The sequence below is a fragment of the Chitinophaga sp. 01L420 genome (genome assembly GCF_056399985.1).
Genome location: NZ_JBFTSK010000021.1, coordinates 1 through 57671, shown reverse-complemented (window position 1 = coordinate 57671; position 57671 = coordinate 1). Strand labels below are relative to the sequence as shown.

At 45.3% G+C, this 57671-nt stretch carries 50 protein-coding genes, 1 tRNA gene and 1 pseudogene (1 of these 52 running past the window's edge); 26 read left to right on the top strand and 26 right to left on the bottom strand.

Features of this window, described 5'->3' with window-relative positions; genetic code table 11:
- Together AC1DP6_RS20150 and AC1DP6_RS20145 are read left to right on the top strand one after the other, a co-directional pair.
- Nucleotides 1-1329, top strand: partial view of a transglycosylase domain-containing protein gene (locus AC1DP6_RS20150; RefSeq protein ID WP_477056440.1) — the 3' portion only. 1044 nt of this gene lie to the left of the window's left edge; the window shows 1329 of its 2373 coding nt (coding positions 1045-2373); its start codon lies beyond the left edge, outside the window; it ends in the stop codon at nucleotides 1327-1329.
- A gap of 171 nt (nucleotides 1330-1500) precedes the next feature.
- A complete protein-coding gene (locus tag AC1DP6_RS20145; protein ID WP_477056439.1) occupies nucleotides 1501-2670 on the top strand; it encodes a thioredoxin family protein in 1170 nt (389 codons plus the stop codon).
- 105 nt (nucleotides 2671-2775) lie between these two features.
- Here the strand turns inward: AC1DP6_RS20145 and sucC are convergent, their stop codons facing one another.
- Nucleotides 2776-3987: an ADP-forming succinate--CoA ligase subunit beta gene (gene sucC, locus AC1DP6_RS20140; protein WP_477056438.1), complete on the bottom strand. Its 1212-nt coding sequence runs from the start codon at nucleotides 3985-3987 to the stop codon at nucleotides 2776-2778.
- Nucleotides 3988-4115: 128 nt separating this feature from the next.
- Between sucC and AC1DP6_RS20135 the strand changes: the two genes are divergently transcribed.
- From AC1DP6_RS20135 to AC1DP6_RS20105, 7 genes are all read left to right on the top strand, one after another.
- Entirely contained in the window at nucleotides 4116-4937 is an 822-nt protein-coding gene (locus AC1DP6_RS20135) for a purine-nucleoside phosphorylase (protein ID WP_477056437.1), read from the top strand.
- 19 nt (nucleotides 4938-4956) lie between these two features.
- The gene (locus AC1DP6_RS20130; RefSeq protein WP_477056436.1) at nucleotides 4957-6936 is read left to right on the top strand and encodes a putative porin; all 1980 of its coding nucleotides are present in this window, start codon (nucleotides 4957-4959) and stop codon (nucleotides 6934-6936) included.
- Between the two features lie 136 nt (nucleotides 6937-7072).
- Entirely contained in the window at nucleotides 7073-7462 is a 390-nt protein-coding gene (locus AC1DP6_RS20125; RefSeq protein WP_477056435.1) for an HYC_CC_PP family protein, read from the top strand.
- A gap of 83 nt (nucleotides 7463-7545) precedes the next feature.
- A complete protein-coding gene (locus tag AC1DP6_RS20120) occupies nucleotides 7546-8091 on the top strand; it encodes a heavy-metal-associated domain-containing protein (protein WP_477056434.1) in 546 nt (181 codons plus the stop codon).
- Nucleotides 8092-8105: 14 nt separating this feature from the next.
- A complete protein-coding gene (locus AC1DP6_RS20115) occupies nucleotides 8106-8969 on the top strand; it encodes a hypothetical protein (protein ID WP_477056433.1) in 864 nt (287 codons plus the stop codon).
- Nucleotides 8970-9545, top strand: coding sequence for a helix-turn-helix domain-containing protein (locus AC1DP6_RS20110; protein ID WP_477026502.1), 576 nt, complete (start codon nucleotides 8970-8972; stop codon nucleotides 9543-9545).
- A gap of 254 nt (nucleotides 9546-9799) precedes the next feature.
- On the top strand, nucleotides 9800-11470 hold the full coding sequence (locus AC1DP6_RS20105) for a L,D-transpeptidase family protein (RefSeq protein ID WP_477056432.1): 1671 nt from the start codon (nucleotides 9800-9802) through the stop codon (nucleotides 11468-11470).
- A gap of 109 nt (nucleotides 11471-11579) precedes the next feature.
- Here the strand turns inward: AC1DP6_RS20105 and AC1DP6_RS20100 are convergent, their stop codons facing one another.
- Nucleotides 11580-12809: an NADP-dependent isocitrate dehydrogenase gene (locus tag AC1DP6_RS20100; protein WP_441577415.1), complete on the bottom strand. Its 1230-nt coding sequence runs from the start codon at nucleotides 12807-12809 to the stop codon at nucleotides 11580-11582.
- A 344-nt stretch (nucleotides 12810-13153) separates the two neighbouring features.
- Nucleotides 13154-14425 (bottom strand): NADP-dependent isocitrate dehydrogenase, encoded by a 1272-nt coding sequence (icd, locus tag AC1DP6_RS20095; protein ID WP_477056431.1) that lies wholly within the window; start codon nucleotides 14423-14425, stop codon nucleotides 13154-13156.
- A 189-nt stretch (nucleotides 14426-14614) separates the two neighbouring features.
- Between icd and AC1DP6_RS20090 the strand changes: the two genes are divergently transcribed.
- From AC1DP6_RS20090 to AC1DP6_RS20065, 6 genes are all read left to right on the top strand, one after another.
- Entirely contained in the window at nucleotides 14615-15220 is a 606-nt protein-coding gene (locus AC1DP6_RS20090) for an SGNH/GDSL hydrolase family protein (RefSeq protein ID WP_477056430.1), read from the top strand.
- A gap of 43 nt (nucleotides 15221-15263) precedes the next feature.
- Entirely contained in the window at nucleotides 15264-15932 is a 669-nt protein-coding gene (locus tag AC1DP6_RS20085; RefSeq protein ID WP_477056429.1) for a flavodoxin reductase, read from the top strand.
- A 176-nt stretch (nucleotides 15933-16108) separates the two neighbouring features.
- Nucleotides 16109-16846: a LiaF transmembrane domain-containing protein gene (locus tag AC1DP6_RS20080; protein ID WP_477056428.1), complete on the top strand. Its 738-nt coding sequence runs from the start codon at nucleotides 16109-16111 to the stop codon at nucleotides 16844-16846.
- A 50-nt stretch (nucleotides 16847-16896) separates the two neighbouring features.
- Complete coding sequence (locus tag AC1DP6_RS20075) at nucleotides 16897-17250, top strand: DUF4288 domain-containing protein (protein ID WP_441577410.1); 354 nt, start codon at nucleotides 16897-16899, stop codon at nucleotides 17248-17250.
- Between the two features lie 10 nt (nucleotides 17251-17260).
- Nucleotides 17261-18325, top strand: a complete 1065-nt coding sequence (locus tag AC1DP6_RS20070; RefSeq protein ID WP_477056427.1) for a sensor histidine kinase — start codon at nucleotides 17261-17263, stop codon at nucleotides 18323-18325.
- On the top strand, nucleotides 18303-19040 hold the full coding sequence (locus tag AC1DP6_RS20065; protein WP_477056426.1) for a LytR/AlgR family response regulator transcription factor: 738 nt from the start codon (nucleotides 18303-18305) through the stop codon (nucleotides 19038-19040). The genes AC1DP6_RS20070 and AC1DP6_RS20065 overlap by 23 nt, the downstream gene beginning before the upstream one ends.
- A 180-nt stretch (nucleotides 19041-19220) precedes the next feature.
- On the opposite strand, the gene AC1DP6_RS20060 is transcribed toward AC1DP6_RS20065, so the two are convergent.
- The 3 genes from AC1DP6_RS20060 to AC1DP6_RS20050 form a co-directional block, all read right to left on the bottom strand.
- Nucleotides 19221-19613, bottom strand: coding sequence for a thioesterase family protein (locus AC1DP6_RS20060; RefSeq protein WP_477056425.1), 393 nt, complete (start codon nucleotides 19611-19613; stop codon nucleotides 19221-19223).
- A 31-nt stretch (nucleotides 19614-19644) separates the two neighbouring features.
- Complete coding sequence (locus tag AC1DP6_RS20055) at nucleotides 19645-21549, bottom strand: Nramp family divalent metal transporter (RefSeq protein WP_477056424.1); 1905 nt, start codon at nucleotides 21547-21549, stop codon at nucleotides 19645-19647.
- A gap of 102 nt (nucleotides 21550-21651) precedes the next feature.
- Nucleotides 21652-22311, bottom strand: coding sequence for a metal-dependent transcriptional regulator (locus tag AC1DP6_RS20050; protein WP_477056423.1), 660 nt, complete (start codon nucleotides 22309-22311; stop codon nucleotides 21652-21654).
- A 131-nt stretch (nucleotides 22312-22442) separates the two neighbouring features.
- On the opposite strand from AC1DP6_RS20050, the gene AC1DP6_RS20045 reads away from it, so the two are divergent.
- Together AC1DP6_RS20045 and AC1DP6_RS20040 are read left to right on the top strand one after the other, a co-directional pair.
- The gene (locus AC1DP6_RS20045) at nucleotides 22443-23384 is read left to right on the top strand and encodes a hypothetical protein (RefSeq protein ID WP_477056422.1); all 942 of its coding nucleotides are present in this window, start codon (nucleotides 22443-22445) and stop codon (nucleotides 23382-23384) included.
- A gap of 403 nt (nucleotides 23385-23787) precedes the next feature.
- A tRNA-Val gene (locus AC1DP6_RS20040) sits at nucleotides 23788-23862 on the top strand.
- A 165-nt stretch (nucleotides 23863-24027) separates the two neighbouring features.
- Here AC1DP6_RS20040 and AC1DP6_RS20035 read toward each other — a convergent pair.
- Nucleotides 24028-26169, bottom strand: coding sequence for a cation:proton antiporter domain-containing protein (locus AC1DP6_RS20035; RefSeq protein ID WP_477056421.1), 2142 nt, complete (start codon nucleotides 26167-26169; stop codon nucleotides 24028-24030).
- 109 nt (nucleotides 26170-26278) lie between these two features.
- Here AC1DP6_RS20035 and AC1DP6_RS20030 point away from each other — a divergent pair, with 109 nt between their 5' ends.
- Genes AC1DP6_RS20030 through AC1DP6_RS20020 form a run of 3 tightly spaced genes read left to right on the top strand, consistent with a single transcriptional unit; the run spans nucleotide 26279 to nucleotide 27897 of the window.
- Nucleotides 26279-26587 (top strand): ATP-dependent Clp protease adaptor ClpS, encoded by a 309-nt coding sequence (locus tag AC1DP6_RS20030; RefSeq protein WP_441577401.1) that lies wholly within the window; start codon nucleotides 26279-26281, stop codon nucleotides 26585-26587.
- 8 nt (nucleotides 26588-26595) lie between these two features.
- On the top strand, nucleotides 26596-27234 hold the full coding sequence (gene aat, locus AC1DP6_RS20025) for a leucyl/phenylalanyl-tRNA--protein transferase (protein WP_477056420.1): 639 nt from the start codon (nucleotides 26596-26598) through the stop codon (nucleotides 27232-27234).
- A gap of 51 nt (nucleotides 27235-27285) precedes the next feature.
- A complete protein-coding gene (locus tag AC1DP6_RS20020) occupies nucleotides 27286-27897 on the top strand; it encodes a DinB family protein (protein WP_477056419.1) in 612 nt (203 codons plus the stop codon).
- 123 nt (nucleotides 27898-28020) lie between these two features.
- On the opposite strand, the gene mtaB is transcribed toward AC1DP6_RS20020, so the two are convergent.
- Nucleotides 28021-29310 carry a tRNA (N(6)-L-threonylcarbamoyladenosine(37)-C(2))-methylthiotransferase MtaB gene (gene mtaB, locus AC1DP6_RS20015; protein WP_477056418.1) on the bottom strand — a complete coding sequence of 430 codons (1290 nt, stop codon included), beginning with the start codon at nucleotides 29308-29310 and terminating at the stop codon, nucleotides 28021-28023.
- A gap of 71 nt (nucleotides 29311-29381) precedes the next feature.
- Here mtaB and AC1DP6_RS20010 point away from each other — a divergent pair, with 71 nt between their 5' ends.
- The 3 genes from AC1DP6_RS20010 to priA all read left to right on the top strand — a co-directional run bounded on the left by AC1DP6_RS20010 (nucleotide 29382) and on the right by priA (nucleotide 33098).
- Nucleotides 29382-29825, top strand: coding sequence for a DUF4258 domain-containing protein (locus AC1DP6_RS20010; protein WP_477056417.1), 444 nt, complete (start codon nucleotides 29382-29384; stop codon nucleotides 29823-29825).
- A gap of 67 nt (nucleotides 29826-29892) precedes the next feature.
- Complete coding sequence (locus AC1DP6_RS20005; RefSeq protein ID WP_477056416.1) at nucleotides 29893-30660, top strand: lysophospholipid acyltransferase family protein; 768 nt, start codon at nucleotides 29893-29895, stop codon at nucleotides 30658-30660.
- The gene (gene priA / locus AC1DP6_RS20000; RefSeq protein ID WP_477056415.1) at nucleotides 30657-33098 is read left to right on the top strand and encodes a replication restart helicase PriA; all 2442 of its coding nucleotides are present in this window, start codon (nucleotides 30657-30659) and stop codon (nucleotides 33096-33098) included. Before AC1DP6_RS20005 ends, priA begins: the two co-directional genes overlap by 4 nt.
- A 4-nt stretch (nucleotides 33099-33102) precedes the next feature.
- Here the strand turns inward: priA and AC1DP6_RS19995 are convergent, their stop codons facing one another.
- The gene (locus tag AC1DP6_RS19995; protein WP_477056414.1) at nucleotides 33103-35073 is read right to left on the bottom strand and encodes a hypothetical protein; all 1971 of its coding nucleotides are present in this window, start codon (nucleotides 35071-35073) and stop codon (nucleotides 33103-33105) included.
- Nucleotides 35074-35106: 33 nt separating this feature from the next.
- On the bottom strand, nucleotides 35107-35769 hold the full coding sequence (locus AC1DP6_RS19990) for an NAD(P)H-binding protein (RefSeq protein ID WP_477056413.1): 663 nt from the start codon (nucleotides 35767-35769) through the stop codon (nucleotides 35107-35109).
- A 74-nt stretch (nucleotides 35770-35843) separates the two neighbouring features.
- On the opposite strand from AC1DP6_RS19990, the gene murB reads away from it, so the two are divergent.
- The gene (gene murB / locus AC1DP6_RS19985) at nucleotides 35844-36851 is read left to right on the top strand and encodes a UDP-N-acetylmuramate dehydrogenase (protein ID WP_477056412.1); all 1008 of its coding nucleotides are present in this window, start codon (nucleotides 35844-35846) and stop codon (nucleotides 36849-36851) included.
- 104 nt (nucleotides 36852-36955) lie between these two features.
- On the opposite strand, the gene AC1DP6_RS19980 is transcribed toward murB, so the two are convergent.
- From AC1DP6_RS19980 to AC1DP6_RS19905, 16 genes and pseudogenes are all read right to left on the bottom strand, one after another.
- Nucleotides 36956-37924, bottom strand: coding sequence for a YpdA family putative bacillithiol disulfide reductase (locus tag AC1DP6_RS19980; RefSeq protein ID WP_477056411.1), 969 nt, complete (start codon nucleotides 37922-37924; stop codon nucleotides 36956-36958).
- Between the two features lie 12 nt (nucleotides 37925-37936).
- On the bottom strand, nucleotides 37937-38632 hold the full coding sequence (locus AC1DP6_RS19975; RefSeq protein WP_477056410.1) for a type 1 glutamine amidotransferase: 696 nt from the start codon (nucleotides 38630-38632) through the stop codon (nucleotides 37937-37939).
- 40 nt (nucleotides 38633-38672) lie between these two features.
- Nucleotides 38673-39554 carry a class I SAM-dependent methyltransferase gene (locus AC1DP6_RS19970; RefSeq protein ID WP_477056409.1) on the bottom strand — a complete coding sequence of 294 codons (882 nt, stop codon included), beginning with the start codon at nucleotides 39552-39554 and terminating at the stop codon, nucleotides 38673-38675.
- Nucleotides 39555-39679: 125 nt separating this feature from the next.
- Complete coding sequence (locus AC1DP6_RS19965; RefSeq protein WP_477056408.1) at nucleotides 39680-40636, bottom strand: YeiH family protein; 957 nt, start codon at nucleotides 40634-40636, stop codon at nucleotides 39680-39682.
- Between the two features lie 93 nt (nucleotides 40637-40729).
- Nucleotides 40730-41566 (bottom strand): hypothetical protein, encoded by an 837-nt coding sequence (locus AC1DP6_RS19960; RefSeq protein ID WP_477056407.1) that lies wholly within the window; start codon nucleotides 41564-41566, stop codon nucleotides 40730-40732.
- 76 nt (nucleotides 41567-41642) lie between these two features.
- Complete coding sequence (locus tag AC1DP6_RS19955) at nucleotides 41643-42020, bottom strand: hypothetical protein (RefSeq protein ID WP_477056406.1); 378 nt, start codon at nucleotides 42018-42020, stop codon at nucleotides 41643-41645.
- 167 nt (nucleotides 42021-42187) lie between these two features.
- Nucleotides 42188-42766, bottom strand: a complete 579-nt coding sequence (locus AC1DP6_RS19950; RefSeq protein ID WP_477056405.1) for a hypothetical protein — start codon at nucleotides 42764-42766, stop codon at nucleotides 42188-42190.
- Between the two features lie 63 nt (nucleotides 42767-42829).
- Nucleotides 42830-43261 (bottom strand): phosphohydrolase, encoded by a 432-nt coding sequence (locus AC1DP6_RS19945; RefSeq protein WP_477056404.1) that lies wholly within the window; start codon nucleotides 43259-43261, stop codon nucleotides 42830-42832.
- 74 nt (nucleotides 43262-43335) lie between these two features.
- A pseudogene (gene nagB / locus AC1DP6_RS19940) lies at nucleotides 43336-45264 on the bottom strand (glucosamine-6-phosphate deaminase); the annotation flags it as partial.
- A gap of 237 nt (nucleotides 45265-45501) precedes the next feature.
- Nucleotides 45502-47799 (bottom strand): beta-N-acetylhexosaminidase, encoded by a 2298-nt coding sequence (locus AC1DP6_RS19935; protein WP_477056403.1) that lies wholly within the window; start codon nucleotides 47797-47799, stop codon nucleotides 45502-45504.
- A 69-nt stretch (nucleotides 47800-47868) separates the two neighbouring features.
- Complete coding sequence (locus tag AC1DP6_RS19930; protein ID WP_477056402.1) at nucleotides 47869-48636, bottom strand: endonuclease/exonuclease/phosphatase family protein; 768 nt, start codon at nucleotides 48634-48636, stop codon at nucleotides 47869-47871.
- A gap of 126 nt (nucleotides 48637-48762) precedes the next feature.
- The gene (locus AC1DP6_RS19925) at nucleotides 48763-49647 is read right to left on the bottom strand and encodes an alkaline phosphatase family protein (RefSeq protein WP_477056401.1); all 885 of its coding nucleotides are present in this window, start codon (nucleotides 49645-49647) and stop codon (nucleotides 48763-48765) included.
- Between the two features lie 95 nt (nucleotides 49648-49742).
- On the bottom strand, nucleotides 49743-50498 hold the full coding sequence (locus tag AC1DP6_RS19920) for a copper homeostasis protein CutC (protein WP_477056400.1): 756 nt from the start codon (nucleotides 50496-50498) through the stop codon (nucleotides 49743-49745).
- Nucleotides 50499-50613: 115 nt separating this feature from the next.
- Entirely contained in the window at nucleotides 50614-51669 is a 1056-nt protein-coding gene (locus AC1DP6_RS19915) for a glycosylasparaginase (RefSeq protein WP_477026537.1), read from the bottom strand.
- A 123-nt stretch (nucleotides 51670-51792) separates the two neighbouring features.
- A complete protein-coding gene (locus AC1DP6_RS19910; protein WP_477056399.1) occupies nucleotides 51793-52758 on the bottom strand; it encodes an ROK family protein in 966 nt (321 codons plus the stop codon).
- Complete coding sequence (locus AC1DP6_RS19905) at nucleotides 52730-54646, bottom strand: MFS transporter (RefSeq protein WP_477056398.1); 1917 nt, start codon at nucleotides 54644-54646, stop codon at nucleotides 52730-52732. The genes AC1DP6_RS19910 and AC1DP6_RS19905 overlap by 29 nt, the downstream gene beginning before the upstream one ends.
- A gap of 197 nt (nucleotides 54647-54843) precedes the next feature.
- Here AC1DP6_RS19905 and AC1DP6_RS19900 point away from each other — a divergent pair, with 197 nt between their 5' ends.
- Nucleotides 54844-56166 carry a sugar MFS transporter gene (locus AC1DP6_RS19900; RefSeq protein ID WP_477056397.1) on the top strand — a complete coding sequence of 441 codons (1323 nt, stop codon included), beginning with the start codon at nucleotides 54844-54846 and terminating at the stop codon, nucleotides 56164-56166.
- 114 nt (nucleotides 56167-56280) lie between these two features.
- Nucleotides 56281-57441, top strand: a complete 1161-nt coding sequence (galK, locus tag AC1DP6_RS19895) for a galactokinase (RefSeq protein ID WP_477056396.1) — start codon at nucleotides 56281-56283, stop codon at nucleotides 57439-57441.
- Nucleotides 57442-57671: the final 230 nt, after the last annotated feature.

Genomic DNA, 57671 nt, shown 5'->3' with positions numbered 1-57671 from the left:
AAATACCTGGATCAGTACATGAAAGAATCGGACAGGTATAAATTCATGAAGGATGATGAAGCCGATGATTCTACGATTGCCAGGGTGTTCAACACACCTACCCGCATGAAGGTATTTGGCTGGAAAAGTTCTACAGAACCAGACCTGAACGAAATAGATACCGTCATGACGCCAATGGATTCCATCAAATATACACGCTCCATTTTACAGGCGGGCTTTATGGCCATGGATCCGGAAAGTGGTGAGGTAAAAGCATGGGTAGGCGGACCTGATTTTCGTTATTTCAAAAATGACCACGTGGCTAAAACCCGTCGTCAGGTTGGTTCTACCTTTAAACCCTTCCTGTATTGCTTTGCGATCATGAATGGTTTTTCGGCCAACACTATATTGCCAAATGAACCTATTACGATTAATGGCTGGAGCCCGCATAACTCTGAAGGCAGCACTGGTGGTTCAATTACCATGGCCGGCGCGCTGGCCAAATCACTCAACCTGGTGGCTGCTTATCTGATTAAACAGATTGGCGCCAAACCATTTGCGGATTTCGCCAAAAATAAAGTGGGTTTCAGCAGCGATATCCCTGCATATCCGGCCATCGCCCTGGGTGCGGTGGAAATCTCCCTCTATGAACTGTTACAGGGGTACACCATGTTCCCTGCAAGGGGTATTAATACCAAACCTATTTATATTACCCGCATAGAAGACAGAAACGGTAACATCCTCGAAACATTTGCACCGGTAAAACGTGAAGTAATCAACGAAAAGCAATCCTACACCATGGTGAAAATGATGGAAGGGGTAGTGGCTCCCGGTGGTACCGGTGCGCGTATCCGTTCACGTTATAACATCCAGGGTGAAATAGCTGGTAAAACCGGTACCACCAACGATAATACCGATGGTTGGTTCATGGGCTATACTCCTAAAATACTGGCGGGCGCCTGGGTGGGTTGTGAAAACAACTTTATCCACTTCAGCACTACCGCTATCGGACAGGGTGCCAATACCGGCTTACCTATCTGGGCTTATTTCATGCAAAAGGTATATGCGGATCCAACACTGAAAATCAGCACGAATGATCATTTCCCGATTCCGCAGAATATGAGTGAGGATGATATCTACATGAATTATGAGTCTAATGTGAAACCAGGTGCAGAATCAGAAAACGTAGGTAACGGTTCTGCCGATGACTATGGCTCTGGCGATGCCAATGACTTTGCTACACCAGGTGCAGATAAACCAGAACCGGCGCCTGCTCCCGCACCTAAAAAGGAAGAGCAGAAAGATAAGCCAAAGGCCACTATGCCTGCACCACCTAAAAAGAACGATTAAAGCTATTTTCATCTTATAAAACAAAAGGCCGGTTACTACAGTAACCGGCCTTTTGTTTTTCGTATGGTATAAAACCGCTTATATATTTTATCCACCAATAAACAAACTGCTGCGGGCATTATAATCCTATTTATTAGCTTCACGTTACCAAACCATTAAAAAAAAAGTACAATGAAGTATGCATTTAAAGCACTGCTATTGGCAGGCCTGTTGCCCCTTGCTGCCCTGGCGCAGGATAGCACCCAGTTTATCAAAGGCTCCTGGAAGGAGCTCACCGCCAAAGCCAGGAAAGAACACAAGCCCATTTTTATTGACACGTACTTTGAAGGCTGTCATGCCTGCAAAGACATGGAAGTAAAAGTATTTCCACGCCCGGACGTAAAAAAGTACATGGAAGACAACTTTGTATGCACCGGTTATGACGTATTCAAGGAAGAATTCGGAAAAGAGCTGTGCGCCAAGTATTTCATGACAGGATTTCCCACTTACCTGATTATTTCCGGCGAGGGAAAACTGATTAATACCGGTATGGGCTACCAGGAAATACCCGATTTCCTGAAATTCCTGCAAACCAATATCGAAAAGTATAAAGCAGGGGAGTCGCTGACCGGCTTCGGTAATAGCCTGAAAAGAGATGATCCGGAGTTTTATACGACCTTCTTTTTCGCAAAAGACCGGAAGTATCCGGCTGCGGAAGTGGTAAAGGAATACCTGTTAAAGCAGTCGCCGAAAGACTATTTTAAAGAGTCTGTGTTTAAAGCCATGCAGGTGGCCGGCAAACTGCCTGACAATTACAGGGAGTTCTTTCTCAAAAACAAAGAAGCTTACGAAGCTCGTTTCGGCAGCGCCCTTACCCAGCATATCTTCAAAGGGTTGCTGAAACAGGATATGGCGGCTTTGCCTAAACAATATGATGAAAAGGCATTTGCTGCCTTTTTAGCGAAGCAGCAAACTGTATATAGTGCTGCCGACTGGCAGGAAGCACAGATGTATTATGCAGAAAATTATCTGTCCAGCATCTGCAAAAATGGAAAGGCGTTCCTGGAATTCGCTATCGCTCACAATGACCGTGACAACAACCGGATCCGCTATATGATCTTCTACATGGGAGCTGAAATGGAGAAGGATCCATCCCTGAAGGAATTGTATATCCAATGGGCAGAACCGGCGCTGACAGAAACCTCCAACCTGGAGGCATTAAGGTCCCTGGCTTATATGTGCCTGGAAAGAAATCATAAAGAGCAGGCGAAGAAATATTTTACCTGGCTGCTGTCCAAAGGCAAGGCCATGGGAGAATCTGTTGACATATACAATGAGCAACTGGCTAAGCTGAATAGTTAACATAAGGCATAAAGCAAAAAGCTATTAAAGCGAATGACCTGAGCAAAGGAGTAATATCCGCTCAGGTCATTCGCTTTAATAGCTTTTTGCTTTATGCTTTCAGCCTTATGCTACTGCTTTATTTACCAAAGCAGCCGCTTCGCTTAATAAAATTGCTGACTGTACTTTCAGACCGCTTTCTTCGATCAGTACTTTTGCTTCTGCAGCATTAGTACCCTGTAAACGTACAATGATAGGAACTTCGATGTTACCGATAGATTTGTAAGCATCAATAACGCCCTGTGCAACACGGTCGCAACGAACGATACCACCAAAGATATTGATCAGGATAGCTTTCACCTTTGGATCTTTCAGGATAATACGGAAACCTGCTTCTACTGTTTGTGCGTTGGCAGTACCACCTACGTCCAGGAAGTTAGCTGGTTCACCACCGCTCAGTTTGATCATATCCATGGTAGCCATGGCCAAACCGGCGCCGTTTACCATACAGCCTACGTTACCATCCAGTTTCACGAAGTTCAGGTTAAATTTGCTGGCTTCTACTTCAGTAGGATCTTCTTCTGAAATATCACGCAGTGCTTCGAGGTCAGGATGACGCATCAGGGAGTTATCATCCAGGTTTACTTTCGCATCTACTGCAATGATTTTCTCGTCACTGGTTTTGAACAGTGGGTTGATTTCCAGCATGCTGCAATCCAGTCCTACGTATGCGTTATAGAGGTTGGTTACAAATTTCACCATGTTTTTGAACGCTTCACCGCTTAAACCGAAGTTGAAAGCAATGTTACGTGCCTGGAAAGGCTGCAGGGGCATATTTGGTTTAACCCACTCTTTAAATATTTTCTCAGGAGTGCTGTGTGCTACCTCTTCGATATCCATACCACCTTCTGTGGAGTACATGATAACATTTTGGCTTTTAGCACGATCCAGCAGGATAGACAGGTAAAATTCCTTTACCGGGTTAGCACCTGGATAGTAAACATCCTGGGCTACCAGTACTTTATTTACCAGTTTACCAGCATCGCCGGTTTGAATGGTTACCAGGGTACCTCCCAGTATATTGCCTGCTATGGTTTTAATATCTTCTGCATTTTTTCCTACTGCCACACCTCTCTGTTCCGTACCACGGATCTTACCTTTTCCGCGTCCACCCGCATGAATCTGGGCCTTTACAACGGCAAATTCATTACCAAATTGCACTTTCAGCTGCTTGTATGCTTCCGCAGCCGCTTCAGGGGTATCCACCGGGATGCCTTCCTGTACCGGTACATTATATTTTTTCAACAGTTCTTTAGCCTGGTACTCGTGTAAGTTCATCGGAATAAAATTTGGCGCTAAATTAGGTCATTATGATTTAAATATAAAACTGCAGTCATTTGTGAATTAAAAAATAACTTTGCGCGGGTTTGTTTTTTAAATCCGACTTTTAATTAATGTATAAACAGATGAGTGAACTAACAGCAAAGATCACAGCAGCGGGGGAATATATCAGCAAATTCTGGCAAGATAAGCCGGTAGCGGGCATCATATTGGGCAGCGGACTGGGTAACCTGACCGGTGAAATAGAAGGTAGCGTGGAAATTCCATACAGCGACATCCCACATTTTCCTGAATCTACTGTAGAAGGACATTCCGGTAAATTAATCCTGGGATACATGCAGGGCAAGCCTGTAGTGGCCATGGCAGGACGTTTCCACTTTTATGAAGGATTTTCCATGCAACAGGTAACTTTTCCTGTTCGGGTTATGAAGGCACTGGGAATCCATACATTATTTATTTCCAACGCGGCCGGAGGCATGAATCCTGCCTTTAACGTGGGGGATCTGATGATCATCCGCGATCATATTAACCTGCAGCCGGAGCATCCGCTGCGTGGTAAAAATGAAGATACCCTGGGACCCCGGTTCCCGGATATGAGCGAACCTTACGCCAAAACCCTGATAGATGCTGCCAATAAAATTGCGGCAGCCAACAATATATCATTACATAGCGGCGTATATGTAGGCGTGCAAGGGCCTACCTTTGAAACCAGGGCAGAATACAAGTACATGCATCTCATCGGTGGCGATGCTGTAGGTATGAGTACGGTGCCTGAAGTAATTGTAGCGGCACATGCCGGCCTGAAAGTATTTGCCATGAGTGTGATTACCGATATCGGTATCCGGGAGGAGGAAAATGTGATTACCCATGAAGAAGTACTGGCGGCTGCAAAAGCAGCAGAACCTAAGCTTACGCTTATCTTTAGTGAATTAATCCGGCAACTATAAACGCTTTTGTTACTTTCGGATGAGGCAAATTTTCATTTTCATAGCCCTGCTGTTTTTTTGCGGGAATCAATTAAAGGCCCAGTTTAACTCGGGACGCCTGAATAATATGGGCGGCGGCGGAGGCGGCGGTAGTAGTAAAATGCAACGGGATACCGGAAAGCATGAACACGAGCTGGATACGCTGACCATCAGCTACCAGGTCCTGGGCGACCCTTCTTATTATAAGATAGATTCTTCTGTAGCTGATTTTCAAACCAACTATCTGAAGGTGCCTTCCAGTTACGCCACCACCGGTAATACCGGCGGTGCTGCGTATAATATGATATACTCGCCGCTGATGAAACCCGGATTTGATGCCGGTTTTCACTCGTACGATATCTATTCCAATTCCCACAAGGATGCCCGCTTTTACTATACTACCCGCCCTTATACAGAGCTGCAGTACCTGATAGGGAGCAAACAGGAACAGGTAATCGGACTATCACATACGCAGAATCGTACGGAACGTTTCAACTTTGCTTTCGACTATCGCAAAATAAATGCACCGGGATATTATCGTACCCAGAATACCAATCACGATATTTACCGGCTTACAGCCCGTTATCAGAGCAAAAACAAGCGTGCGCATACCTACATGAGCTTCTACTATAATAAGATCAATGGAGGGGAGAATGGAGGGCTTAAGTACGATTCTCTGATGCAGGATAACAACTACAAACAACGTAAAAGTTTGCCGGTAAATCTGGGCAATAATACGTCCCAGGCCTACGCTTTCTTTGGCGGCGGTACACTGCCGGTGAAATCCAGCTACCGGGAAACAGGTTTCCTCATACAGCAACAGTACGACTGGGGCAGGGGCGACAGCATTCATGTGAACGATACTACCGATTATTACAGGTATGAGCCGGTATTCCGTGTGCAGTACACCTTTAATTATCAGAATGATGATTACGGGTTTATCGACAGCAGTCCGGATACGACGTTTTATACCAAACACTATAATTTTATTCCCAGCGATACGGTTAATGCGCAGCATAAGTGGAAGCTAATTTCCAACGACATCTCCCTGATACAGTTTCCGGTACGTGGTAACCAGGGGCATTTCATTAACCTGGGTGCGCGGTTTGAAAGTATTACCGGTACCTTCCTCGATGCTGATATTAATTTCACTAACCTCGCAGTACACGGGGAATACCGTAACAAAACCCGTAACCAGAAATGGGACTTCTCCGCAAAGGGCGAATTTTATGTAGTAGGCCAGAATATTGGCGACTACGGCGTATATGGTACGTTACGCAGGCATATTAATGATCTTTTGGGAGATGTACGCCTGTCGGTGAACAACGTAAACCGCGAGCCTTCTTACGTGTACAAGTACTTTAACAGTAACCGGGATGCCTGGTACAATACCAGCCTGGCTAAAGAAAATGTTACCCAGCTGCAGTTTGCCACAGATAATGCAAAACTGAAATATACCCTGGCCGTGAATTATTTCCTGTTCACGAACTATACTTATTTCAAGGATTACTATCACAGCGACCAGTATGGTTCCCTGTTTAACCTGCTGCAGATCACATTCAGCAAGAAATTTGTCATCGCGCCATTTGCCTGGTATGTAGACGTTGCCTTCCAGCAATTGCATGGCAACGGACCGTTAAACGTACCCACTTTCTGGACACGCAACCGTTTCGCATTTGAGAAAAGGTTATATACTAACCTGAACCTGATCACAGGTATCGAAGCACGGTACAATACCGGCTACTATGCAGATGATTATTCCCCGCTGACAGGTCAGTTTATTTATCAGCATTCACAAAAAATCAGTAATCCTTTACCGGATATTGCGGCATTCGCCAACTTCCGTATTAAATCTTTCTCCGCTTATGTACGCGCAGAAAATTTGAATACGTTTATCGGCAATAATAACTACGCAGCTCCTTTATACCCCTATAACAACTTCGCCTTCAGAGTGGGGTTGAGATGGTGGTTTATTAACTAGCATAAAGCAAAAGGCATAAAGCAAAAAGCCAGTGTGCAGAAAGAATAAGCGGACATTTCGCCGTTGTCTTCTACACACTGGCTTTTTGCTTTATGCCTTTTGCTTTGCGCTTTTTTAGCTATATTTGTGTTTCATCATGAAACGATTTTTTGCCATATTATTTGCTGTCTTGTACACCACGCTTACCAGCGGGTTTGCAGTAAACGTGCATTACTGCATGGGCAAACTGGCATGCATTGAGTGGCAGGACGCTTCGGCGGATCTCTGCCAGATATGCAAAAAGCCGTCAAAAGGCATGGATTGTTGCAAAGATGAATTTAAGTTTTGTAAAGTCACTGAATCGCATCAGGCTGCCAAAGCCCTGCAGCAGGACTTTAGCATGACGACCAATATGCAGTTGCCGGTAAGAATATTAACCGTACCTGCATTACCCGTATCAAAAATACTGGCTGGCGACTATCACCACGATCCGCCAGATCTCACCACCACCCCCATTTTCCTTCGAAACTGCACTTTCCTGATCTGATTCAGTTGCTTTTGTAATACCCGCTTTTCGCGGAACGACAAAACGACGGCTGTAATTTCTCATTTATTTAATTTAATCAGATCATGAAAACGATAGCTATTATAGTGCTCGCACTGGGCTTGACTTTCGGCGCAAATGCACAATTCAAAAAAGCCAGCGTACATGCTACCGGCCTTACCTGCGCCATGTGTTCCAAAGCAACTTATGAAGCACTGGAATCACTACCTTTTGTAGATAAAATAGATACAGACCTGGATAACACCACCTTTGTACTGACCTTCAAAACCGGTGTACCGGTGAATATTGATGCCATTAAGGCAAAAGTGGAAGATGCCGGTTTTTCAATAGGTAAACTGGTGATGACTGCTAATTTTGATGCAGTAAATGTGCAAAACGATGCACATGTTAGCTTCGCTGGCAGTACCCTGCACTTTATGGATGTAAAGAACCAGGTGCTGAGTGGTGATAACAACATTACGGTGATCGACAAGGACTTTGTTTCTAGCAAACAGTTTAAAAAATTCAGTACCGAAACAAGTATGCCCTGCTATAAAACAGGCATGATGGGCGACTGCTGTAAAACCAATACCGGGGCAGCATCCGGCAGGATTTATCACGTTACCATTTAATACTTGTTTGGTGTATGAAGAAATTTATAATGATAGCAGTGGCGATCATTGCCGGTACCGGCATTGCAGCAGCCCAGGAATTATACGTTAATACGGAACCGGCGAGTAATATGCCCGCTAATTCCCTTGGAATAAGACTCACCAATAAGTTCTTTAACATGGAGCATTCCGGCGATGTGGGAATGCGTTTCGAACCGGAAGTGATGTGGGGGGTAAATAAAAAACTCATGGTGCATGTACTGGGGTATGCCTCTAATATGATGCAGTCTTCCATCCGGGCAGAAGGTGGTAGCATTTATGCGAAATACCGTTTCCTGTCGTTGGATCAACAGCACGCACATTTCAGAATGGCGGCTTATGTAAGAGGTTCCGTGATCGACAACCCATATTATCCTGTTATGCCGGTTGGCACACATGCGATGCGTCCTTATGATAATGAGGAACTGGACCTGGAGGGCGCTACATCCGGCGTAAGTGGTGGTATTATTGCTACGCAGTTGTTGCATAAACTGGCGTTGTCTACAACGTTGGGGTATTCACGTTATATGAATAATGTGAAGGATAATATTCCGGAAAGCTTTTCTAAAAACTCCGTAAATTATAGTCTTTCCGCCGGGTACCTGGTACTGCCTGTAAAGTATAAAAGCTTTCAGCAAACCAATTTAAACCTGTACGTGGAATTACTGGGGAAAACCAATACAGACTTAATGGGTCGTGGTTCTTACCTGGACATTGCCCCCGCCATACAGTTTATATTCAACAGTACCACACGACTGGATTTGTCTTACCGCTCCCAGTTGGCAGGAGACATGCCGCGTAACACGTTCAACTCCTTTTTAATCAGGTTTGAACATAACATTTTTAATATTAAAAAATAAATGATGGCCACAACAGATCTGTTTATAAAAAATATGGTTTGTCCACGTTGCATCAAGGTGGTAACGGCAGCCATCGCCGCGGAGCAGCTGGACATCCGGGATATACAACTGGGCAAAGTGACAGTAGCAGGAAAGGTGTCTGAAAAGCAATTGCAACAGCTATCTGCTACCCTGGAAAAAGAAGGTTTTTTACTGATAGATGATAAAAAACAGCAACTGATCGCCGGTATAAAAAGTATTGTAGTGCAGGCGGTACATCATTCTGAGCTGGATGAAATGAAAGAAAACTTTTCTACTTTACTGGCAGGGAAGTTGCAGAAAGATTATCACTATCTCAGTAATCTTTTTTCAGAAACAGAAGGCACTACCATAGAGCAATATATTATTCAGCAGAAAATTGAAAGAGTAAAAGAGTTGCTGGTATACAACGAATTAAGTTTAAGTGAGATTAGTTACAAGCTGGGATACAGTAGCGTAGCGCATCTTTCTGCTCAGTTCAAAAAAGTTACCGGTTTAACACCAAGTAAATTTAAACAATTGAAAGCCCCTGAGCGTATACCATTAGATAAGATATAGTATACCCATAGGCGTGAGATATTAGAAGTTAGTTGTTTTAGTTTTAGTTTAAAAAGAGGCTGCTGCACACCGTGGCCTCTTTTTTAAAAATCTTCACATGAAAAAGATCTTAACAGGTATATTAAAGGTATTGCAGTCATTGTTTATGAAAAAAGACTGTTGTAAATAATACGTATTTGTACGCAAACTTTCCGGGTAAAATTTCCTGCACAGTATTTGTAAATCCCTATCTTTACTATAGCGATTAACTGCAAATGAAGTACAAAATTTATATTATCGGTTTGTTATGCGGATCTGGAGCGTGCTTGTTGTTAGCCTGTGTCAATAAAAAAAAGCATACCGCCCCCAAACAAAAACAGATTGTAGCAAACATCAGACAACTGGATGAAGTGATAACAGATAATATCACGGAACGTTTGTCTGCACTCAAAGACAATGAAGGTGAACTGGAAGACAGCCTTTTGGCGTTCCGTCCCTCCGCTATTCAGGAATTTTATGGCGCCGATAAACCGTCCGGACACTGGTCCAGGGATGGTGTGGTCAATCCCGCTGCAGATTCGATGTTGTATATGATACAGCATGCGGAAGATGTAGGGTTATTGCCTGCTCAGTACCATGCACCTGCGCTCACCACCGCCCTGGAGCAGATCAGCAGCGATGCTACTGCCAAAAAGGACGCGGCTTTGTGGGCAAAAGTGGATCTACTGATGACAGATGCCTTTATGAAAATGGCCTCTGACCTGCGTTTTGGCGTAGCGCCACGTGACAGCGTTACCCTCAAAAGAGATTCGGTGTTTACAGACGCGCAGCTGATTACTGCCCTGCAACAGGCTTTGGCGGAGAAAAATGTATCTGCCATTCTGCATGCGCAGGAACCTGTACACCCTGGGTACGTAGCACTGAAAGAAGGTATACAAACCTTTAAATCAAAATATGCTGATTATCACTGGGATACTTTACCGCTGAACTATACGGATACTGTGGCTTTCAGGCAATTGGTGATCAATCGCCTGGTACAGAGCGGACATCTGGATACCACCGGTCGTGCAACGGATACGACTATATTAAAAACTGGTATTAAAGCTTTTCAGAAAGAGTTTAATATTTATGCTGATGGCGTAGCAGGTAAAAGGACCGTAATTGCGTTGAACCGTTCTATGCACGACTGGATCATGCAGGCAGCTGTAAACCTTGACCGGTGGCGTAAACTGCCGGATACTTTGCCGTCACAGTATATTATGGTGAATCTTCCCGGTTATACATTGCGGGTAGTAGATAGTGGAGAAGTAAAGCTGGAGTCGCGCGTGATTGTGGGTACACCACGTACACGTACGCCGCTGCTGAACTCCTATATGACTAACTTTATGATGTATCCTTACTGGAGAGTGCCCTACAGTATTGTGTTCAAGGAAATGTTGCCGGCTATTAAAAAGAATGTGGGTTATCTCGCTTCTAAAAACCTGGAAGTAATTGATAAGGATGGTAACGCCGTGGATCCTGCCACCATCGACTGGACGAAAATGGGTAAAGGTCATTTCCCCTATGTGCTGCGGCAGATGGACGGTATTGATAATTCCCTTGGAGTCATGAAATTTAATTTCCGCAACAAATACAGCGTATACCTGCATGATACCAATAACCGTGGTTTATTCAAAAATTCCATGCGTGCTATGAGTCATGGTTGTGTGCGGGTACAGCAATGGGATAGCCTGGCGCAGTACCTGGTACGTGCGGACAGTGTAAGGCATAGTGGCGATAGTATTCGTGTATGGCTGGCACGGGAAGAAAAGAAGCAGGTGGATTTACCTAAACATATTCCTATTTACCTGCGTTACTTTACCGCAGAAGGACAAAATGGTAACCTTGTTTTCTTTGATGATATTTATGGAGAAGATAAAGTACTGCGCAAGAAGATGAAAATGTAAACAGCTTTTAGCCTTTAGCTTTTAGCAAAAATGCAGCGAAGATGATATCTCTACGATATCTCCGCTGCATTTTTGCTAAAAGCTAAAAGCTAAAGGCTAAAAGCTATTTCTATGCTAGTTTCGCTTTCAGCGCTGTGTCCAGTGCGTCCAGGAATTCCTCGGTGTAGAGGTAATGTTTACCATGTTCTACTTTGTTGCCGTGGATACAAACTGCCAGATCTTTTGTCATTTTACCACTTTCTACGGTTTCAATACAAACCTGTTCCAGTGCAGTACAGAAGTTGATCAGTGCCTGGTTGTTATCCAGTTTACCACGGAATTCCAGACCGCGTGTCCATGCAAAGATGGAAGCGATTGGGTTGGTAGAAGTTGGTTTGCCAGCCTGATGCTCGCGGTAGTGGCGGGTTACAGTACCATGTGCGGCTTCTGCTTCCATTGTTTTACCATCCGGAGTGATGAGGGTAGACGTCATCAGACCGAGGGAACCAAAACCTTGTGCAACAGTATCTGATTGTACGTCGCCATCGTAGTTTTTACAAGCCCATACAAAGTTACCATGCCATTTCAGTGCGCTGGCTACCATGTCATCAATCAAACGGTGCTCATAAGTTAAGCCGTGTGATTCGAAGGTAGTCTTGAATTCCTGTTGATAGATTTCTTCAAAGATATCTTTAAAGCGGCCATCATATTTTTTCAGGATAGTGTTTTTTGTACTCAGGTACAAAGGCCATTTTTTCATCAGTGCCTGGTTGAAACATGCACGTGCAAAGCCTTTGATAGACTCATCAGTGTTGTACATTGCCAGTGCAACGCCATCACCTTTGAAGTTGTATACTTCGTGTTCAATCACTTCTCCGTTTTCACCTTCAAATTTGATGGTGAGTTTACCTTTTCCTTTAGTAACGAAATCGGTAGCGCGGTACTGATCACCGAAAGCATGACGACCAATACAGATAGGAGCTGTCCAGTTAGGCACCAGGCGTGGAACATTGCTCATAACGATGGGCTCACGGAAAACGGTACCATCCAGGATATTACGGATAGTGCCATTCGGTGATTTCCACATTTGCTTCAGTTTGAATTCCTTTACACGGTCTTCATCCGGAGTAATGGTAGCGCATTTGATACCTACGCCTACTTCCCTGATCGCATTGGCTGCATCAATGGTTACCTGGTCGTTGGTAGCATCACGATGCTCCATGCCCAGATCATAATATTTAATTTCAACATCCAGGTATGGAAGTATCAGTTTGTCCTTGATGAATTTCCAGATGATTCGTGTCATCTCATCACCGTCCAGTTCGACTACCGGATTAGCAACTTTAATTTTTTCTGCCATTTCGGGTTTTTTAAAAAATTAGATTAAAAGCAATTCGAAACAATTATTCAGCGGGTCCCTTTAGGGATAATCACGAAAAATACGAATAGCTATGAAAAAAACAAAATTAACAAGTAATTAAGCCGGAAGAGTGGTCGCGGAATAGGTATTTAATATGCCCCGGAGATAGTGTTTATGGGTTCAGCTAATGTGGATAACCCCCCAAAGTGCTGGCCATAGCGGCTTACCAGGGATAACAAAAAAATAGCGGAAACCAGGTCGGGTTTCCGCTATTTAATAATATTTAAGTTGTATCCGGTAAAATTCGGGCTATCATTTGCATGATTGTCCGTTCCTCTCCGCTACTACAAATGCATTTGCTTGATTACTTCATCCGCAAATTCGCTGGTTTTTACCAGGGTGGCGTCATCCATCAGGTTGTAGAAGTCGATGGTAACGCGTTTGCGCATGATGGCGGTGCTGAGGCCATGAACAATGATTTCAGCCGCTTCTTTCCAGCCCATATATTCCAGCATCATTACGCCGCTCAGGATCACTGAGGATGGATTCATGGTGTTGGTGTTGGCAAAGCGTGGAGCGGTACCATGTGTAGCTTCAAATACAGCATAACCGGTAATGTAGTTGATGTTGGCGCCGGGAGCAATACCAATACCACCTACGGCAGCAGCGAGTGCATCAGAAATATAGTCACCGTTCAGGTTCAGCGTAGCTACTACAGAATAATCCTGTGGTGCCAGCAGGATCTGTTGGAGGAAGTTATCTGCGATCACATCTTTGATCAGCAGTTTTCCTTTTGCCAGTTCTACTTTCAGTTCTTTGTTAGCTTCTTCTTCACCCAGTTCTTTCTTGGTTTTTTCCCAATGTTCCCAGGTGTATACATAATCGCCAAATTCTCTCTCCGCCAGTGCATAGCCCCAGTTTTTGAAACCACCTTCGGTGAATTTCATGATGTTGCCTTTATGTACAATGGTAACAGAAGAACGTTTGTGTTCCAGTGCGTAGCTGATAGCAGCACGTACCAGTCTTTCCGTTCCTTCTATTGACACGGGTTTGATACCCAGGGAAGAAGTTTCCGGGAACCTGATCTTTTTAACGCCCATTTCATTTTGCAGGAAATCGAGCAGTTTTTTAGCTTCAGGTGTACCAGTCATGTATTCAATGCCGGCATAGATGTCTTCCGTGTTTTCGCGGAAAATCACCATGTCAACTTTCTCCGGATGTTTCACTGGAGAAGGTACTTTGTTGAACCAGCGCACGGGCCTTACACAGGCGTAGAGGTCCAGTTCCTGGCGCATAGCAACGTTCAGGGAGCGGATACCACCACCAACAGGAGTAGACAGGGGGCCTTTAATAGACACCAGGTATTCCTTCAGCGCATCCAGTGTAGCTTTTGGCAGCCATTCACCTGTCTGCTGGAAGGCTTTTTCACCTGCCAGTACTTCTTTCCATTCAATTTTCCGATCACCACCATAGGCTTTTTCAACAGCCGCGTCGAATACACGAACACTGGCTCTCCAGATGTCCGGACCTATTCCGTCGCCCTCTATGAATGGTATGATTGGTTGTGCAGGGACCTGTAACAGGCCATTGTTCATCGATATTTTTTCTGCCGGCATAAAACGGTTTCTTATGCGTTACGTAATTGTTGTAATCGGGTGCAAAGGTAACGCTTTTCCCTTTAAAGACGGGGTAGTTTCTTGTCTTATTGTACAAATTCTCCACCTGCATATAACTTTTTGCTTATGTTAGGATTAATGTTATTTTGCTGCACATTTTTCGGCAGCAACAAAATCTCAGATACCACCATGACTCCCATTACATATCTCGCCCTGGGTGATAGTTATACTGTCGGTGAACAGGTAACGGAACCCGAATGTTTCCCGGTGCAAACGGTCGCTCTCCTGCGCCAGCAAGGCTTTTCCGTAGCGGATCCCCGGATAATAGCCACTACCGGCTGGACCACTGATGAACTGGAAGCAGGTATTACCGCCGCACACATTACACAAACATATGATATAGTAACATTGCTTATAGGTGTCAACAACCAATACCGTGGCTGGTCTTTATCACAATACGAAACTGAATTTGCAGACCTGTTGAAAAAGGCAATTGCTTTTGCCGGCAACGAGCCTTCCCATGTGGTGGTATTGTCTATTCCTGATTGGGGTGTTACTCCTTTCGCGGCAGACCGTGACCGGCAGCAGATTGCTGTGGAAATAGATGCTTACAATGCTGCCAACAAAGCCATTGCGGCGCAAATGAAGGTACCATATCTCGATATCACTGCTTTTACCCGTGAAGCTTTACATGATAAAGACCTGGTAGCAGCAGATGGTTTGCATCCTTCCGGAAAAGATTACAACCGCTGGGCAGCTGCGCTGGCGCCGTTGTTACAGCGGGCTTTGCACTAAGTCAAAAAATAAGCTACATTCATACATAAGAAAACCTAAACCAATGGAAAGCCATATCGTCAAAATTCTTGCGGTTACCCCAGTAACGCATAATGTGCACCAATTTACAGTCGAAAAGCCCCAGGGATATACCTTTGTCCCGGGTCAGGCCACAGAAGTGTCTATCAACAAACCGGGATGGGAAGAAGAAAGACGGCCGTTTACCTTTACCAGTCTCACCGAATGGGAGCAACTGGAGTTTACCATTAAAATATATGATGAGCACAACAGCGTTACCCACGAACTGGGACAGCTGAAAGCCGGAGATGAACTGATTCTTCACGATGTATGGGGTACCATACATTATAAAGGAGAGGGCGTGTTTATTGCCGGTGGTGCCGGAGTAACCCCATTTATTGCCATCTTCCGTGATTTACAAAACAAAGGGCAGCTGGGCACTAACCAGTTGATCTGTTCCAATAAAACCCTGGGTGATATTATTTTGAAAGATGAATTTGAAGCGATGCTGGGCAAACGTTTCATTAATACACTGACAGCGCAGGAAGTTCCGGGTTATGACCATCATACCATTGATGAAAGCTATTTAAAAGAGAAGATTACCAATTTTGATCAGCATTTCTACATCTGCGGCCCTGACCCTATGGTACAGCAATTAAAAGCCATCCTGACCAAACTGGCAGGAAGTGAGGCACTGGTAACGGTGGAAATATAGGCTGGGAAACATTGCATGAGTTCGATACTTTTAACTAATTGTTAACCGGTTAAAAGACACCGGCTGTTTTTACCGGTAATTTCCTGCTTTTTACCGGTAAGTGTACYTGCTTAGCCTAAACGCTGTTTTGAAAGAGAACAACCCGTTCTACATTTGTATCATAAATAATAAGACAAATGAAAAACGAAGATATAGAGGAATCAAGAAAAAAGAGCAGAGCCGTTGGAGGCGCTATCCTGGTAATTATAGGCACCGGCCTGTTGTTACAGCGCTTAGATCTTGATCTTCCCAACTGGTTATTTTCCTGGCAAATGATCCTCATTGCCATTGGTATCGTTTTAGGTTTCCGGCATAAATTCCGGATGGGTGGATGGATGGTGATGGTAGCGATTGGCGGTATTTTCCTGGCCGGGGAAATCCAGGCCTGGCCTTATGATACGGCACGCTTTATCTGGCCGGTAGTGATGATTGGAGTAGGTGTTATCGTGATCTTTAAAAGAAATTACTCCACGAAGGAATGGGCAGAGCGGAAGAAACAGTTTGGCGCCAGTATTGCATCCGCCAGTGGCGACGATGTGATCGATGCAACAGCCATTTTCGGCAGTGTGGATAAAGTGATTATGTCTAAAAACTTCAAAGGAGGCGATGTGACTTCCATTTTCGGAGGTACGGTGCTTAATTTTATGAAGGCAGATATAGATGGTACTGCAAAGCTGGATGTTACAGCCATTATGGGAGGATGTGAAATCATCATACCGGCAAACTGGAAAGTGAAGATGGATGTGACGACCATTATGGGCGGTGTGGATGATAAGAGGTATCTGGATACGATCCCTTCCACTGGTCCGGAAAAGCTGCTGATACTGACAGGTACCTGTATTATGGGCGGCCTGGAAATAAAAAGTTACGCCTAAGGAAACCACCATATCTCACCCTTCTATCTCCAACTTTTAAATCTTTTTTTATGCATTGGTTTGTTGCGAAAGTAGTATATCAGATCATCTGCGGAGAAGGCAATCACACTCCGCAATTTGATGAACAATTAAGATTGATTAGCGCTCTTACTAAGAAAGATGCTTGTGATAAAGCCCGTGAAATTGGTATGCAGGAGCAGTACGCCTTTAAAAATCAACAACAGGAACTGGTACAGTGGAAATTCATCAACGTACCGGAAGTATATACCCTGGATCAGCTGACAGATGGTATGGAACTGTATTCCCGCATCGAAGAACCGGGAGATCCTAATTCCTACATCGCCTGGTTACAGATGAAATCAGCCCAGTTGCAGGGACAACAATATTTTGAACTCAACGTATAAAACCACTGTTTTGGTAAAGCAATTCATAAAAGGTAATTCCTGGTGGTCTTTTCTCTGCTCCTTTGCAATATGGATGCTGATTTACGGAGGATTGCTGTACTACTGGTTTGATATTCCGTTAGCACAGTCCATTATAGACAGTTGCGTACACGTCATCTTACTGGGAGCTGCCAGTATCATCATCAGCCATAACGTAGCCTATTATCGTCCGGCTGCAGGCACCATGAAGTTTGGTTATGTAGCGGTGGTAAGTTTTGCTTTAGCCGTATTGTGGGTGTGTTTGAGCCGTTGGTTATTGGTTACTGCTTTTCCTAAAGATCCGGTATACCTGGGATGGTTGAACAGTGCAATTCCCATTCACGCGCTCACAGGATGGATGCTGATTGCCGGAATCGGTCTTAGAAGCCAGATGTGGTACGATATCTCAGAGCAGCAGGAAACCATGCAACGCAAAGAGGCCACCGAAAAAATAGTGAGAGAGGCAGAACTCTTTAAACTACGGCAACAGTTGCAACCGCATTTCCTGTTTAACAGTCTCAATTCCATTAACGCATTGATCATGCTTCGCCCGAAAGAGGCCAGGGAAATGGTACTGAAGCTCTCCGACTTTTTACGCGGATCGCTGAAACGGGAAGATGATCAATGGATCACCTTATCGGAAGAACTGAAGTATTTGCAGCTCTACCTGGATATTGAGAAAGTACGTTTCGGACATCGTTTAACCACTACCGTTATACCCGATGAAGATGCAGAGAAAATGCTTATGCCGCCAATGTTGCTGCAGCCAGTAGTGGAAAATGCCATCAAATTCGGACTATACGATACTACCGGCGAAATTACGATTAGCATAAAATCCTGGATGCAGGACGGTATGTTACATATATCGATACAGAATCCATTCGACAACGAATTACAACAACCAAACAAAGGCACCGGATTTGGCCTGAATTCAATACAGCGGAGGCTTTACCTGTTGTTCGCACGGCAGGACCTCTTAGATACATCCGCTCACGAAAATATTTTTACCACAATTATCAAAGTACCACAAACCCATGATAAAAGCAGTAATAATTGATGATGAACCATTGGCCCGTGAGGTGGTGAAAGAATACCTGCTGAATTTTCCGCAGATATCAGTGATGCAGGAATGCAATGATGGATTCGAAGGATTAAAAGCCATASAGCAACATCAACCGGATATTGTTTTTCTGGATATACAAATGCCTAAGATCACCGGCTTTGAAATGCTGGAACTGGTAGAGAACATGCCAGCAGTTATTTTTACCACTGCTTTCGAAGAACATGCCATCAAGGCTTTCGAAGTACATGCAGTAGATTATTTGCTGAAACCTTTTTCTAACGAACGTTTTGATAAGGCCGTACAAAAGTGGCTGGACCAGCTGCAGGCGCCTGTTGTCAATACAGAAGCGCTGCTGGAAACCGCAGCAGCTAACCCGGTACAAAGCAATCGGGTGGTGATTAAGCTGAATGGTAAAATCAAGATCATTCCTGTGCAGGATATTCATTACCTGGAAGCAGCAGATGATTATGTGAAAATTGTAACACAGGAAGGTAGTTTTCTGAAAAACAAAACCATGTCATTCTTTGAGAAAATGCTCGATTCGCAACAGTTTACACGCGTGCATCGCTCTTATATACTCAATGTAAACCAGGTAACCCGCATCGATCCTTACGAGAAGGAAAATCACCTGGCTATTTTGCGCAGTGGCGCCAGGGTATTGGTAAGTAAAACAGGATATCCCAGGCTGAAAGCCGCATTGGGATTGTAATTTATATTTTGAAAGATGTATGCTTAGAAGATGTCAGAAGGGCTGCTTGTTTCACTGATTTTAGATAGGAAGAGGACGTTTTAGATGAACTATTGTTTATAGAAGTTTTAGAAGAAGATGAACGGGGATTTACGCAAATGTTTTTGTGTAAATCCCCGTTTATCTTTTGAAATTGGTCATTCACGTTAACCCCGCAAATAACCGCTCCAGCTTTTCTTTCTTTAATATTTTCTGCACCTGTATGCCGCTGGCAATCATCCTGCCGTTGGATACCGCTTCGTAGCTGCAGGTGATTTCGTGATGATGTATACTGGTGATAGTAGCGGTAAATATAACCTCACTGCCTATGAGTGCAGGAGACAGGTGGTCTACCGTAAGCCGGCTGCCTATTCCTTCTTCTGTATCGTCTTTCATTTCCAGTACAAACAAACGGCAGCACCATTCTGCATCTCTTGCCAGTGCAAAGGTGGCATAAACCGGATGTACGTTGCCGCTGTCGAAGCTGGCGCAATCTTCCGTCCGGACTACGCGGCTGAAATGTTTGGTATCACCGGGTTTAAAGAGATGCTGCATAAAGTGACTGCATTGAATTTAAAAAGATCCATTATTTACGGCTTGCTTCCTGGTACCACTGTACCACCAGTACCGGTACTTTCACCTGGTGTCTTACCTGGTTAGCTGTTTCGCCGTAAAGCCAGTCTTTAAAACCTTTGTGCCCGTGTCCACCCAATACGAGGAAATCGCAGTTTTCCTCTTTTACGATGCGTGCAATTTCCCTGGCACGTCTGCGAAAACCGAGTACACCTTTTGCTTCGATGTTGCGGCTTTTCAGCAGGGCCAGATAGGTGTCCAGCTGTTCCTGGTCGCGGCGTGTTTCGAGGTCATCGGAGTCATGGCCGAAGTATTTGGCGGAAGCACTTTCCACAATATGAATGAGTACGTACTGCGTGTGCTCGTTACCGTGAGCAATGGCATTGGTGACAATTTCCCTGTCTTTGGTAGTGAAGTCGAGCGCCATAGCAATGCGCCGGTAGACGGGCTTTTCCATGTCGCCAAGGGATACCTGGGTAGTGTGGATGCCAGCGGCAGCATCTTCGCGGTAACGGCTGCGCAGCGGGTAAATGATGGTGATGAAAAGCAGCACGATAAAACCGGCGCAACCTGCCAGTATGAGTCCATCTACCAGAATATTTCCTGTGCCGGTCATATAGCTGATGGCTTCTGTAAATACCATCCGCATATTAAGGTACACCAATAAAACGGTGACGGCCCAGCTGAAAATTTTGGTGGTAGTAGAGATGGCAAAGATGCCCATGGTTTTTTTATCGCTTACAAAATGAATCAGCGGAATAATGGCGAAGCCCAGTTGCAGACTGAGTAGCACCTGGCTAAACACCAGCAGCGCGCCTACTTCGTTGTCGCCTGCAATGATGATGGTTAGCAGCGCAGGGATGATGGCAAGCAGTCGGGTAATAAGTCTGCGTAACCATGGATTGATACGCAGGCGCAGGTAACCTTCCATTACTATTTGTCCGGCGAGGGTGCCGGTAACAGTAGAGCTCTGACCTGCAGCAATCAACGCTACTGCAAAGAGTATGGGGGCCAGTTTGCTGCCCAGCAACTGATCGAGTAATTTATGTGCATCCTGTATTTCAGCTACATCCGTGCGGCCACTTTTAAAGAATACGGCGGCGGCCAGTATGAGTATCGCTGCATTTACCAGGAATGCGAGGTTAAGGGCAATGGTGCTATCCAGGAAGTTCATGCGGATAGCCTGCTTAATGCCGGCATCATCTCTTTTTATTTTCCGGGTTTGTACCAGTGCGGAGTGCAGGTACAGGTTATGCGGCATAACGGTGGCGCCTATAATACCAATAGCAATATAGAGGGCGGTGTTATCGGGGAGGGACGGAATGAAGCCTTTGACTACTTCGCCCATTTGCGGTTTCACCAGGATGAGTTCTACCAGAAAGGAGGCGCCTACAATGGCTACCAGCGAGATGATAAACCCTTCCATTTTACGGATGCCATAACGCTGCAGGATGAGCAGGAGAAAGGTATCGAGTACGGTGAGACTAACCCCCCAGATGAGTGGCAGGCCGGTGAGTAACTGAATACCGATGGCCATACCAAGTACTTCTGCCAGGTCGGTGGCAGCGATGGCAATTTCTGCCAGTACGTATAAAATGAAATTGATAACGGGAGGATAGGTTTCACGGTTGGCCTGGGCGAGGTCACGGCCGCGTACAATGCCCAGGCGGGCGCTGAGACTTTGCAGCAGCAGGGCCATCAGGTTACTCATGAGGAGTACCCAAAGCAGTTTATAACCATACTGACTGCCGCCGGCCAGATCTGTGGCCCAGTTGCCGGGATCCATATAACCTACACTTACCAGGTAGGCAGGCCCAAAGAAGGCGAAGATTTTTTTCCACTTGGATTTTCCGCTGGTTTCTACACTCTGATGTACCTCACTTAACGATGTTGATGAATGTGTGTGCTCGATGCTCATAGTATTCTAATTACGAATTACGAATTACGAATTGCGGATTTGCAGGTAGATCTTTATGTTTATTATCCTCCCGTAATTTGTAATTCGTAATTTGTAATTCTTTTAAACGGGTCTTACCATAATATGTTTAGCTACCTGCTCACTGATGGTGATGGCCGGGTGCTGTTTCAGTTTTATTTCAATAGAGTTATCGTATTCGTAATGGGCCACAATTTCCAGTTGGGTACCCAGCTTAATGCCTTTGGCATTCAGGAAGGCCAGTAGCGCGGTAGATTGATCGCTAACGGCCGTTACTACCAGTCTTTTAGCATTGGCCTGATCCAGCGAGGTTTGTGGTCGTGGTTTGGCCAGTTTGCCGTTGGCATCCGGGATAGGGTCGCCATGTGGGTCTATTACCGGGTTGCCCAGGAAATCACTGAGGCGGTTGGTGAGTTTTTCACTGCGCACATGTTCCAGCTCTTCCGCCAGTTCGTGTACTTCTTCCCAGCTAAAGGATAGTTTATCTACGAGGAAACATTCCCACAGGCGGTGGCGTCTTACAATTTGTAATGCTGCTTTTCTGCCTTCGGGAGAAAGGGTGATACCCTGGTATTTCTCATATTCGATCAGCTTTTTCTCTTTCAGCTTTTTTGCCATGTCTGTTACCGATGCCGGTTTGGTATCCAGTTCATAGGCCAGTGCGTTTGTGCTCACCGCTTCATCGCCTTCCTGCAGTTTATAAATGGATTTGATATAGTTTTCCTCCGAAACCGATAAATTCATGTTATCTAAAATATTATTTAGACAAATCTAAATAATAATTCCGAACTTTTTCCTATCCGGTATGTTTTTTGATTTTTAGGGCTCACATATAAAAATTATATCTAACTTTTCGCCCAGAACTAACTTTTCTAATGAAGCGTTTCCTTTTATTATTACTGGCAATTGGTGTTTTAGCAGCCTGCAAATCGAAGAAGAAGCCAGGCAGTGGCGATGAACCAATGACATTTGAAGACTTCCAGGCATTATTTACGCCTGGCACCCTGCCTTATAWGCTCACAGCTGATACGCTGCAGCTGGAAATGGCGGACTCCCTGGCACTGGACACTGCAGCAATGCGGTTTTTAACAGATACGCTCACAAAAGGAGATTTCTCCAAAAGTGAAAAGGTGGACTACTTCCCCCTGCAACGTATCCCCGGTAATACCGTGAATTATATGGTGGTAAAGGCGGAAGGCAGGTCACAGTCGGTCGGCTATCTCTGCTTCCTGAACAAGAAAGGGAAATACCTGAACAGGATCCGTGTAGCCAATACCGGTAGCCCGGACGGCACGCTGATGTCATTGCAGCTGGACAGTAAAAATGTGATTAAAATCAGCAGTGAGAAAAGACTCTCCGGTACCCGTAGTGCCCTGAAAGAGGACTTCTATATGGTAAACGCAGATGGCACCGTAACGCTCATTATGACTAACTCTAACGGGCCAACGAATGCCGGGCAAATATTTAACCCTATTGATACCCTGCCACGCAAGAATAAATTTTCCGGTGATTATACCTCCGGGGACATGAATATCGTATCCATCCGGGATGGTGAGGATGGAAAGACTTTCCAGTTCTTTATTACTTTCACAAAGGATAATGGTAACTGTAAAGGAGAACTGAGCGGTAAAGGTCATTATTTAGCGGGAAACAGGGGAGAATACAAAGACAAAGAATCTTCCTGTGGGATTTCATTTCAGTTTTCATCCGGCCGTGTAAATATCCGTGAAATTGGTGGCTGTGGTGCGTATAGAGGCATTAAATGTTTCTTTGAAGGTGGCTTTGTGAAAAAGGTGGAGAAGAAGAAAAAGAAGTAAGGAGTGTGCTTATCAGCTTTGGCTGAAGCATATTTAAACGAATAAAATTTGTTGACAGGGCTGGCCGGTTAAAGGCCGGCCCTGTTTTATTTAACGCAGTTGATTAAAACAGGATGCATGTACTTTTTAATCCACTGTTTTTCATCTTCCCAAACAGTGGTCTTACCTGCACATTATTGATGCAAAATATATGTAAGTGCAAAAGCATGTGCTCTTTTTTATTTCAGGAAATTGAAATTTTATTTTTCCTGAAATGTTTTGTGGTAAAGGGTTTGGAGTCTGTTTGTTTATATGTGTTCAACTCATTTTTTGTTCTTTTTTCAAAAAATATTTGGTAGAATAAGAATAGTTTATACCTTTGCAATCCCATCGAACAAAAGGAACGATCGGTAAGAAACAAAAAGGGAGCTTAGCTCAGCTGGTTCAGAGCATCTGCCTTACAAGCAGAGGGTCACTGGTTCGAATCCAGTAGCTCCCACACTACACACAAATTGAAAAGGTCCTGCAGAAATGCGGGACCTTTTTAGCTTTTAGCCATTAGCTTTTAGCTTTTAGAAAAAATGCAGCGGAGCACATAGTATATATGTTTATCTCCGCTGCATTTTTTCTAAAAGCTAAAAGCTAATGGCTAAAAGCTAACTCGCTATTTCTTAAATATCCGCTTCACGGCTTTACCTAGTTTATTCAGATTCGCAATTTGTTCCTGTATAGGCGCCAGCGTGAGATCTTCCGGTTGGAGGCCCGCCTCCAGTGAATTAAATTCCCTTTGTTCAGGATATAGCAGGATCACGTTATTATCTTTAAAATGACGCTCCAGTTTAGCAGGAATGCTGTCCATGTAGGCATGATAGGAAAGCGTGCTTTTACGCGCCGTAACCACTACTACCAAGTCATCCCGGGTGATTTCCCTGGAAAGAATCAGGAAGTCTTCTATGGTATCAAACTGACGGAAGCTGAGATCTACGCTCATTTTGGACTTCTCGGCAAATGCTTCTGTAATCACCTGCGTTTTTGGACTACAGAACACCAGCAGCCTGGCCCCCGCCTGTTTGGCCAGCATAAACATTTTTTGCAGGTAATGCAGGAAGCCCAGCTCATACTCGGCATTGGGCGGCATCACCAGCACCATTTTCTTGGTGGTGTTCAGGGGAGAATGGAAGTTACATACATATACGGTTTCCCATACCCGCTGTAGTACGTTATCGAGCGTAGTTCCAAAGATGTTGCCCAGCCAGCGGTCGGTGGTGCTGGGTCTGTCTGTCCAGCCCAAAACCACATCACTGATCAGCAGTTCTTTCGTTGCCCGGGTAATACCATCAGATACGTTCAGATCTATACGGGTCACTACCTGTACAGGGCTTTCGGTGGCGGCAGCATGAATCACCGCCTTTTCCAGCATCTTATTGGTGAGTTGTATTTTTTCTTTCGCCTCCTCATTATCCTGTACCACAGCCAATGGATAAATAGGGGCGGAAGTACTGGTATCCTTGATCATCACGGCAAAGTCCAGGAGCGCTTCAATGCGGTCCGGGTTAGACACGGGTACCAATATACGCTCCGGTTGATCCGGGGTATCAGGCTTGCTCTCAGCTTCCTGGATTGCCAGCCGGCGGCCTGCATTTTCTGTTACAAAAGAACCCACCAGGCAGGTAATCAGGATAAGGATGACGGTACCGTTCAGTACATGTTCATCTACAATCCCCATATTGTAACCAATGAGTATCACTGCAATGGTGGCGGCAGCGTGCGCGCTGCTCAAACCAAATATGACATTACGTTGGGTAGGACTGTATTTAAAAGCAAGCTGGGTGAAAAATGCTGCCAGCCATTTGCTGCTGAGTGCCATGATGGTGAGTGCGCCTGCAATGATGAGGGCTTCAGGACCTTTGAGTAGTACCCGCAGATCTACCAGCATGCCCACACTGATCAGGAAAAAAGGAATGAACAGGGCATTGCCCACAAATTCAATACGGTTCATCAGCGGGGAGGTATGTGGTATGAGCTGGTTCAGTGCCAGCCCTGCCAGGAACGCCCCGATAATGCCTTCTACGCCAGCCAGTTCGGCCAGAAATGCCGATGCAAATACCAATGCCAGCACAAATATGAAATGCGAGGTTTTATCGTCCTTTATTTTCTTAAAAAACCACCTGCCAAGCATAGGCATCAGCCAGAGGATAATAACGGCAAAAATGGTCAGGGAAATGCCCAAGCGCACCCAGAAATAAGTATTCAGGTTGCCCGCCTGTGCTCCGGTGATGATGGCCAGTATCAGCAATACGGCTGTATCGGTGATAATAGTGCCGCCCACGGCTACGGTAACGGCTTCGTTTTTAGTGATGCCCAGTCTGCTGGCCAGTGGATAGGCCACCAGGGTATGCGTGGCAAACATGCTGGAAACCAGCAGGGTAGCCATAAAGTTAAAATGCAGCACATAGGTGCATACCACAAAACCCATGGTCAGCGGTATGAAAAAGGTGAAAGCTCCGAACACCATGCTGCGGTAGCGGTTTTTGCGAAACTCCGCCATATCCAGTTCCAGGCCCGCCAGGAACATAATATATAATAACCCTGCTTTGGCAAACAGGTCAATACTGCCTTTTTCAATGATTTTGAAACCATGATCTCCTATCAGCATACCTGCTATGATCAACCCTATAATGCTGGGTATCCGCAGCTTGCGCAGGAGAATAGGTGCCAGCAGTATAATAAACAATACCAGCGAAAAGATCGGTACAGGATCTTTCAGCGGTAAATTCGTATCCATCAGTAAAACCAGTCCTTTCATTATAACCATTTTTTATGCTCAGATGTATGCCAAAATCAGTAACTCCAGCTTTAAATATGGATAAATTAACGAATAATCCATGTAATTTTGTGTAAAGCTTTTTTTAAAGATGAGCGATCGTACAAGTACAAAAGGATTACCCGAAGAAGAGGTAGACGTGCTGGTGGCGGAAGATGAGCAATATCCGTTTAGCCTGGTAGTCTGGAATGATGAAGTAAATACATTTGATTGGGTCATATCTTCCCTGATGGAGGTTTGCGGGCATACGCATGAGCAGGCAGAGCAATGTGCCATGATTATCCATTTTAACGGAAAATATGCCGTAAAACAGGGTGAATACATCAAGCTACGTCCTTTATGTGAAGCTTTGCAGGAAAGAGGGCTGAGTGTTACGATTGAAGAAATGGCAGGTAGCTGATCCGCGATATGTCCGTTTTTCGCCTTAACAAACAACTGATATTTCCTCCTGTACAGCTCTCTGAGCCAGACGGATTGCTTGCTGTGGGCGGTGATTTATCGGTAGATAGATTGTTGCTGGCCTACCGCTCCGGTATCTTCCCCTGGTATGATGAACCACCCATTCTGTGGTGGAGCCCTGATCCCCGCTTCGTATTATTCCCTGATGAACTGAAAGTATCTGCCAGTATGAAGCAGGTGCTGCGCAAAAAAATATTCCGTATTTCCTTTAATGAAGATTTTGCCGGCGTAATCTCCCGTTGCAGCAGTATTCCGCGGGAAGGTCAAACCGGTACCTGGATCACCCCTGAAATGCAGAAGGCCTATATACGTTTACATAAGGCTGGACATGCGATGTCAGTGGAGTGCTGGCAGGATGATCAATTAGTAGGTGGCCTCTATGGTGTTAAAACGGGCCCCTTTTTCTTTGGAGAATCCATGTTTGCAGATGTCAGCAATGCCTCTAAAGCAGCTTTTATTACCTTTGTACAAACTTATGCAGCCGAATTAAAAATGATCGATTGCCAGGTCCATACCACTCATCTGGCCTCTTTGGGCGCAGGTTTTATTACCCGGGAAGAATTTCTGGAGATCATCGGTTTTTCGTAACTTACCTGGCTACTTATTGACTCCAATTTCCTGGCACTAAAATTTACCACGATGAAAAAACTATGGCTGTTGCTGTCCGTTGCAACGTTCTCCGGCTTTATAGCTCCGGGTCCTGCTGTGAAAACGGTAAAGGACGATAAAACGCTACTTCTTACCCAGCTACAAGAAACCAGGGACAATCTCCTGAAAGATGTTCAGGGACTTACAGATGCGCAGCTGGAATACAAAACTGCCCCTGATCGCTGGTCAGTAATTGAATGTGTAGAACACGTTACACTCATTGAAAAAGCGATCATGGAAGGGGAGCAGCACCTGGTGCAACAACCTGCCAATCCCGAAAGAAGAAAAGATATCAAAGCCTCCGATGAGCAGATCATCAAAGGAGTGGAAGACCGCAGCCATAAAGTAAAAGCACCGGAGTTTGGGGTGCCGAAACACGGCTACTCTTCCAATGCGGAAGCCATTAAAAACTTCACTGAATCCAGGAATAAACTCATTGAATACGTCACCAACACCAAAGATGACTTACGCAATCATGTAATGGATCATCCGGTGTTAGGCCCTATTGATGCGTATCAGCTATTATTACTGGATGCTGCACATACCAACAGGCATACACAACAGTTGGAAGAAGTAAAAGCAGATCCGGGATTCCCGAAATAGCGAACCAGCTTTTAGCCATTAGCTTTTAGCTTTTAGAAAAAATGCAGCGGAGATAAACATATATGCTATGTTCTCCGCTGCATTTTTTCTAAAAGCTAAAAGCTAATGGCTAAAAGCTAAAAGCTATCTCAGTTTCCAGTCTATGATTTGATTATGCCATTCCTGGCGGAAAGGCGTTGTTACTTTTACGTAATTATCCGTGTAACCTTCCATCATACCGTCTTTTCCCAGTGATTCGAACAATACTTTCCTTGTTTGACCAAGATGTTGTTCATTGAAGAATTGTTGTTTTTTATGACTGAGATTACGCAGCATTTTGTTGCGTTCATTACGTATGTGAACAGGCACTACTGGTTTTATTTCGAGGGCATGCGTATTAGCACGTTCAGAGTAGGTGAATACGTGGAGATAAGATACATCCAGTTCATTCAGGAAGTCGTAAGTTTCCCGGAAGTGTGCATCACTTTCGGAAGGGAATCCTACGATTACGTCTACGCCGATGGCGCAGTGTGGCATAAATTGTTTGATCAGTGCTACTTTTTCTGCGTATAGTTCACGACGGTAACGGCGGCGCATCAGGCCGAGTATATCATTGCTGCCGCTCTGCAACGGAATATGAAAATGAGGCATGAACTTACGGCTGTTTGCCACAAATTCGATGATTTCATTGGTCAGCAAATTAGGTTCAATAGAGGAGATGCGGTAGCGGGAAATGCCTTCTACCTGATCTAATGCCTGTGCCAGTTCAAAAAATGATTCTTCTCTTTTCTTGCCACCTTCAAATCCTTTTCCAAAATCGCCCAGGTTTACACCGGTGAGCACAATTTCTTTTACGCCGGTAGCTGCCAGTGTATGGGCATGTTCTACCACATTGGCAACACTATCACTGCGGCTTTTACCTCTGGCCATGGGAATGGTGCAGAAAGCACAGGTATAGTCACACCCATCCTGCACTTTCAGGAAAGTACGGGTCCGGTCGTTCAGGGAATAAGAGGCATGAAAACTATTGACGTCCTCAATGTCGCAGGAACAGATTTTAGTACTGTCTCCTTTGGTGAGTGTTTTGAGGTGTTCAGCGATATTGAATTTTTCTGCAGCACCTAATACCAGGTCCACGCCTTCTATGGAGGCAATTTCTTCCGGTTTCAGCTGTGCATAGCAACCGGTAATGACTACCATGCTGCCTGGTGCGCGGCGCTGTATGCGGCGTACCAGCATACGACATTCCTTATCAGCATTGTCTGTTACCGAACAGGTGTTGATAACATATACATCTGCTGTATTATCAAATTCCGTTTTTACAAACCCATCCTGCTCCAGTAACCTGCTCAAAGTGGAGGTTTCTGAAAAATTCAGCTTACAGCCGAGTGTATGAAATGCTACTGTTTTTACCTGTTCCATAAAGGGAGGCAAAGGTAGGAACTTTTTATGTCATAGTTAGGTAAGGAATTTTTGACTATTTTGCGCCGCGTTCTATTGTCATTATGAAGTCTATACAAAAATATCTCCCCGTTTTACTCTTATCACTATTACTGTTGGCCGGATGGCAGCAGAAATGGTGGAAGAACTCGGTTACGCCTCCTGCTCCCGGCAGCAAACCGGTAATTGCCAGGGGATCTGTTAATAATCCACCTATTGCCGGAGAAGCCATTAACCGTCATGCCCACCTGGAATATACAAAGCATGCCATTTGTCGGATGGGTTGCCGTCAGGTGACTAAGAAGGAAGTGGAGGAAATTCTCGCGTCGGGTGAAATAAACGCCGAGAAATCCAATCCCGGTGACCATCCATGCCCTACCTATGCATTGGAAGGATATTCCGGTGAAGGACAGCACCTGCGGGTTGTCTTTGCCCCCTGCGATACCGGAAACGCCAAAGTAATCACCTGCATAGATCTCGACAAAGACTGGAGCTGCAATTGCGATTGAGCTAAAAGCTTCCACTTTATGCTTTCCCTATTTTGTCGTAGTTTTCCGCTATAATTGAGAGGCGTTTATGAATTTTCTATTGAAACCGTTGCGTGTTATTTATGTGATATACGCCGCTGCCACCTTCCTTGGTATTATGTTTTTAATATTGCCGCCTATTTTCCTGGCCTCTTTACTGGGCAGGCAAAAGGGTGGAAACATTATATTTTATTTTCTGCGCTTCTGGGCGCATACCTGGTTTCCGTTGGTAGGCATGTGGGTAACCCGTAAATACGAATGTGAACGCGACAATGATCCCTGCATTTATGTGGTGAACCACCGCTCGTACCTGGATGCAGCCATTGCGGTAAAAGTGATGCGCCTGCCTTTCCGCCCTTTAGGTAAAGTGGAACTGTCTAAAATCCCTTTCTTCGGATTTATCTATAAAAATTCTGTAGTACCGGTAGATCGCTCTAATGCAGCTGCCCGGGCCAGAAGTGTACGTGAAATGATGACCGCATTGAAAGCTGGTATCTCTATACTCGTATTTCCGGAAGGAACAACGAATGAAAGCGATCAGCCCCTGCGTCCTTTCCATAACGGTGCTTTCCGTATGGCCATTGAATTACAGATGCCTATTAAACCGGTGCTGTACCTGGATGCAGGCCACCGCCTACCGCATAAAGGCCCCATGCATATCAGTCCGGGCAAATGCCGCGTAGTATTCCTGCCAGCCATCCCTGTAAAAGGAATGACCCTGGAAGATATCAATACCCTCAAACAACAGGTGTTTGATGTAATGGACACCGAATTACGCAAGTATCATAAATATCCAACCCTGCAGCCGATAGGATGAAATACGCAGATGTAATATTGCCGTTGGCTTTACCCAGAAACTATACATACGCTGTTCCTGAAAATATGGAATCCGCCCTCAAAGTCGGTAGCCGTGTAGCAGTACAGCTGGGTAAACAGAAGAAGTATGCAGGGATTGTAAAAACAATACATGAGCAGGCACCTCCCTATAAAACCAAGCCCCTGCTGGATATGCTGGATGCCGATCCGGTCGTATATCCTACACAGTTAGCTTTCTGGACCTGGGTAGCCTCTTATTATATGTGCACAGAAGGAGAGGTGCTGAATGCCGCACTTCCCGCTCACCTCAAGCTTTCCAGCGAAACACTCCTGCTTTTCAACGATGCCTGCGGCGATGATTTTACGGCGTTGGATGATGATGAATATCTCATTGCTGAAGCGCTGCACATCCGCAAAGAGCTGCGTATTGAAGAAGTACAGATGATCCTGGATAAATCAGAAGTATATTCTGTCATCAAAAAACTGATAGAGAAAAAGGTATTGCTGGTATATGAGGAGTTAAAAGAAGTATATAAAGAGAAGAAAGAAAACTATGTGCAACTGCACGCTGAGTACCAGGAAGAAGAACAACTGGCGGCGCTGTTCAATGATATGGGACGCGCACCCAAACAAATGGAACTGCTGCTGGCCTACCTTCATTTACTGAAAACACAAGGCAGTGTATTACAAAACGAATTACTGAAAAAGTCCGGTGCTACTACTGCACAACTGAAAGGACTGGTAGATAAAAATATTCTCTGGGTAGAAAAGCGCACCGTTGATCGTATTCTCACGGGTAAGGTAGATACACAGATCGATTTTGATCTCAGCCCTGCGCAGGAAACGGCTCTCGCCGAAGTACGTACCCATTTTAAAGATAAGCAGGTAACCCTGTTGCATGGCGTAACTTCCAGTGGTAAAACGCAGGTATATGTGAAGATGATGGAAGACTGTCTGGCCAACGGAAAACAGGTGCTGTACCTGTTGCCCGAGATAGGACTGACTGCACAAATTATACGCCGGCTGCAGAAACATTTTGGCAGCAGTATTGGTATCTATCATTCCCGTTTTAATAACAATGAGCGGGTAGAAATATGGAATAAGGTAAAAACAGGGGAGATACAAATTATACTGGGCGCACGTTCCAGCCTGTTGCTGCCGTTTAAAGATCTGGGCCTCATCATACTTGATGAAGAACATGATTCTTCCTACAAACAGCAGGACCCTGCTCCCCGCTATCATGCAAGAGATGCGGCCATCTATTACGCGGCCCTGTTCAAAGCCAAGGTGCTGCTGGGTTCCGCTACGCCTTCCCTGGAATCGTATTATAATGCACAACAGGGAAAATACGGACTGGTAGAACTGAATGAACGTTTCGGTGGAGTAGAGATGCCTGCTATTGAAATAGTAGATATCAAAAAGGAAATGGCCGAAAAGACCATGGACGGCAACTTCACGGAAGCGTTGAAGCATGCCATTGGGCAAAGCCTGGCAGATGGCAAACAGGTGATCCTGTTCCAGAACCGCCGTGGATATGCTCCTTTCCTGTTATGTACTACCTGTGGTACTATCCCACATTGTAAACAATGTGATGTATCGCTGACCTATCATCGCAACCAGGATAAGCTTACCTGTCACTATTGTGGTACCCGTTATCCATATGTGCATACCTGTGTAGCTTGCGGCTCACAAACGCTGGAGCCTAAAAGTTTTGGTACAGAAAAAATTGAAGACGATCTCCAACAGATTTTTCCGGAAGCCCGTATCGCCCGTATGGACGTGGATTCCGTCCGGAACAAGGATAGTCATAATAAACTGATTCAACTGCTGGAAGAACGCAGTATTGATATACTGGTAGGCACCCAGATGGTGGTGAAGGGACTTGATTTTGAAAACGTGAACCTGGTAGGTATCCTGAGCGCCGACAACTTACTGGGCTTTCCTGACTTCCGGGTAAATGAAAGGGCGTTTCAGCTGATGGAGCAGGTGAGTGGTCGTGCCGGTCGCAAACATGGCATGGGTAAGGTATTAATACAGGCCAGCAACACGCGGCATCCGGTGTTGCACTATGTAATGGCACATGATTATAAAGCCATGTATGCTGCTGAAATAGAAGAAAGACAAGTGTTTAGTTATCCACCGTTTTTCCGGTTACTGAAGTTAACCATCCGTCATAAAAATCAGCAGGTAGCGGAGCAGGCTGCATTGATTCTGGCCAGCTGGTTGCAGCCGCATATTGCTACGCAACTGGTAGGTCCCGCTGCCCCATTGGTGGCCAGGGTACGTAATAACTATCTGCAGGAGATGCTGATTAAATTGCCCCGTGAAGCCCGAATGATAGCGCATATCAAACAGGTACTGCAGGAGTTTATTATACAACTGAAAATGGAGAAAAAGTTTCGCTCTGTGGTGATTATACCGGATGTGGATGGTGTATAGGAGGCTATTCTTTTACCAGTACCAGGTCCTGCTGTTGCACCTTGCGGATGTTGTTCAGCATTTGTCCGAATATGTTTTTATTTTCTCCGTAAAAGTCCATTTGCCGGTACCACTCAACGATAAAGATATGTAGCACGTTGCCTTCCTGTTCGCAGCGCATTTTATAACCCAATGCTGGTTGTGGTCCTTTATCGCTGATATCTGCCGAAAAATCCCCTTTGTTAGCTACTTTATAACCTGCCGGAATAGGTATGTTGATTCTTTTTTCCTGGTAATAAGGAAAAGACATCTGTATGGGTAATGTACCTGCCGGCAATGGTATATCTGCAGACAAGGTGCCCCCCAGCAGTTGACCAATATGGATATTGATCTCTGTATTTTTATTTTCTATGAGAGATGGTGTATTCAGTGTACTGTTCAGCACCATCGGTTTATCCTGCGTGCGGTTATCGAATAGCGCATTTTCTGTTGCCACTGCTGTTGGTTTTCTCACGCCTGGTTCAAAAGGTAAGAGGGCATTGTATATTTTGAACTTTCCTTCTGTGGTTTGGCCGGTGATAGCAAAGGCAGATTTAATATTTGCACCCGGATAGCCGCCAAAAGATTGCTTCACCTCCCAGGCCGGGTCCGTGATTGATTTGAGGGTGGCCTCTATGGAAATATTACTAACGGTATAAGGTGTTACCGGGGTAGTGATGAAGTCCGTCAGTACTTTGCTTTCCTGGCCAATAAGGGTATCGCGGCAGCGCAGGGCAGGTATGCCAGCCCATAATGCCGGATAGCAGGGAAAGCGCGTATCCATCTCCGATGGCGCCAGCGCCTGCTGTGCTGTAGGGAAATACAGTAATATATTTTTGGCCAGCTGTCTGTTGACCAGCTGACTGTCCAGCAACAGGCTATCACGGGAAGAGGTGAACAGCACTTGTGTGGGGATATTCAGCATGTAATAGACGGCATTCAACAGGCGGGCCATGCCCACCTTTTCTGCGCGTCTGGTACGGATAATGGAAATAAGATCCATTGTTTCGCCGGTTTCAGATGGTGGGGTGAGTTCAAAATTTGTTTTTACAAATTGTTCTACCAGGTAAATCATCTGTGTGGTAGGCATCCGTTGTTTCGTGAACGGCCATTTCTGCAGTTCTTTTTCCAGTTGTTTGTATTCCGCTTTGGATACGGCTACCAGGGGAACATAACCTTCTTCGCCGAATTGTTGCCAGCGGATGCGGGTAGTATCTTTTCCTTCTATCGCCTCATGCAGCGCAAAGTCAATACGCTTGAGCTGTGGAAGGTAATAATACAGGTCGCTGTTTTTAAGCTCCGGCACATTTTGCATATTTAGCTGATAATAGCGGTTATTACCGGCTATGCTGTCGCTGAGGGCAGGTACACCTGAACTGGTTTTAAACCGGAATTCCAACTCTTTAGGAGCCACCAGGGTAAAGCTTACATGATTGCTGGGAATAGGTGATTGCAGATATTCCGAGCTTGCATAATCGTACGCTACTTTCAGGCTCAGTTCATATTCCAGTTCTGCGCCTGGCTGCAGTACGAGGTTGTTGACTACAAGGGCCTTGCGGTTATCATTCAGTACAATCATCCTGATCTTGTCATTGAGATCGGTGGCTTCTCCGTTGGGAGCGAGCATCCGCAGGCGCATCCCGCGCAGCACTTCGTTGATCTCTAACGTCATGATCAGTTGGGTCAAACTATCGGCAGCGGGTTGTGTATTGACTTTTACGTTTTTATAAATCGTTTTGTAGTGCGACCAGTTGTTGGCTTTGTCCTGCTTGCTCACATTGAAATCTCTTACCAGACGGTAATCGAGAATCGTATAAGGATGATCTGTGGAAGTGACCGTATGCAGCAGCGGCTTTTCTTTCCATATTTCAGGGAAATAACTGTTTACCTGTGCCTGTATAGAACAGGGAAACATTGCAATACCTGCAACAGCCAGAAGAAGGACCCATTTTTTCATACGCGCTAAAGATAAGACTGAATTTTCGGATTTTCATGAAGCGCCCATGCTTTGAATGGCGTCAGATTCAAAGATACTGACGCCGGTATCAGCGTGCTTTATGGCGGCTATCATGGCATTGGCAACGGTTGCTGCTTTAATCCCCCGGTATTTTTTCCATCTCCCCTGTAATAAAAAATAAAAGAGCTGGATAAGATATTTTCCTATCCATTCGCCTAACCTGAATTCTTTCCGGGAGCCAATTAATACGGAAGGCCTGAAAATATATACGCCCCGGAAGCCAAAGGATTGAACGGCTTCTTCTGTTTCGCCTTTGGTACGTAAATAAAAGTTGCGGGCATGTGGATCTGCACCAATGGACGACATAAGGGCAAACTGTGATACGCCTTGTTCATGCGCTATCCTGGCACATTTTACAGGAATGCCATAGTCCACTTCTCTGAATTTTTCCTGGGTACCGGCTTTTTTAATGGTAGTACCGATACAGCAAAAAAGCACATCGCCCTGCAGTGCGGATGCCAGGCTTTCTGCATCATCAAAATCTACGATAACACTTTCCAGGCGGGGCCTGGCGTGCGCCCATGGCTGCCGGATCAGTATTTTCACTTTACTGAAGGCAGGATCCTGCAGCAGCGCTGCCACAAGATGTGTTCCAGTTAGCCCTGTTGCGCCTATGACAATCGCAGTTTTATTCATGAAAATGGATTATGAGATGTAGAAATTTCTAAGTGATTTGCGGTTATCTTTGCTGACCATAAATTTAGGTTATTATGCAGGTATCAGAAAATGTTCTGCTCAAATCATATAATACTTTTGGCATTGACGCTGTTGCGCGTTATTTCGCGTCTTTTTCGACTGTAGAAGAACTGCTGGAAGTTACCGAACAACAACAGTTGCCTCAAATGATCCTGGGTGGCGGGAGTAATATCCTGTTTACACAGGACTTTAACGGCTGGCTGCTGAAAAATGAAATTAAAGGAATATCCGTAGTGAAAGAAGATAACGATTACGTATATGTGAAAGCAGGAGCAGGGGAAAACTGGCATCAGTTTGTACAGCATTGTATCAGCCTGAATCTGGCCGGCCTGGAAAATCTGTCGCTGATACCCGGCAATGTAGGAGCCAGTCCTATGCAGAACATTGGCGCCTATGGCGTGGAAATAAAAGACGTGTTTCATGAGCTGGAAGCCTTACACCTGAAAGACAGGAGCATCGTTACCTTCAACAATGCAGATTGCCATTTCGGTTACCGGGAAAGTATTTTCAAAAAAGAATACCGGCAGCAGTTTGCCATCTTATCCGTTACTTATCGTTTAAGTAAACAGCCGCATTTCAATACCAGCTATGGTGCTATCAATGAAGAACTACAACGGATGAATGTATCCGATCTTTCTATACAGGCTATCAGCCAGGCGGTGATTAACATCCGCTCTTCAAAACTGCCTGACCCTGCAAAGATTGGTAATGCCGGCAGCTTCTTTAAAAATCCTACTATCAGCAAAGAACAGTATACCGCGCTGCATGCTGCTTTCCCACAGCTGGTGGCGTATCCTGTAGCTGATGAACAGTTCAAACTGGCAGCAGGCTGGCTGATAGAGCAATGTGGCTGGAAAGGTTATCGTAAGGGCGATGCCGGTGTACACGCAAAACAGGCCCTGGTACTGGTGAATTATGGCCATGCCAAGGGCAACGAAATATATGATTTATCTCAGCAGGTACTGGATAGTGTGGAAGAGAAATTCGGGGTGCTGCTGGAGAGAGAAGTGAATATATGCTGAAAGAGCTTTTAGCTGTTAGCTTTTAGCTTTTAGCAAAATGCAGCAGAGATAAACATATAAATTATGTTCTCTGCTGCATTTTGCTAAAAGCTAAAAGCTAAAAACTAACAGCTACTTTTAATATTTGCGATAATTTTTCCTGCATGCTCTCTTGAATTTTCAATGAACCACACATGTGTGTTCATCCCGCCACAAACCACACCAGCAAGGTAAATACGGGGCATATTTGTTTCCATGGTGATAGGATTGTATGCCGGCATTTTTATGTTGTCGTCAGATAAAGCAATACCTGCTTTTTCCAGCAAGTGGAAGTTCGGTTGATAGCCGGTCATCGCAATCACAAAATCATTCGGAATGGTGATGGTGCCATCGGGAGTTACAATATCAACTTCGCGTTCCCGGATAGCCTGTAAGGAGGAATAAAAATATGCTTTAATAGATCCTTCTTTAATACGGTTTTCAATATCCGGTTTCACCCAGTATTTTACCCGGGAACCGATGCCAGACTGCTTTATCACCATGGTTACGCGGGCGCCTTTGCGATAGGTTTCCAGTGCGGCATCCACAGCAGAATTAGCCGCACCTATCACTACTACATCCTGTGTGGCGTAAAAGTGAGGGTCTTTGTAGTAATGGGTGACTTTAGGTAAATTTTCACCGGGGATCTGCATCAGATTCGGGATATCATAAAAGCCGGTAGCGATCACTACGTGCCGGGCATGATAAGTAGCTTTGCTGGTGGTAATCGTATATTCGCCGGCGTTAGGTGTTACCTGTTCCACTTCTTCAAACAACCTTATATTCAGTTGATGAGAAGTAGCTACTCTACGATAATATTCCAATGCTTCCGGCCTGGTAGGCTTGGGATTGATGGATACAAAAGGTACATTCCCGATTTCCAGTCTTTCTGAAGTAGAAAAGAAAGTCATGTACAAAGGATAGTTATAGAGAGAATTTGTTACACAGCCTTTTTCTATGATAATATAGTTAAGTCCGGCTCTCTTGGCTTCCAGTGCGCAGGCGAGACCAATGGGGCCTCCACCTATAATCAGCACATCAAACGCAGCATTCATACAATCAGTTTTTTATAGCGCCGCCATATAATCCAGCAGGCGATACATGATATCATTATTTTGTGTCAGCAGGTTTTCGTGCTGATGTATTTTTTCTTCACTTTGAATAAAGGAACCACCGGCAGCGATAGTAGCAGCACCAAAAGTCAGCATCTCCTGCAAGCTTTCCCGGGTGAGTTCCATATGAAATTGTAAGCCAATTACACGGTCACCGTAAATGAATGCCTGGTGGCTGCAGGCTGCGGAGGCTGCAAAGCGGGTAGCGCCGGCAGGAACATCGAAGGTATCGCCATGAAAATGAAAAGTGTTGAAATGGGCTGGTAGTACAGCCTGTAGTGGTGCTGCCTTATCCTGGAAGCTGAGATCCAGCGGATACCAGCCGATTTCAGTTTGCGTATGTGGATATACGTTAGCTCCAAGTGCAGTAGCTACCAACTGTGCCCCCAGGCATATACCGAGTACTTTTTTATTTTGCTGAATAGCCTCAAGGATGAGGGCTATTTCGCTGGACATCCAGGCATACTGATCCTGTTCATATACACCCATGGGACCTCCCATGATAATGAGCCATTCAGCGTTGGCCAGTGCAGTGGCGTCTGTATTTTCGTACCAGCGGGTATGAGTGACGGTATGGTTTCCTTTAGCCGCCCAGTCAGCAATGCAGCTTAATCCCTCAAAAGGCACATGTTGAAAGTAGTGAATATGCATATGCGGATTGGTAAAAAATGATTTACCGAAGATACGCCTGCTATTTCACTTCTACTCTTATTACCCTGAAATATTCATAGCCTTTCATTTGCTTACTCTTCTCTCCGAAGTATTGTGCGCGGTAGTCTGCGGCACCACCATCATAACGGACTTTCATATCGTGCGCATCAAGATAGGCATGGAGTTCGGCCGGACACATGCCGAAATCCCAGTCTTCACCGGCGCGACGGAGTAACCGGTTTACCTTTTCAAAACCATAAAATGCTTTCGGATTTTCCAGCACTGCTTTTTCTATATAGGTAAAGATGGCTTGTGTGCCGGGACTGAATTTTCTGATATGATGAAAGATCGCTTCTCCCTGTTTGGCTTCCATAGTGGAGGTGAGTCCTTCCCAGAGAAATAATGTTTTATAATGCTGGCGATAGAATAGCTGAGGAATGACTTCTGAAATCTGTTGGGTGTTCATATTCAGTTGTACGTAATCTACCGGTACATTGGGTAATCCTTTCAATGAGGCCAGCATGGTACGTTTGCGATGTTGAAGATCCGGATGGTCCATTTCCACATAATGCAGTGGTAAGCCTACCTTTAAGCGATGTGCTCTGGTATCATATGTGGCATGCAGAATAATGACCTGGTTCACACCTTCATTTCTGACTGCATCCACGATCATGTCGTCAATTAATTTTGTTCTGGCTACTGCGGCGGTGAAAGTACCGGGCCAGTGAAATTGTATACATGCGGTGATGATATTGCGGAACAGCGAAATGCTGCAACAGGCCAGTAAAAGCTGGTAGAATTTGGACAGGAATACAGCGGCGAACGGATCATGAAGCAATCGTTCTTTTTCCGGTTTGGTACTCTCAATGGCACGGAATGCAGCCATATAGGTGCCCGATTTGGTGGCGGGAGACCGGCTCATGAATTACGTGTAGTCATATTTGTTATTGGATCTGGTTACCTGGTTATTTCGGTTGCGTCTCTTGAACTATAATCAAATATATGTAAAAATGAGAATTAGATTATCATGGGATTTTCCCCGGTAGCTTACACCAGGGCGCAAATGGCTATCAGTGTAGCAGTGCTGATAAATACCCATAATAAAACCCCTTGCAGTAAAGGTTTCCGTCCAATACCCCGTAATGATTCTCTGTTGAGATTGGTACCTATCAGGAACAGGGTGAGTGATAAACCTGTTTTGGCGCTTTGCACCATAAATGGTCCTGTTTGTCGTACAAACGGCACCCAGGTATTGAGTAGCATAGCGATTACAAAAATGGCGATGAACCAGGGGATTTTTATTTTACTGCCGGCTGTTTTGAAAAGCAGGGTGGTGATAAATGCTACAGGAATAATCCAGAGGGCGCGTGACAGTTTTACGGTGGTGGCTATTTGCAGGGCGTCCTCGCCGTATTTGTTGGCAGCGCCTATAACAGAGCTGGTATCGTGAATAGCGATGGCGCACCACAATCCAAATTGTTGCTGGGATAAATTCAGCAGGTGACCTACCGCAGGGAATATAAACAGTGCCAGGGCATTGAGTAAAAAGATGATGCCCAGTGCAACGGAAATTTGTTTTTCTCCGGCTTTCATCACCGGTGCGATAGCCGCGATGGCGCTACCACCGCAGATGGCGGTACCACAGGAAATCAGGTGGGCTGTTTTTTTATCAACGCCCAGCAGTTTCCCTAAAATAGCCCCGGTGATCAGTGTGGCAGCAATGGCGGTGATGGTAAACACCAAACCTTCTCTGCCTGCTTTCAGTGCGCTGTGTACGTTCATGCCAAATCCCATTCCGATAATGGAGAGCTGCAGCAGCCAGTGGGTGATGCGTGGTGTGGCCACCGGGAATGGATTGCCGGTAGTTTGTGCCAGGGCAAAGCCCAGGAGCAGTGCTACCGGCGGTTGTACGATTGGCAGCAGCGTAATGGCTGCTGCGGTGAGGAATATTATTTTAGCCGTGTTGTGAGTTAACCAGGCGCCTGCTATCTTCTGTTGTTGCATACACGAACATTTGTAATGAAACACAAAGGTCCGTATCTGCAGTACCGAAGTCAAATGCTGATAAGTGATAGCTGATAACTAAAAGTTATGATCTTAATCAACAGAGAGAATGAACTTGTTAAACTTTCCTGCGAAATCTTCCTTCAGCATTTTATCAATGCCATTGAGATAGTTCACGGTAAAGCCGCGTTGCAGGCGGCGGGCGGTACTGCCATCCAGTTGCAGCGGGCGGGAGTGTAGTATGCCTATAAGTTGTTTGCCCTGGAAAACAAGGGCCAGGCGATACAATGGGCTGGGGTCATCTATACCGCTTTCATAGTTGAAATACAGCGTATAAGGTTTAAGTGCTGTTTCTTCTTCCAGTTTAAAATTACGGATGAAAGGCTGCATATCATCTGTACTGCGGCCGGCGTGTTGTTTCAGGTAGCTGGTGAGCGCGGTTTCTATAATAGAGCCATTCCGGATATTTTTCTTTTCCGTGTAGCCATTAATGGTAGCCCACATTTTTTCGCCATTGGTAGATACCGGTAATTTCATATCCCGCTGCAATACACCGGCGGTTACGCCGTTGACTTTTATTTTGCGGCCTTTTGTGAACAGTGGTTTGCTGAATTCTTCCTTTGTAATATCAAAATCCACGCTAACGGGGTACCAGTCTTTTTTTACGGGGGCACAGCGCAGGGGGATATAGTCCAGCAGCGATACCATTGGTTCGCCATCGGGATTATTGTATATCGTAGCGCCTCCGCTGATTCTTTCGCTGATGATAGGTGCAACGGCACCTGCTATTTTAGGGGTGTTGCCTTTCTTAGTGCTGTTCCTGGTAGTAGTGGTTCCTTCTTCGTTATCGTATTTGCTTTTGTTTTTCAGATCGCACGATACTAGTAATACTGCCAATGCGAGGCAGGACAAGTGTTTGTTGAGATGCATATGGTAAAATTACTGTTTAATGGGGATGGAAGGGACTCCGGCTTCCATCTGTGCTGCATCCGCACAAAGATTGGGCCTAGAATTCGGCGTATATAACGGTATCGGCTAATTGAAGGCGATGAATTTGTTTCATCGTGGAAAACGGGTCCAGGGGAGACCAGTCGGATGAGGTGTAGAGTTGTATTTTTTTACCACGTAATTGTTGTTCCAGTGCATTTAATGTGATGCCGGTATTGGATTTACGGGAGATGTAATAAATTTTTGGATCGTTTTTCAGGTGAACCATGATCCCGGGAGGGCCATTTTTCACTTCCTGTACAATACCACTGGTGGGTACACAATTCTTTTTATTTGCCTTGTGGGCAGAGGGAATACCGGAAATGAGCAATACCAGTATTAAAGCGGCTACCAGCAACAATGCTGCGATGCCTTTTTTGTTGGCTTGTTTATTCATGATCCGTTGGCGTAAGTCAGGTTAGGTACAGTTATTTCAATTTACGAAATATAAAAATAAAAATGGAAGTAGCAAAAGTAAATTATGGCTGGCGATGACTGCACTGCTTTCGCAGTAGCGCTAAAAAAAGAGGGTGTCTGATGAGAGACACCCTGCTATATAAGATCTTATTTTTCTTTTTTTCCGTTGGCGTCGGCTTCTTCTTCCCAATCATCATTGTCGTCCCAGTCATCCTCCTCATCTTCCCAGTCTTCTTCCTCTTCTTCAATCAGAAGGCTTTGTTCTGAGCCGGGTTCTATGTCGTTATCGCGCCAGTAGGCTACAATTTCATCTGCTTTCTTTTGCACGGGGGCAAAGTCGGAGATGTTGCTGCCTTCAAATGCTATTTCCACATCGGGCATTCCTTTGATTGTATTGAAACAATCCTGCAGGAGGGAGATGTTCACCGGTGCATTGCGCAGTGCGCTGTATGACAGCCGGATGGCATCGAATGGGCCGCTGTTGTGAAATACTTCTTCCCCGTTGAGCATGGGAAAAAGCCATACCAGCACGTCGTCACCGGTATCTTCGCTATTGAGGATACCGAAAAAATCATCGAGTTGTTCAAAACCCAATGGCGCCAGTTGTGCAAAAAATTTGTTCCTGGGCGGAAATTTAGGATGCTCTTCTCCTGTAATTAAGAATAATTCACCGAATCTTGGCTTCTCTTTGGCAAACCTAAAGTCAATGAGGATATCGTTTTCCATTGATGGCTATTCTGTTTTCTACTGTAATTTAATAGTTTAATCGGAAGGTGTTGAAAAAAAATTCTACTGGATAACGGCTGCCGCAATTCTCCGGTAGGCATGCAGGTATTTGTTGAGGCGGGCAATATCGTGCTCTTTTACGTCTGTCATACGCCTGATATCCATATTATCTGTCAGGTCATTGAGTTTGACCATGCAGGCGAGGCGGTTCTGAAGGGTCCGGTCTACAAAATGGTCATAGTCTTCGTCTTCTTCCAGTTTGGTCACGCAATAAAGGGCTGCCAGCAGGTGTGGGGGCAGTCCTTCCTGCTCCAATGCTTCAAAGGTCCAGTCGGTGTCTTCCACTACATCATGTAATACACCTACTATTTTCTCGTCCTCGGTACGGCCCAGTTGCATTACCCGGAATACATGCCCTATATAGGGCTGTCCGTATTTGTCTACCTGGTCTTTATGGGCCTCCGTGGCTATTTCTATTGCTCTGGTCAGATTCATATTAAAAAATTCAGGGATTTTCTCCTGCCTGGTTTTAGCCGGTAGCAGTAGAAAATCCCTAAATTAAAACTTATTTACATAAAATGATAACGTACGAATGCTTCCATCGCGGCATATTTCTGTAAGCCTAAACGGTCGTAGAGATCAGCGGTGTTAGCGTTACGGTCTTCTGCACGTTGCCAGAATTCACGCAGATCGGTACCCTGGAAAGGCACCACATCTTTCTGACTCTGGTGGATGAAGATACCGAGGCGTTTCTGCATTACCTGGTCAGGGCTCATTGGAACAGCCATTTCAATTTCATGAATTTCCCATTCCTGCCATGCGCCTTTATACAGCCATACCCAGCAATCTTTCGCCCAGTCTTCTGATTTTACGATGTCGAGTGCAGCGAAAATAATGTCGAGGCATACCTTGTGGGTACCATGTGGATCGGCGAGGTCACCAGCACAGAAGATCTGCTGTGGTTTCAGTTTGCGGAGCAGTTCTACTGTCAGGGCAACATCTTCAGGCCCCATTGGTTTCTTTTCCACCAGACCGGTTTCATAGAAAGGCAGGTTCATGAAGTGAGCATTGTCTTCCACGCCTACGTAACGGCAGGTAGCTTTTGCTTCGCAACGACGGATCAGCCCTTTAATAGCGCGGATTTCCGGTGTATCTTTCTGGCTTGGTTTCTTGGTGCGGATAAATGCTTTCGCTTCATCCAGGATCAGGGAGCTTTTGCTCTTGTCGATGTCGAACATACCTTCAAACCCTACTGCGAAGTCAATAAAGCGCAGGAGGAATTCATCTGTTACGGCAATGTTGCCGGAAGTCTGGTAAGCTACGTGTACATCATGACCCTGTTCGTGCAGGCGGATAAAAGTACCACCCATAGAGATGATATCGTCATCAGGATGGGGAGAGAAGATCAGTGCACGTTTTTTAGCGGGTTCAGAACGTTCCGGATGCGCCGGTAACTGCGGACCAGGTTTACCACCAGGCCAGCCGGTAATGGTATCGCGGATAGCGTTGAACTCTTCAATATTCAGCTCATAGGCAGAACCATATTGTACGATCAGGTCGTTCAAACCATTTTCGTTATAGTCCTTATCGGTGAGCATCAGGATAGGCTTATTCAGTTTCAGTGCCAGGCTGGTTACTGCCTTGCGGATCAGACCGGGAGTCCATTCGCAATCGCCGGTAAGCCATGGCTCATTGAAACGGGTGAGTTCCGCTGCTGCCTGTTCATCAATGATGAATTTACAGTTCGGATGCTGTTGCAGCAGGGAAGCAGGTACCTGGTCGGTACTGTGACCTTCCACAGAGCGGCGTACTATTTTGGATTTATGGGAACCCCATGCCATCAGCAAAATGCGTTTTGCCTTGAAGATGGTGCTCAGACCCATGGTGATCGCCAAACGAGGCACCTGGCTCATATTAGGGAACTCGTAGGCATTGGCCAAACGGGTGCTGTTGTCCAGTGTAACGAGACGGGTATGTGAATTCATATTGGCACCTGGCTCGTTGAAACCAATATGGCCGTTGTTACCAATACCCAATACCTGGATATCAATACCACCTAACGATTCAATGCGCTTATCGTATTCTTCACAATATTTTTTGATCTGATCTTTCGGAATCGTGCCATCCGGAATAAAGTATTGTCCTTCCGGGATATCGATGTGATTGAACAGGTGCTCTTTCATAAAGCGGTTGTAGCTCTGTAAAGCATCCGGCTCTATTGGATAGTATTCATCCAGGTTAAATGTTATTACATTTTTGAAGCTCAACCCTTCTTCTTTGTGCAAACGTACCAGTTCTGCATAGAGATATTTAGGAGTGGACCCTGTTGCCAATCCTAAGATACATTTTTGACCGGCAGCCTGTCTTTCGCGGATTAACGCGGCAATTTCCTGCGCCACTGCTTTGGAACCCTCTTTGGCAGAAGGATGTATTTCCACAGCAATTTGTTCAAAGCTGTCGATCAGTTCGATTTCCTGATGATTAATCGTCATTTGTAAACGTTTTTGATTAGATGCGGTTTAAAAACGAGCCGGAAAATTAAAGAAATTACTGCTAATGCGCATTATTATTTAGCAAAATTTAAATTATATTTCTTTAGCTTGTAGTGAACCATTTAATATTTGATCTCGTTAATATGTTTAGCATACAGCGGTTGAAGGCCGTATCACATATTTTGGTGTAGGAGTCATAAGATGAAAACCGTTCGCGCAATTGCACGGACGGTTTTCTGATTTTTAGTCAATTATGAACTCATCAGCAAACAACCATGCGGGGCTGCCTGCTCCTGCTGCACCAGCAGGGATCTTACCAAAGTTCTGCATCTGCACTTTTACAAAACGACCACGTACCTGTTGCAGTTTGCCACGTACTTTGTTAATGCCTTGTTGCGCAAAGGCGGTTTGTTTGTATACTTCTTTATAAGTCTTGCCATCATCAGATACAGAAAATACCACCTGTTTGGGCGGATAAATCCAGTCTCCTTTAGCATTGATAGTATTGATACCTACCAGTTGAATTGCCTGGATACTATCCAGTTCTACCACTGCTTCCATATTGCTGCCTTTGAAACCAAACCACTCGCCATCATCATAGCTGGCATTGCCTTCCAGGCCATTTACCAGTGTAAACGTGCTGGCAGGACTATGACTTTTATCTGCTGCGGATGCCAGGGTTACTTTTTTAGCCATCCCTTTGTGAAAGATGAACGTCTGGCTAAATTCGTTGCCAAAAGGTTTGCCATCCAAAAACACCTGCGCGCGGATAGTGCCTGCATGGCTGATTTGTATCGCTTGCGTATAAGGAGTCGCCTGAGGGGTAGGGGCAGTACTATCGGTAGTGAAAAATATTTTACCACCATCCAGCTTACTGGCCAATATCACCTGCACACCACCTTTACCATTGTCGGCTACAGTACCGGTTACTTCAAATACATGTTTGGCATAATTCACTTTTTTCAGGTCGAGTCGTTTTACATGAACTTTCAGCCTGTCAATGAAGTTGTCGTAATTACGTTTGTCCTTCGGAGACCACAATACTTCTGATAATGCAGACGCACGCGGATATACCATGTATTCCATGTAGTCGTTATTGCCAATATATTCTGACCAGAGATTGGCTTGCGCCCCTTTAATATATTTTGCCTGATCGCTGGTCAGCTCTGTCGGTACGGGCTCATAGGAGTATACTTTGTTTACCGGGAGGAATCCACCGATAGCCAGTGGCTCGTTTGGACTTTTTGACTGGTAATGATCAAAGTAGCAGAATTCACCGGGCGTCATGATCACATCATGCTTTTGCTGAGCTGCCGTAATGCCGCCTTCAATACCTCTCCAGCTCATTACAGTGGCATTAGGAGCCAGGCCACCTTCCAGGATTTCATCCCAGCCAATGATCTGACGGCCTTTGCTGTTCAGGTATTTTTCCATACGCTGTATGAAATAGCTTTGCAGCGCATGCTCATCTTTCAGGCCTTCTTTTTTCATGCGGGCCTGGCATTTAGGACATTTTTCCCAACGTACTTTAGGGCATTCATCTCCACCAATGTGAATGTATTTGCTGGGGAACAGTGGTAATACTTCATCCAGTACATCCTGTAAGAACAGGAATGCACTGTCGTTGCCTGCGCAGAACACATCATCATATACGCCCCAATGGGTGCCTACTTCGTATGGTCCGCCGGTGCAACCCAGGTTAGGAAAGGCCGCGAGTGCTGCCAGTGCGTGACCTGGCATTTCAATTTCAGGAATAACGGTTACAAAATGATCAGCAGCATACTGTACCACTTCTTTTACCTGTTCCTGTGTATAATAGCCGCCATAAGGTTTGCCATCGTATTTATTGTCGTCATAACGACCTGCCATGGTTTCCTTCCTTTTGGAAGCAATTTCCTGCAGACGTGGATATTTTTTTATTTCAATACGCCAGCCCTGATCGTCTGTAAGATGCCAGTGAAAGGTATTCATCTTATGCATCGCCAACAGGTCGATGTACTTCTTCACAAATTCTACAGAAAAGAAGTGACGGCTTACATCCAGGTGCAGCCCGCGATAAGCGAAGCGTGGGGCATCGGTGATGCTTACACCCGGTATGTACATGGCATGTGCTTTTTCTACGGGCAGCAACTGGATGAGTGTCTGCACACCATAGAAGGTGCCACTGCTGCTGTTACCGTTGATGCTCACATTATTGTGATCTGCATTCAGCGTATATCCTTCTGCGTTAGTAGTATCATTACCGGTGTGGAGCAGGATGGCATTTTTATCTCCCTGGTCTTTTATCTCCAGTTCATACCCGGTCAGTTCTTTCAGCCACGCATTAAATAAGGCTGCTGTTTTTTTGTCGCTTTCATTGGTAGCAACGATGACTGTTTGCTTATCCAGCAAAAAAGAATCTGCTTTTTCGCTGATGCTGGCGGGCATAGGAATGATGCTCACCTTACCTTTCGGAGCAGTGGTCTGTTGGGAGCCGGAACAACTCCACAGTCCTGTTGCCGCTGTTAGTAAGCACAGGTGAAATACTCTTTTCATTGTCATATAATGGATTGTTTTTTTTAGCTGTTAATATTTCACAGGTGGTGGTAAAACAACTACCTGTGAAAATACTTATTTGATTTCCAGTTCACAGAGCACAGGCCGGTGATCTGATGCTACCGTTTCTTCGATAATGCGGGCACCGGTGATCGTCCATCTGTGTTTCGGAGCTACCATGATATAATCTATTTTTATCCGGGGGGAATCAGAGGGGAAGGTAGGTCCCATCTGGCTGGTGGCATCTGTGAATACCTGTTTGAGTAGGGTGATTTCCTTTGAAGCCGGGAGTGCGTTGAAGTCGCCGGCGATGATAACAGGCGTAGCTGTTTCCCGGAAATAATCTGCCAGCGCATTCGCCTGTGCTATCCTGTCTGTGGCATGTTTACCGGCATCCAGGTGAGTAGTAACGAAGCGCAGGGTGCTATCACCAGGCAATTGTATGGTCACAATACCTGCTGCCCTGGGCTCATTTCCTTTGGAGGAAGGTAATGGCAGGGTAATGCTGTTGCTGATGGGAAACCGGGAAAGAATACCGGTACCATAGCCACCACCATCGAAATCCATGGCTTTAACGAAATAGGTATACATGCCGGTAATGGAAGCCAGTTCTTTTAGTTGATCCGACTGACTGGTCCGGGAAGTGGAGCTATCTACTTCCTGAAGTGCCACCAGGTCAGGGTTGGTTGCCAGAATTACATTGGCAATTCCCTGCAGGTCCAGTGCCTGTTTCATGTTTTCTCCGTGGTGAATGTTGTAGGTCAGTATTTTTACTTTTTGTGTTTGTGCAAAAAGTGTTATACCTGTAAAACATACAACGGTAATTAGCAGCATTTTTTTCATAGCATCATTATTTAGGGATTTGCAGATGCCGGAATGTAGGAATTTGTTAGAGAAGAGCAATTAACCAGGGTAATACCAAATGGTTATCTTTTCTTCCTGAAATCACTTCATCCCGGCACCGCAAAATCATTTAAACGCGTCTTTTACGGGTCTTCCGATCCACACCTGCGGCGTTTTTAATCCGAAGATCCATGCAAGGGTAGCAGCGGTATCGTATGTCATCACACTGCTTTTAATTTCTTTATTTTTTGCAATACCAGGGCCACGGATAATCCATGGAATCTGCATTTCTTCCATGGTTTTGCCACCATGTCCTTTTTTGATACCGCCGTGATCTGCTGTCAGCAGAATAATGGTGTTCTCCCACATGCCTGCATCTTTTACTGCCTGCAATATTTTGCCGAGCAAAATATCATTTTTGTGTACCTGGTCAAAGTAAGGCTGAATATTATGACCTATGTTGTGCCCGGTGCCATCAGGTTCATCAAAATGGATGAACAGGAAGTCCGGCTTCTTTTCTTTGATATAGTCTACAGAAGCTGCCGTAGCGAGACTGTCGTTATCATGACAGGCCAGTTGTTTGTTGACTGCCGCTTTTGGAAACAGATAGCCGATACCGTCCCAACTGTAGATAACGCCAATTTCAGCTTTTGGTTTTTGTTCACGGAGCAGGGTGTAGATAGAAGGGAACATGCCGTACTGGTCGAGTTCACGAGAAGGCAGTTCTGGTTTTTTGCTATCCCACTCTGTATATCCGTGTATTTCAGGGCCTGCGCCCATCACCATGGAAGCCCAGTTAACCGCACTGGAAGAGGGCAATACACTGCGGGCTTGTAAGGTCCACGCACCGTCCTGCATCATTTGTTTCATGTTAGGATTATCCACTTTCGGAAAACAGTACGCACCGAAGCCATCCATGCCTATCAGGATAACGTGTTTAACCCCTTTGATCTGTGCCTGCGCGAAGAATCCGCCAAGCAACAGACTTGTTGCAATGATCAGTTTTTTCATTTCGTTGTTCACTTTTAAAGCAGTTAGTAATTGGCTAACGCTTTTTAAATTTTGATAATGGGCTTTAAATAGCACCTTTAGCTAAACGTTAACGGCTAAGATAGTAATGTTTTCTCGCCTATTTCACGGATTAATTCGACTTCTTTTTGTTGTGTGGCGGAGATGCCATATTCAGGAACGCCGGGAATGCCGCCCATGCTCACATTGGGATTGCGATATACCATTTTACTTTCTTCATAGGCTTTGGCAGATGTATGATATTCTGTTACACCTGTAGTCGTGATCAGTTGTGCGATGTTGCTGGCACGCACACCAGATCCTGCCATGATGGCGATCCGGTCATCGGCCCTTTCTACAAGATCTTTCAGCAGTGAAGCTCCTTCTATGGCGGTGTTGCGGGCGCCAGAGGTAAGGATTCGTTCACAGCCGATGGCAATAATATCTTCCAGCGCTTCAAAAGGATTATCTGTCATATCAAATGCGCGGTGAAACGTAACGCCCATCGGCCATGCCAGAGAAGTTAGTACTTTGCAGCGTTGTTTATCCACGCGACCCTCCGGGGTGAGAATGCCTATCACTACGCCATTACAGCCCAGTTGTTTGCATAGCTCAATATCTTTTTTCATTACTTCAAACTCCAGGTCGGAGTAGAGAAAGTCGCCACCACGTGGACGTATAATAGGGTAGAGGTCTATTTTTACTTTTTTCCGGGCAATAGCGATTGTAGCATAACTGGGAGTGGTACCACCTTCCAGCAGATTATCACAGAGTTCTATCCGGTTGGCGCCACCTTTTTCTGCGGCAATACAGGAAGCCACAGAAGCGGCGCATATTTCGAGGGTAAATGGCATAAAACAGCTTTTAGCTTTTAGTAATTAGCTTTTAGCTTGCCGGATTAGCTTTTAGCTCTTGGTAAATGATCATCTTCGCTGCATTTACTAAAAGCTAAAAGCTAATGGCTAACAGCTAAAAATGGTGTTTACCATCAATCAAAATATTGCTGGTATCGCTGGTGCACACGGCATAGCTAAAGCCTTTCTGGAGACAGTAAGCACCATGTTCTCCTTTTTTGTTGAGGGCAAGGAAACCTACCTGGATTTCTTTTGCTTTGGAAGGACTCCTCTTCACGATACGATCCACTGCTTCTTTACAGGCTTTTTCCGGTGGATATCCCTGACGCATCAGCTCTACCACGAGGTGGCTGCCGACTATTTTAATCACTTCTTCTCCTACACCGGTGCTGGTAGCCGCGCCTATTTCATTATCTACATATAATCCTGCGCCAATGATGGGAGAATCACCTACGCGGCCATGTAGTTTGAAAGCCATGCCACTGGTAGTACAGGCGCCGGACAGGTTGCCTTCGGCATCCAGGGCTACCATACCAATGGTATCGTGGTTATACACATTACCTGGCAGCATCAGCGGATTAAATGCTGTAGCGCCATTGGTGGGTGTGTATGATTTGTTTTCTATGTTGATGACCGGTTTGTATTCCGATGTTTTCAGCCATTCTTTCCATGCTTTTTCTGATTCCGGTGTCAGCAGGTTTTCTTTCTGAAAACCGTTGGCCAGTGCAAATTGCAGGGCGCCGTCACCTACCAGCATTACATGCGGTGTTTTTTCCATCACCATGCGGGCTACTGAAATGGCATGGGTAACGTGTTCCAGTGCACCTACAGAACCGCAGTTGCCATGTTCATCCATGATGCAGGCATCCAGGGTAACACGTCCATCGCGGTCGGGGTAGCCGGAGTAACCTACCGTGTGGTTGTTGGGATCTGCTTCCGGTACTCTCACACCTGCTTCTACTGCGTCCAGGGCGCGACCGCCTTTTTTCAGTATTTCCCAGGCGGCAGCATTGGCCGCGCGGCCAAAGTCCCAGGTAGATACTACGATGGGCTTTCCTTTCACAGATCCGCGTTTGCCCTGAGAACGTGCAGTCGTTCCCGTTATTCCATCTAAAGAGAAAACAGCGGCGCTAAGGGCCGCTGTTTTCAGGAATGTTCTTCTATTATTCATAAAATAACTTTTAGCAGTTAGCTTTTAGCTGTTAGTTAGAGTGATTAGTTATTAACCTTAAAGTAAATCCAGTTAATCTCCGCTGCATTTACTAACGGCTAAAAGCTAACCGCTAACAGCTATTTAGTCCTTCATTTCCCATGCCAGCGCGCTGGCACCCAGAATCGCGGCATCACTTTCTCTCAGTTCTGAGAACAGCAATTTAACTTTATTCTGGAAAATAGGGAGGAGGTTCTTTTCCATATGCTCCCGCACAGGTTTCATGATGAGGTCACCGGCTTTGGTAAGGCCGCCGAAAAGCACAATAGCTTCCGGGCTGGAGAACATCACGAAATTGGCGAGGGCTTCACCGAGAATTTTACCGGTGAACTCATATACTTCCATGGCCAGCGGATCGCCTTTCATAGCAGCTTCGTAGATGAGTTTGGAATTGATTTCTTCTTTGGAATGTTCCCGCATCATGCTGGGGGTGTCCGGGCGGGTAGCCAGGAACTCCAGTGCAGTATTGGTAACACCGGTAGCGGAAGCATAAGCTTCCAGCGAACCATGTGCACCCGTACCAGAATGATAGCGTCCACCCGGAATCACGATACAGTGGCCCAGTTCACCTGCAAAACCATCATGTCCGTAAATCAGTTGTCCGTTGGCAACAATACCGCTACCTACACCTGTACCCAGGGTAATCACGATAAAGTCTTTCATTCCCCTGGCAGCGCCGTAAATCAGCTCTCCCAGTGCGGCCGCATTGGCATCGTTGGTCAGCACGGTAGGCAAACCAAATTTCTGCTCCAGCAAACTGGCTAAAGGTACTACCCCTTTCCAGCGCAGATTAGGCGCATATTCAATATTGCCGGTGTAGTAGTTGCCGTTAGGCGCACCTACACCGATGCCTTTTATGTTTTCGATACCACCTGCCTGTTCAATGAGGGCAGACAAGTGTTGATGTAATTCATCGAGAAAGCCAGTTACATCTTCATGCTGGTTGGTCAACATACGACCATCACATAAAATATTACCTCTGCGATCTACAATTCCGAATTTGGTGTTTGTGCCTCCAATATCAATGCCCACCGCTAACTGCTGACTCATAATCAATTCCTTGAGATTTTAAAATGGTTTTAACTCTAAATGCGAAGAACGCGAGATAAGCAAAGCACAGCGCCGGAATAACGTAAGAGGCGTGAATACCAATGCTTGGAATATCTGCGAGACCACCCTGAACAGGAGGAATGAGAGATCCACCGAGGATCATCATTATCAGGAATGCAGAACCCTGGCCAGTATACTTGCCCAGACCTGCAATAGATAATGCGAAAATGCTAGGCCACATTACAGAGCAGAATAATCCGCCGCTGATGAATGCAAATGCTGCCAGCTGACCGGTGGAGAATAATCCGATCAGGATAGAACCAACACCCAGCAGACCGAAGATCATCAGGGTTTTGGCAGGTTTATCCTGTCCGGCAAAGAAGCCAATGATCTGCACCACTATACAGATAGCATATGGATATAACACTGTGATGTCGTTGCCTTTAATGCTGTTAGCGCCGAGAATAACACCATAAGCAACAAARGGAACCACTACACAAAGAATATTACGCACTGATTTTGAGACATTGAAAACGCTGATAGCACCTGTCCAGCGACCAATCATCATGCTGCCCCAGAACAGGGAAACATAAGGATCCAGTTCGGATTCAGCCAGGCCTTTTGCGGTCAGGAAACCCGGATGTTTCAGCAATGCGCCGAGGTTACTGGCAACGGATACTTCCACCCCTACATAAATGAAGATAGCCAGCATACCGAGGATCAGCTGTGGATATTTCATGGCGCCCCAGCCTTCACTGTTACCGGCAGATGCCATTTTAGAGTAGAAGAGGATACCGACAATACCTACGATACCAGCGATAAACATAGGCAGTTCAAATTTCAGCACCAGACCCATGAGGATCAGGATGAACATGAAAGTGATACCCAGTAAGGATTTAGTTGCTTTAGGAGAAGACTCGAATGCTTCTGTATCCTGGCTTTCCGGCATTTTTACAAAAGCAAAAATGGCTGCTGCAATGAGGAACAGGGCAATCAGGAGGAAGTATAAAGTATTGATCTTACTGATATCAGTGCTAACATCACCCCCTTTAATATTACCGAACAGCAACATGCTCACGATAATGGGTCCGATAGTAGTACCGAAGGAGTTGATACCACCTGCCAGATTGAGACGGTGTGCGCCTTTGGCAGGGTCTCCCAGCAGAATAGCAAATGGGTTGGCAGCAGTTTGCTGCAGAGAAAATCCTAAGGCTACAATAAATAAGGCCATCAGGATCAGTGCAAAATAACCGAAAGTAACTGTTTGTTTATAGTCAGTATCTAATACTGTAACTACCTTTTCCAGGTTAGCTTTTGTGAAGATAGCCGCATATTGATGGTGCTCTTCATCTTTTGTAAAGCCGCCGGAAACCGCGGAAATTAACTGAGGATTGGTCGTGTACTTTTCAGCAGCATCATTGTTGTTGATTAACAGGGAGTAAGTATCAGGATCTTTCTCACGACGGATTTTCACCTGTCTGTCAGAAGTCTGCAGCTGTTGCTCTACCTGGAAACCGCTGATGTCAGCAATAGTTTCCTTAATAGGAACGATCTTTTCCTTATTTACGCATGGGATCATGATCACTGATCCCAGTACAGAGATCAATAAACCGTAAATAATACCCTTCTTATACCCGATCTTATTAAGGATATCTACTTTCCTTGCAGTAGAGGCCAGGTACAGAATCAGTGAACCTATGAAATAAGCACTGTAGAATGAGAAGTCAATCAGTTGAGACTCCAGTTGGGTAAGGTTAAAGTGAGATTTGCAGAAAGGGATAAAGATACTGTTGGACGCAGCCAAAAATCCCCAGAAAAAGAAAACCAGTATAAGCACGAAGAACGACGGATGGGTGCTTTGTGCGCTTTGTTTAGGTTGCTGAGTCATAAACGTGTTAAGTTACAGTGAAATTTTGCCGGATAAATGTATAAAGAATTTTTTAAAATTTTTTAAAAAGTAAAATTATTCTTGCATTTTAGTATTTAGGTAAAACGTTTTAGCAAAAATATTTGCGAAATATACACGAAATATAGGAGAAGTTTAATTATGTTCGTGCTTATCAAAAAAAATAATTCTGACAGCTTATGTCCAACCAAACAGTAACAATGAATCTCCCTCCTAAACAGGCAGGATACGCGCAGTCAATGGCTATTATAGGCATGTTGTTCTTCGTATTCGGCTTTGTTACCTGGCTCAACGGAACATTGATCCAGTTTTTCAGAATTGTGTGTGAGCTGAATGTGGCACAGGCACTGCTGGTAACCATGGCCTTTTTTATGGCCTATTTCTTCCTCTCTATTCCTTCTTCTTTTATCCTGAATAAAACGGGATTCAAAAACGGGATGGCCTTAGGACTCCTGATCATAGCTGTTGGTTCCCTGATCTTTATTCCTGCTGCCAACGCACGTAGCTTTGGTATTTTCCTGACAGGTTTGTTTGTACAGGGAGCCGGACTGGCCTTGCTGCAAACGGCTTCCAATCCGTACGCCAGTATTATTGGTCCCAAAGAAAGTGCTGCCAAGCGTATCAGTATTCTGGGGATCTGTAACAAAAGTGCGGGTGCACTGGCGCCATTGATCCTGAGCTCTATTGTATTGAAAGGTGCGGAAAAGCTGGAGGCAGATATTGCTGCCGCAGTGGATGCTACTCAGAAAAATGCTTTGCTCGATAGCCTGGCTTCCCGTGTAATCGCTCCTTACCTGGTCATTGCTATTATATTAGCTATTCTGGCGTTCCTGTTGAAACGTTCTTCTTTACCTGAAATAGATACTAATGCGGAAGATGCTTCCACGGCAGCAGCTACCCATGGTAAAACCAGCGTATTCCAGTTCCCTCAGCTGGTGCTGGGCGTGATTTGCATCTTTATGTACGTTGGTGTGGAAGTAATGGCAGGGGATGTGATCGGACAATATGGTACTTCATTGGGTATGAGCGTGGATGACAGCAAATATTTTACTTCTTTTACCCTGGTAGCCATGCTGGTAGGATATGTAATAGGTATTGCCACCATTCCGAAATACCTCAGTGGTAAAAAAGGTCTGCAGATCTCAGCGGTGCTGGGGGTGATATTTACCATAGCGGCCTATTTTAATACCGGCGCTTCTGCGGTAACCTTCATCGCTTTACTTGGACTTGCCAACGCGCTGATGTGGCCGGCCATTTTCCCAATGGCCATTGACGGCCTGGGTCGTTTTACAAAGATCGGCTCTGCCTTACTGGTAATGGGTATTGTGGGCGGCGGCGTATTGCCACAGGTATATGCCGGTATGTTTAACGAACACAGTATGTTTAACTTCCTTTACAGCAGCAGCATCGATTTCAGACATGCGTTCCTGTACTGCATGGTGCCCTGCTACCTGTATATCCTGTTTTATGCCCTGGTAGGAGACAAGATTGGAAAGAAATAATTCCTAATATATCCACTTAAAAAAAGGTTGTGCTGAATTTCAGCACAACCTTTTTTTTATTTCTAAATCATTTTTATATTTTTAGGTGTAAATTTTACGTTTAATTTTCTTTTAATGATACAGAAAACCAGGGAGCAGTTTATCCACTTATTTGAGAAAGAGCCACTGATGGTCGTTTCCCCCGGCAGAATCAATTTGATTGGTGAACACACAGATTATAATGATGGTTTTGTGTTGCCTGCGGCGATCGATAAAAAAATTGTATACGCCATTGCGCTCAACAATACGCAGCAATGTAATGCGCATGCCGTTTTCACCAACGAAACGGTGTCCTTTTCGCTGGCAGACGTTAAGCCTACCCCCGGATGGATCAACTACCTGATGGGCGTAGTGAATCAGCTGCAGGAGCGTGGTTTGCCGGTACAGGGCTTTGACTGTGTGATATCAGGCGATATTCCCGTAGGTGCAGGCATGTCTTCCTCTGCTGCGGTAGAGGGCGGACTGGTAGCGGCACTGGATCACCTCTTTGGCTATGGCCTGGATCGTATGCAGATGGCATTAATAGGTCAGAAGGCGGAGCACACCTTCCCTGGTGTAAAATGTGGTATCATGGACCAGTTTGCGAACCTGCATGGCAAAAAGGACCAGGTAATGCGCCTGGACTGCCGCAGTCTGGAGTTTGAGTATTTCCCGTTCAATTTCCCCGGCTATAAAGTAGTCCTGTGTAATTCTATGGTGCATCACTCGCTGGCCTCTTCCGAATACAATGTACGCCGTCAGCAATGTGAGGAAGGCGTTAAGTCTATTCAGACTAATCACCCTGCCGTTAAGTCGTTGCGGGATGCTGATATGAAGATGTTGAATGAAGTGCGGGATCAGATCTCCGCTAAAGTATATGACCGTTGTAATTACGTGATTGCAGAAATCCAGCGGGTACAGGATGCTACTAGCTTACTGAAGCAAGGCAACCTGCAGCAGTTTGGAGAACTGATGTATGCAACACATGAAGGACTGAGTAAACTCTATGAGGTAAGTGGCCCTGAGCTGGACTTCCTGGTATCTCTTGCCCGTCAGCGGGAAGAAGTAGCCGGCGCCCGCGTAATGGGAGGAGGTTTTGGTGGTTGTACCATCAACCTGGTGAAAGCAGAAAAGGTAACTGAATATGTAGCGTTTATAAAATCCCGGTACCAGGATCAATATGGTAAAGAACCGGAAGTATACGTAACGACCATTGAAGAAGGTGTAACGGTACAGCCATTAGCGGTTAGCTACTAACAGCAGTTAGCTATTAGCAGTTAGCCATTAGCAAAAATGCAGCGGAGATATTAGCGGAAAGTATTTTACTCTCTCCGCTTTTATCTCCGCTGTATTTACTAACAGCAGTTAGCTATTAGCAGTTAGCCATTAGCAAAAATGCAGCGGAGATATTAGCGGAAAGTATTTTACTCTCTCCGCTTTTATCTCCGCTGTATTTACTAACAGCAGTTAGCTATTAGCAGTTAGCC

Bases quoted from the DNA above. Each gene is read 5' to 3' on its own strand.
- AC1DP6_RS20030 (WP_441577401.1), top strand. From the start codon at position 26,279: ATGAGCGATCGTACAAGTACAAAAGGATTACCCGAAGAAGAGGTAGAC.
- AC1DP6_RS20060 (WP_477056425.1), bottom strand. From the start codon at position 19,613: ATGCAGCATCTCTTTAAACCCGGTGATACCAAACATTTCAGCCGCGTA.
- AC1DP6_RS19955 (WP_477056406.1), bottom strand. From the start codon at position 42,020: ATGAATAAACAAGCCAACAAAAAAGGCATCGCAGCATTGTTGCTGGTA.
- AC1DP6_RS19965 (WP_477056408.1), bottom strand. From the start codon at position 40,636: ATGCAACAACAGAAGATAGCAGGCGCCTGGTTAACTCACAACACGGCT.
- AC1DP6_RS20055 (WP_477056424.1), bottom strand. From the start codon at position 21,549: ATGAGCATCGAGCACACACATTCATCAACATCGTTAAGTGAGGTACAT.
- AC1DP6_RS19995 (WP_477056414.1), bottom strand. From the start codon at position 35,073: ATGAAAAAATGGGTCCTTCTTCTGGCTGTTGCAGGTATTGCAATGTTT.
- AC1DP6_RS19945 (WP_477056404.1), bottom strand. From the start codon at position 43,261: ATGAATCTGACCAGAGCAATAGAAATAGCCACGGAGGCCCATAAAGAC.
- AC1DP6_RS20010 (WP_477056417.1), top strand. From the start codon at position 29,382: ATGAAGTCTATACAAAAATATCTCCCCGTTTTACTCTTATCACTATTA.
- AC1DP6_RS20005 (WP_477056416.1), top strand. From the start codon at position 29,893: ATGAATTTTCTATTGAAACCGTTGCGTGTTATTTATGTGATATACGCC.
- AC1DP6_RS20035 (WP_477056421.1), bottom strand. From the start codon at position 26,169: ATGAAAGGACTGGTTTTACTGATGGATACGAATTTACCGCTGAAAGAT.
- AC1DP6_RS20075 (WP_441577410.1), top strand. From the start codon at position 16,897: ATGCATTGGTTTGTTGCGAAAGTAGTATATCAGATCATCTGCGGAGAA.
- AC1DP6_RS20080 (WP_477056428.1), top strand. From the start codon at position 16,109: ATGAAAAACGAAGATATAGAGGAATCAAGAAAAAAGAGCAGAGCCGTT.
- murB (WP_477056412.1), top strand. From the start codon at position 35,844: ATGCAGGTATCAGAAAATGTTCTGCTCAAATCATATAATACTTTTGGC.
- AC1DP6_RS19970 (WP_477056409.1), bottom strand. From the start codon at position 39,554: ATGAGCCGGTCTCCCGCCACCAAATCGGGCACCTATATGGCTGCATTC.
- aat (WP_477056420.1), top strand. From the start codon at position 26,596: ATGTCCGTTTTTCGCCTTAACAAACAACTGATATTTCCTCCTGTACAG.
- AC1DP6_RS19980 (WP_477056411.1), bottom strand. From the start codon at position 37,924: ATGAATGCTGCGTTTGATGTGCTGATTATAGGTGGAGGCCCCATTGGT.
- AC1DP6_RS19950 (WP_477056405.1), bottom strand. From the start codon at position 42,766: ATGGAAAACGATATCCTCATTGACTTTAGGTTTGCCAAAGAGAAGCCA.
- AC1DP6_RS20085 (WP_477056429.1), top strand. From the start codon at position 15,264: ATGGAAAGCCATATCGTCAAAATTCTTGCGGTTACCCCAGTAACGCAT.
- AC1DP6_RS19910 (WP_477056399.1), bottom strand. From the start codon at position 52,758: ATGAGTCAGCAGTTAGCGGTGGGCATTGATATTGGAGGCACAAACACC.
- AC1DP6_RS19930 (WP_477056402.1), bottom strand. From the start codon at position 48,636: ATGAAAAAAATGCTGCTAATTACCGTTGTATGTTTTACAGGTATAACA.
- AC1DP6_RS20130 (WP_477056436.1), top strand. From the start codon at position 4,957: ATGAGGCAAATTTTCATTTTCATAGCCCTGCTGTTTTTTTGCGGGAAT.
- AC1DP6_RS19990 (WP_477056413.1), bottom strand. From the start codon at position 35,769: ATGAATAAAACTGCGATTGTCATAGGCGCAACAGGGCTAACTGGAACA.
- AC1DP6_RS20105 (WP_477056432.1), top strand. From the start codon at position 9,800: ATGAAGTACAAAATTTATATTATCGGTTTGTTATGCGGATCTGGAGCG.
- AC1DP6_RS19925 (WP_477056401.1), bottom strand. From the start codon at position 49,647: ATGAAAAAACTGATCATTGCAACAAGTCTGTTGCTTGGCGGATTCTTC.
- AC1DP6_RS20090 (WP_477056430.1), top strand. From the start codon at position 14,615: ATGACTCCCATTACATATCTCGCCCTGGGTGATAGTTATACTGTCGGT.
- icd (WP_477056431.1), bottom strand. From the start codon at position 14,425: ATGCCGGCAGAAAAAATATCGATGAACAATGGCCTGTTACAGGTCCCT.
- AC1DP6_RS20115 (WP_477056433.1), top strand. From the start codon at position 8,106: ATGAAGAAATTTATAATGATAGCAGTGGCGATCATTGCCGGTACCGGC.
- AC1DP6_RS19900 (WP_477056397.1), top strand. From the start codon at position 54,844: ATGTCCAACCAAACAGTAACAATGAATCTCCCTCCTAAACAGGCAGGA.
- AC1DP6_RS20100 (WP_441577415.1), bottom strand. From the start codon at position 12,809: ATGGCAGAAAAAATTAAAGTTGCTAATCCGGTAGTCGAACTGGACGGT.
- AC1DP6_RS20125 (WP_477056435.1), top strand. From the start codon at position 7,073: ATGAAACGATTTTTTGCCATATTATTTGCTGTCTTGTACACCACGCTT.
- AC1DP6_RS19920 (WP_477056400.1), bottom strand. From the start codon at position 50,498: ATGCCATTTACCCTCGAAATATGCGCCGCTTCTGTGGCTTCCTGTATT.
- galK (WP_477056396.1), top strand. From the start codon at position 56,281: ATGATACAGAAAACCAGGGAGCAGTTTATCCACTTATTTGAGAAAGAG.
- AC1DP6_RS20145 (WP_477056439.1), top strand. From the start codon at position 1,501: ATGAAGTATGCATTTAAAGCACTGCTATTGGCAGGCCTGTTGCCCCTT.
- AC1DP6_RS19960 (WP_477056407.1), bottom strand. From the start codon at position 41,566: ATGCATCTCAACAAACACTTGTCCTGCCTCGCATTGGCAGTATTACTA.
- AC1DP6_RS20050 (WP_477056423.1), bottom strand. From the start codon at position 22,311: ATGAATTTATCGGTTTCGGAGGAAAACTATATCAAATCCATTTATAAA.
- AC1DP6_RS19975 (WP_477056410.1), bottom strand. From the start codon at position 38,632: ATGCATATTCACTACTTTCAACATGTGCCTTTTGAGGGATTAAGCTGC.
- AC1DP6_RS19935 (WP_477056403.1), bottom strand. From the start codon at position 47,799: ATGACAATGAAAAGAGTATTTCACCTGTGCTTACTAACAGCGGCAACA.
- AC1DP6_RS20135 (WP_477056437.1), top strand. From the start codon at position 4,116: ATGAGTGAACTAACAGCAAAGATCACAGCAGCGGGGGAATATATCAGC.
- AC1DP6_RS20120 (WP_477056434.1), top strand. From the start codon at position 7,546: ATGAAAACGATAGCTATTATAGTGCTCGCACTGGGCTTGACTTTCGGC.
- sucC (WP_477056438.1), bottom strand. From the start codon at position 3,987: ATGAACTTACACGAGTACCAGGCTAAAGAACTGTTGAAAAAATATAAT.
- priA (WP_477056415.1), top strand. From the start codon at position 30,657: ATGAAATACGCAGATGTAATATTGCCGTTGGCTTTACCCAGAAACTAT.
- AC1DP6_RS20110 (WP_477026502.1), top strand. From the start codon at position 8,970: ATGATGGCCACAACAGATCTGTTTATAAAAAATATGGTTTGTCCACGT.
- AC1DP6_RS19915 (WP_477026537.1), bottom strand. From the start codon at position 51,669: ATGAATAATAGAAGAACATTCCTGAAAACAGCGGCCCTTAGCGCCGCT.
- AC1DP6_RS20020 (WP_477056419.1), top strand. From the start codon at position 27,286: ATGAAAAAACTATGGCTGTTGCTGTCCGTTGCAACGTTCTCCGGCTTT.